Genomic DNA, 57,671 nt, shown 5'->3' on the forward strand with positions numbered 1-57,671 from the left:
GCCGCGGGGTCGGCGCACCCCCAAGACGGGCTGGACCACCTGGTTCTCGGGTGATCCGGCGGGCCGCCCGGACCCCGTCCGGGCGGCCCGCCCTGTTCCTCTCCCCTTCCCCCGTCTCCCAGGAGTGCCCGTGCCCATGTCCATGCCCTGGCCCGCGCGCTGTGCTCTGGCCGCCGGGGTCGGCCTGGTGGTCGGAGGCTTCGTCTACGGCACCATGGAGGTCGTCTCCGCGCTGCCGTCCTCCGGGCCCGTCGCGCCCTCGGACTCCGCGGACCCCGGTGCCGGCGAGCCGACGGAATCCGAACGGCGCACTGTGTCGCTGCTGCCCGGACCCGCTGAGGAGGCGGAGACGCCGGAGGAGGCTGAGGCCGTGGGAGGCTCCGGCGGCTCGGCCGCAGCGGTCGACCCGGGCACGGAGGGGACCGCCGGCGGGACTTCGGGCGGGACCGCTCCCGGGAGCGGTGCGGACCCGCGCGGGAAGATCCTGGAGGAGCTCCTGAACAGCCCACAGCCGCGCCCGCCGATGGAGCCCCTGGTGGACCAGGAGGACATCGACGCCGAACGCGAGTCCGTGGAGGCGGAGGTCGAACCGGAAACGGTCGGATCCCCTCCGTAGGATGTCCCGGAGCGCCCTGGCGGTCACTGCGGCGACTGACGGTCCACGCTTCCCGGCTCGTCCGCGAGGGGCGGGCGGGAGCTTCCGGAAAGTGCCTGGCAGGGCACCGGTTATGTCCGGTGTGAGGAATTCGTATCTCGAATGCTGGGACAATTGGCCGTTGAGCACCGGAAACTCCGACACCGTGTGGCACACTGACTTCATGCCGTCTCAGGTTCTCATTATCGTGAGGCGCGCTGGCTGACCATCGGACCTCGCCAGCGCGCTGACCTCTCGTGTCCACGAGGGGTCTTTTTTGTTGGCGGGATCCGGTCGGCCACACCACAGCATCCACCTTCGGGAGTTCCGCCCATGAGGGACGACAGTTTCCACGTCTTCGACACCACGCTGCGCGACGGGGCCCAGCGCGAGGGGATCAACCTGCGGGTCTCCGACAAGCTGGCCATCGCGACGCTGCTGGACGAGTTCGGGGTGGCGTTCATCGAGGGAGGGTGGCCGGGGTCGAACCCCAAGGACACCGAGTTCTTCCAGCGCGCTTCACGAGAGCTGACGCTGGAACACGCGCGACTCACCGCGTTCGGCGCGACCCGCCGTGCCGGTGTGAGGGCCGCCGACGACCCACAGGTGGCCGCCCTGCGCGACAGCGGCGCATCGGTCGTCACTCTTGTCGCCAAGAGTGACGACCGGCACGTCGAGCGCGCACTGCGCACGACCCTCGACGAGAACCTCGCCATGATCGCCGACACGGTGTCCCACCTGTGCGAACACGGCCAGCGCGTGTTCGTGGACTGCGAGCACTTCTTCGACGGATACCACCACAACCCCGACCACGCGCTCGACGTGGTCCGCGCCGCCGCCGGGGCCGGGGCCGACGTCGTCGTCCTGTGCGACACCAACGGCGGCATGCTCCCCACCGACATCACACGCGTCGTCACCGAGGTCCGCGAGGCCACCGGCGCGCGCCTGGGCATCCACGCCCAGGACGACACCGGCTGCGCCGTCGCCAACACCCTCGCCGCCGTCGACGCGGGCGCCACCCACGTGCAGTGCACCGCCAACGGGTACGGCGAGCGGGTGGGCAACGCCAACCTGTTCTCCGTGGTCGGCGCGCTCACCCTCAAGCGCGGCCAGGAGGTCCTGCCCGAGGGCTGCCTGGCCGAGATGACCCGTGTGGCCACCGCCATCGCCGAGATCGTCAACCTCGCCCCCGACACCCACCAGCCCTACGTGGGGGTGTCGGCCTTCGCCCACAAGGCCGGGCTGCACGCCTCGGCCATCAAGGTCGACCCCGACCTGTACCAGCACACCGACCCCGGGCTGGTCGGCAACACCATGCGCATGCTCGTCTCGGACATGGCCGGCCGCGCCTCCATCGAGCTCAAGGCCCAGGAGCTGGGCCTGGACCTGTCCGGCGACCGGGCCCTGTCGGGCCGGGTCGTGGAGCGGGTCAAGGGCCTGGAACTGTCCGGCTACAGCTTCGAGGCCGCCGACGCCTCGCTGGAGCTGCTGCTGCGCGAGGAGCTGGGGCAGCCGGTCCGCTACTTCGACACCGAGTCCTGGCGGGTCATCACCGAACGCCGTCCCCGGAGCGGCGCCAGTCCCCTGTCCAGCGACTACGAGAGCGTCACCGAGGCCACCATCAAACTGCGGGTCAAGGGCGAGCGCGTGATCGCCACCGCGGAGGGCAACGGCCCGGTGAACGCGCTGGACCGGGCACTGCGCAACTCCATGGAGGGGGTCTACACCGCGCTGGCCGGGTTGGAGCTGACGGACTACAAGGTCCGCATCCTGGAGGGCACCTCCGGTACCAACGCGATCACCCGCATCCTCATCACCTTCGGCGACGGGACGGGGGAGTGGACCACGGTCGGTGTGGGCCCCAACGTCATCGACGCGTCGTGGGTCGCGCTCGAACAGGCCGTCACCTACGGGCTGCTCCGGCAGGGCTATCCGCAGAGCTGAGGGCCGGGCGGGCCCCCGCCGCGGGGCCCGCGCAGGCTCCGCGGCGGGCGGGGCCACTCGTTCCCGGGCCGCTACCCGAGGTGGCGACACCCACCCTCGTGCGGCGAGGAGGCCGCGAGCGCCGGGGCCGGCCCCGGCGGGATCCCGGTTCCCGGGGGCGTCAGTCCTCGGAATCGTTCTCCGGGTTGACCCAGCCGTTGCGCTCACAGCCCTGCAGGTCCAGGGTCTGCTGCTGCATCACCGGGGCCAGTTCGCCCTCCCCGGGGCAGTTCACGTGGCCGCGGCCCAGGGTGTGGCCCACCTCGTGGTTGATCAGGTAGATCCGGTAGGTCCTCAGGTCCTCCTCGAAGTGGGGGACGCCCGCCACCCAGCGGTTCTGGTTGATGATGGCCCGGTTGCCGTTGGCGCAGGACACGTATCCGTTGGTGTTCAGCGGGGCGCACATCCGGTCCACGGTGTCGGGGGCGGCCAGGAGCACGCGGATGTCGGCGTCCTCGTCGTCCACCCGCTGCATGGAGCGCTCGGCGTCGTCGCGCCAGCTGCGCGGGTCGCCCAGGACCTTCTCCACGGAGGCCACGAAGTCCTCGGCCTCGCCGGGCAGACCGTCCTCGACCTCCACGGCGAAGGTCGTCAGCGGTCCCTCGCCCATGACCTCGCTCTCACCCTCCATGACGCTGAGATCGCCGTCGGCGCTGTCGACCTCCTCCTCCACCGAGCGGAGCAGGACCGGGGGCTCGGCCTCCTCCTCGGAGTCCTCCTCCGGGGCGGGGGAGGCGGTGCTCTCCGCCGACTGTTGCGTGCGCCGGTCGTCGGAGCTGTCGGGAACGCCGTCTCCGACGGGAGCGGAGGCCGAGGTCTCGGCGGGGTCGTCGGGACCGGCCGGAGGCTCGGGCACGCTGACCATGAGCACGGCGGAGGCCCCGGAGACCAGGCACAGTCCCAGCGCCAGTCCCATCGGGTACCGGCGGTGTCGACGGTGCCGGGCACGGGGCCGGCCCGTGGGCGGAGTGGACGTGGGCACGAGGATCAACCCCTCAGCAGCGGATGACGGACCCAGCATGCCAGAGTCCGTCCCAAGGAAAGACCAAGGCAGTGTCCAGGAAAGCCAGGTGTGGCAGGGCTTTCGCCGCCTTGTGCCACATCAGGGTATTCAAGAGTGCCCGCGTGCTCATGGGATGTTTCTCGCGTGTCCCGAGCCGCCCTCGTCGGGTCTCCACGCGCCCCGTCCGGCACCGTTGGCACCCGCCGCGCCGATACCCTTCAACCGCAAGCGAGACAACAGGGCTGCTGGGAGGCATCAGGTGCGCATCGCACGGTTCGCGGCCGGTGACGAGGTCGGGTTCGGCCTGGTTCAGACCGATTCGGACAGCGGGGAGGAGTTCGTCGCGCGGCTGAGCGGACACCCCCTCCTCGGCGACATCAAGCCGACCGGCGAGCGGGCGAAGCTCTCCGACATCCGCCTGCTGTCGCCGGTACTGCCCACCAAGGTGGTCTGTGTCGGCAAGAACTACGCCGACCACGTCGCGGAGATGAGGGACATCACGGGGGAGTCCACCGACGAGCCCGTGGTCTTCCTCAAGCCCTCCACCGCCGTGACCGGACCCCACGACCCGATCTTCCACCCCGAGATCTCCGAGCGGGTCGACTACGAGGGCGAACTCGCCATCGTCATCGCCCGGCCCTGCCGGGAGGTGCCGCGTGATCGGGTCAAGGACGTCATCCTCGGCTACACCGTGGCCAACGACGTCACCGCCCGCGACCTGCAGAAGAAGGACAAGCAGTGGACACGGGCCAAGGGCTTCGACTCCTTCTGTCCCATCGGTCCCTGGATCACCACGGGTATGAGTATCGAGGAGGCACAGGACCTGGCCATCACCACCACCGTGGACGGCCAGATCCGGCAGGAAGGACGAACGTCACAGTTCATCCATGACATCCCGGACATCATCGCCCACGTCTCCTCCTTCATGACGCTGCTTCCGGGCGACATGGTCCTCACCGGCACGCCCGCCGGCGTGGGGCCGGTCGAGGTCGGACAGGAGGTCTCGGTGACGGTGGAGCGGTTGGGCACCATCAGCAACAGGGTGGTCGCCCGGGACTGAACCCGGATCCGGGCGCGGTGGAGGACCGCGCCCGGACGACCGCGGGACCGCCGGTGCCCGGCGCCGCCGGTCCCGCGAGAGAGCGGAAGAGAGCGGAAGGAAGTACGTGACCATCCCCCGACGACGCCGCACCGGCTTCCTCGCGTTCACCGGTGCGCTCGTCCTCGTGCTCGTGGCCGCGGGATCCGTCTACTGGACGGCCGTGCGCGCTGACGGCGGCCCCGAAACGGAAGCGGAGGCACCCGTGAGCGAACCGCGCCGCGTCATGTTGGCGGGCGACTCGATGACCCAGGGCGCCAACGGTGACCGGACCTGGCGCTACCACCTGTGGACCCACCTCTTCCCGCGGGTGGAGGGGCTGGACTTCGTCGGCCCCTACACCGATCCCGCCACGCGGAACATGATCCTCCCGGTGCCCACCACCGGGGACGAGGAGGTGCCGAGCCCCTCCCGGGACCCCGCCGAGGACTACCGGGAGGACGGCGCGGCCGGCCCGTCGGCCGGAGGGCCGGTGCCGACGGGGGAGCCGGAGGACGTCGTCTGGCCCGGCGCGGGCGGTGACCCGGACACCGCCGAGTACCGCGACCCCGACTTCGACCAGCAGCACAACGCCCTGTGGGGGCGCACCCTGCGCGACGCCGCCGCCTCCATCCAGGAGGAGGTCCGTGTCCACGAGCCCGACGTGCTGTGCGCCATGCTCGGTGTGAACGACCTGCTGTGGCCGGTCAGCATGGACGAGATGGAGTACCGCCTGCGCGGCTACGTGGAGTCGGCCCGCAAGGGCGACCCGAACCTGCGCGTGGTGCTGGCCGAGGCCCTGCCCATCGCCCTCGCCGACTCCGACGAGGGCTTCGGCCTGCGTCTGTACGCCTACAACATGCTGGTCCGCGAGGTCGCCGCCGACATGTCCACGGAGGAGTCGCCGGTGACCAGCCTGGACATCGCGGGCAAGGAGGGCTGGGACGTGTCCGGCGACACCTACGACGGCACCCACCCCAACGCGGGAGGAGAGGTCAAGATCGCCGCCGCGTTCGCCGACGCCCTGGCCGACGCGTACGGGTTCGGTGAGGCCTATCCCCGGCCCCTGCCCCTGCCCTCGGCTCCGGCGGGGGCCACCGAGGGGTGAGCGGGACGGGGACGGGCGGGGAGCAGCGGATTCCCACGGGTCCCCGCGCACCGCGGATACCCTGGGGCGCGTGACTGAGACTTCGATTCGTACCCGCTTCGCCCCGTCCCCCACGGGCATGTTCCACGTCGGCGGCGCACGTTCCGCCCTCTTCAACTGGGCGCTGGCACAGCAGCGGCCCGAGGGCCGCATGGTGCTGCGCGTCGAGGACACCGACGCCGCCCGCAACCGCCCCGAGTGGACCGAGGGCATCGTCCGCGCGCTGGCCTGGCTCGGCATCGGCGAGGACGACCCGCACTTCGAGGGGCCCTACTTCCAGTCGGACTACGCCGACAAGCACCGAGAGACCGCGCAGAAGCTGTACAAGAACGGCCGCGCCTACTACTGCGACTGCACCCGCGAGCAGGTGCAGGAGCGGCGCGACAACCCCAACCTGGGCTATGACGGGTTCTGCCGCGACCGCAACCTGGCGCCCGGCCCGGGCCGGGCGCTGCGCTTCCGCGTGCCCGACGGCGGCCCCACGGTCGTGGACGACCGGATCCGCGGCCAGGTGGAGTTCGACCACTCCTCCATCGAGGACTTCGTGATCGCCCGCGCCGACGGTTCGCCGCTGTTCGTCCTGGCCAACGTCGTCGACGACGTCGAGATGCGCATCACCCACGTCGTCCGTGGCGAGGAGCACCTGTCCAACACCCCCAAGCAGCAGCTGCTGTGGGAGGCGCTGGGCCTGACCCCGCCGGTGTGGGCGCACCTTCCGGTCATCGTCAACGAGCAGCGCAAGAAGCTGTCCAAGCGCCGCGACAAGGTCGCCCTGGAGTCCTACCAGGAGGAGGGCTACCTGTCCGAGGCGATGGTCAACTACCTCATGCTGCTGGGTTGGGCACCGGGCGACGACCGCGAGATCATGCCCTGGTCGCAGATGCAGCCGCTCTTTCGCGTCGAGGACGTCAACAGCTCCAGCGCCTTCTTCGACGAGAAGAAGCTGCGTGCCTTCAACGGCGAGTACATCCGTGCGCTCACCGTCGAGGAGTTCGTCGAGCGCTGCCAGCCGTGGCTGACCGGCGACGCCGCCCCGTGGGACCCGGCCGACTACGACCCGGAGGTCTTCGCCGCCGTCGCCCCGCTCGCGCAGAGCCGCGTGGCGGTGCTCGGCGAGATCGTGCCGAACGTGGACTTCCTGTTCCTGAAGGAGCCCGTGGAGGACGAGAAGAGCTGGTCCAAGGCGATGAAGCCGGGCGTGGGCGGGGAGATGCTGCAGGCCGCCCTGGCCCGCTTCGCCGATCCCGAGCTGTCCTGGACCGCCGAGGCGCTCAAGGCCAGTACCGAGGAGGCCGGCGCGTCGCTGGGCCTGAAGCTGGGCAAGGCGCAGGCCCCCGTACGCGTCGCGGTCACCGGCCGCACCGTCGGTCTGCCGCTGTTCGAGTCGCTGGAGCTGCTCGGACGTGAGCGCGTCCAGGCGCGGCTGGCGGCGGCCCTGGAGAAGCTGGGCCCGGAGGAGGACACCGCCGGAGCCTGAGCCCGCAGGGGGTGGTCGGCACCACAGGCCGGCCACCCCGATTTCGGTTCGCGACCACTCGGAATCTCCGCTAGAGTTATCCACGTCGCCGAGGGGGACAGGGCAGCGAAGAGCTACCAGGTCCTCCCGAAGCATTGGGCTATGGTGTAATCGGCAGCACGACTGATTCTGGTTCAGTTAGTCTAGGTTCGAGTCCTGGTAGCCCAGCGCAGGTTCGCGGGAATCCGCGGACGGCACGGGCCGGAAGGCCCGAACATGCGCCCCCGTCGTCTAGTGGCCTAGGACGCCGCCCTCTCAAGGCGGTAACGGCGGTTCGAATCCGCTCGGGGGTACGTACAGGGAGAAGCTCCCACTCACGTGGGGGCTTTCTTTCTGGCCGGTGTGCGTCACCGGCGTCCGGTTCGAGCGGGTGTGTGACCGCGTTCCGCTCAGACCAGTCCGGCCCCCGTCGTCTAGTGGCCTAGGACGCCGCCCTCTCAAGGCGGTAACGGCGGTTCGAATCCGCTCGGGGGTACCAGTGGGGCTCCATCCTTCGGGATGGGGCCTTTTTGTGTTTCCCGCCTCCGGTCCTGCTCCTGGCGCCCGTGCCCCGAGTGTCCGGGCCGCCCGCATCCGGACGGCCCCTTGGTGGAGCGAGCGGCCTTCTGGAATGCTGATGAGGACGATGCCCCGGACTCCCGTCCCGTCAGAACGTCTGGAGAGTGGGTTCAGCTGTGCCGGACACCGGTTTTTGGCCCTGCGCCCGTCTCCTGTGGGGAGCGTGCGTGTGACGGGCAAGGAGGTCAGCCCCGCGGACCATCCCGACAAGGTGATCCGCAAGGTGCTCAAGGAACTGCGTCAGGCCGGGTGGAAGCTCCACAAGGAAGGGCACTGGGGGCGGTTGTACTGCGGCTGCGGGTGTCTGACCATCCCGGTCCCCGGGACTCCGAAGAGCGGGGAGCAGGCCGCACACCGTATCCGGTGGCAGGCGCGGTCCTGTCCGCTGCCCGAGGACGATCCGCGCCGGCGCCCGGGTGACGCGCGCCGGTAGGCGGAGCCCGGTCCGGCCGGACCGCGGTCTGGCGGGGCGCCCACAGCCCGGCTCGTCGGGACGCCCACGAAGGGTGGGGCCGAGCGCGTTGACGTATGTCAACACCGGATGCGATCCTGGGCGCACCCGGTTTGGGGACACTCATGTCCGGGGCCGCGCGGTCAGCGCGGCGGAAGGAGGGCGGTCTGTGACCGAGTACGAGTTCATCTTCGTCGTGGACGGGTTCAGCCTGGACGACCATGACGAGATCGAGACCCTCGGCGAGGAACTCGGCGCACTGGTCTCCTCTTTCCACGGGGTCCTGAGGATGTCCGTCTCCGGCGAGGGTGAGAACGCCGTGGCGGCCGCCCAGTCCGTGGTGAAGAGCGTCCACAGGATCGTCCCGGCGATGAGGTTCGTGCGGCTCCACCGGGATCTCGTCGGCGTCTCCGACATCGCCGAGCTGACCGGGCGCACCCGCCAGAACGTCGACCAGTGGGTCCGTGGGCAAAGGCATGACGGAGCCCCCTTCCCACGCCCCGAGGCGGTCGTGGGGCGCTCGCTGGTCTGGCTGTGGTCCGAGGTCGACGAGTGGCTGCGGGAGATCGGTCTCGACGACGGGCTGAACTGGCCCTCGCGGGACGAGATGACGGAGATCGACTGGAGCCTGAAGAACCTCAGGCCGGTGCGGCTGAACCTGGTGTTCGACCGGGTGAGGGAGGACGTGCGGCGCCTGGCCGGTCGGCTGGCCGAGCACGCGCGCACGAACCAGCGGTTCGTCCGTTACCTGGTGGGCAACCCGCAGGTGCGCGACGAGCGCGGAAACTACACGGTCCTCGTGTGCTCGCCGAGGAACGAGGCCGTCGACGTGTTCCGCCGGCTGGACTCCTTCCCGCATCCGGTGGTGCTCGCCACGGTGAACGGCAAGCGGATCCACGCCTTCGTCATGGAGAGCGGCGAGGACGCGGACGGGGAGACCACCGAGCTGGTGCCCGGGATGACCGTGCGCGACTGGCTGGGGATGATCGCCCTGTCGCCCGAGCGCGGGTTCACCATCGCGTCGGAGGGCGGGACGGCGAGGACGGTGACGATCGCGGCGAGGTCGCCGATGGACCTGGTCGGCGCCTGACCGGCCGGACACGCGCCCACGCTCCACGGGCGCGTGACCGAGGCCCGCCGGACGCCGCGCCGGTCCTCAGCGGGCGCCCTCGTAGGTGTGCAGGGACTCGCTGATCTTCTCCGCCGCCGACAGCACAGCCTGTGAGTGGATGCGCCCCGGGGAGCGGGTCAGCCGCTCGATCGGTCCGGACACCGACACGGCGGCGATCACGCGCCCGCCGGGGCCGGACACCGGCGCCGACACCGACGCCACGCCCTGCTCGCGCTCTGCCACGCTCTGGGCCCACCGCCGGCGGCGCACCTGGGCCAGGCTGGCCGCGGTGAAGCGGGCCCCCACGAGGGAGCGGCGGATCCGGTCGGAGTCCTCCCAGGCGAGCAGCACCTGGGCGGCCGAACCGGCGTTCATGGGCAGCTCGCTGCCGACCGGCACCGTGTCGCGCAGGCCGCTGCTGCGCTCGGACGCGGCCACGCACACCCTCAGGTCGCCCTGGCGGCGGTAGAGCTGGGCGCTCTCCCCGGTCAGGTCCCGCAGCTGCACCAGGACGGGGGAGGCCACGGCCAGCAGCCGGTCCTCGCCGGTGGCGATGGAGAGCTCGCCCAGACGCGGACCCAGGACGAAGCGGCCCTGGCTGTCGCGGGTGACCATGCGGTGCCGTTCGAGCGCCACGGCCAGGCGGTGGGCCGTCGGCCGGGCCAGACCGGTGATCTGTACCAACTGGGCCAGGGACGCCGGTCCCGACTCCAGGGCGTCGAGAACGGACATTGTCTTGTCCAGGACACCGACGCCGCTGGATGAGCTAGAGTTGTCCATGGCTTGATATTGCCGTCTCGAAATATGGAATGCAAGTCGAGCCGCAGTCCGCGCGGGGCACCACACGAGACGCGCCCGAGATGACACGAGAGAGGCGACCGCCCATGGCACGCACGATGGCCGAGAAGGTCTGGGAGGAGCACGTCGTCCGACGTGCCGACGGCGAGCCGGACCTGCTCTACATCGACCTTCACCTCGTCCACGAGGTGACCAGTCCCCAGGCCTTCGAGGGCCTGCGCCTGGCGGGCAGGTCCGTGCGCCGTCCGGACCTGACCATCGCCACCGAGGACCACAACGTCCCCACCCAGGACCTGCTCGCCCCCATCGCCGACCCCGTCTCCCGCAAACAGGTCGAGACGCTGCGCAAGAACTGCTCCGACTTCGGTGTGCGCCTGCACCCGATGGGCGACATCGACCAGGGCGTCGTACACGTGGTCGGCCCCCAGCTGGGCCTGACCCAGCCCGGTATGACCGTCGTCTGCGGTGACAGCCACACCAGCACCCACGGGGCGTTCGGCGCTCTGGCCTTCGGTATCGGCACCAGCCAGGTCGAGCACGTCCTGGCCACCCAGACCCTGACGATGGCCCCCTTCAAGACCATGTCCGTCACCGTCGACGGGACGCTCAAGCCGGGTGTCTCGGCCAAGGATGTCATCCTCGCGGTCATCGCCAAGATCGGCACCGGCGGCGGCCAGGGCTACGTCATCGAGTACCGGGGCGAGGCCATCGAGGCCCTGTCCATGGAAGCCCGCATGACGGTGTGCAACATGTCCATCGAGGCGGGCGCCCGGGCCGGCATGATCGCGCCGGACCAGACCACGTTCGACTACATCGAGGGCCGTCCCCACGCTCCCAAGGGCGCGGACTTCGACGCCGCCGTCGAGCACTGGAAGAGCCTGCGTACGGACGAGGACGCGGTCTTCGACGCCGAGGTCGTCCTGGACGCCGACGAGCTCAGCCCGTTCGTCACCTGGGGCACCAACCCCGGCCAGGGCGTGTCGCTGGACGGCTCCGTGCCCGACCCCGCCTCCTTCGAGGACCCCTCCGCCCGCGCCGCCGCCGAGAAGTCCCTGGCCTACATGGACCTCGAGGCCGGGACGCCGATGCGCGAGGTGAGGGTGGACACCGTCTTCCTCGGCTCGTGCACCAACGGCCGTATCGAGGACCTGCGGACCGCCGCCGAGATCATCCGAGGCCGCAGGGTCGCCGAGGGCGTGCGCATGCTCGTCGTCCCGGGCTCCATGCGGGTCAAGGAGCAGGCCAACGAGGAGGGCCTGGGCAAGGTCTTCGAGGAGGCCGGGGCCGAGTGGCGCGAGGCGGGCTGCTCGATGTGCCTGGGCATGAACCCCGACCAGCTCAAGCCCGGAGAGCGCAGCGCCTCCACCTCCAACCGCAACTTCGAGGGCCGCCAGGGCCGCGGCGGACGCACCCACCTGGTGTCGCCGCAGGTCGCCGCCGCCACCGCGGTGCGCGGCACGCTGTCCTCGCCCGCCGACCTGGTCGCCCAGTAGCGCGCACCCGTAAGGAGACTCCCATGGAGAAATTCGACGTCCACACCGGTCGGGCCGTGCCGCTGCGCGCCAGCAACGTCGACACCGACCAGATCATCCCGGCCGTCTACCTCAAGCGGGTCAGCCGGACCGGCTTCGAGGACGGGCTGTTCGCCGAGTGGCGCAAGTCCGACCCGGACTTCGTCCTCAACCGCCCCGAGTTCGAGGGTGCGTCCGTACTGGTGGCCGGACCGGACTTCGGTACGGGCTCCTCGCGCGAGCACGCCGTGTGGGCGCTGCAGGACCACGGCTTCAGGACCGTGCTGTCCTCGCGCTTCGCCGACATCTTCCGCGGCAACTCGCTCAAGGGCGGCCTGCTGACGGTCCTGCTGCCGCAGGAGGTCATCGACCGGCTGTGGGAGGCGGTGGAGGCCGACCCCGCGACCGAGATCACCGTGGACCTGGTCGAGCGCGAGGTGCGCTCCCCCGCGGCGAACGTGCGGGAGCCCTTCGAGTTGGACGACTACACCCGCTGGCGGCTGCTGGAGGGTCTGGACGACATCGCTCTGACCCTGCGCCACACGGACGACATCGGAGTCTTCGAGGAGACCCGCAAGTCCTGGCTGCCCGTGACCCTGTAGACACGGAAGGCGTGCGCGGATCGGGTTCCGGGCCGGGGATCCAGTCCTGTGTGACGCAGGACACCCCCGGCCCAGAAATATTTTACCTTCACTTGGAGTGAGCGCTCGCTTACGGGTCTTCTGTCCTTAAGCTCGGCGTGTCCAACGCCCGGAATCCGGTTATACGTAGGCATTTGAGGTTCACAGAAGGGGTCAAAAGGGACTGGAGTGGAAGGTGCCACCGGTCCGGACCAGAGCTCCTCCGTGACTGCTCCGCAGGTGGGGACAGCCTCCGACACGCCTTGTCCGCAGGCGTTTGTATTTGTGTAAGGACCTCTGTTTCCCCTAATTTCGTGCGAGCAAGGGGGAACCGGAGGAACCTTATGAACAAGCGTGACCTGATCGACGCGATCTCCGATCGTCTCGGAGACAAGAAGACCGCGACCGAAGCGGTCAACGCTGTGCTCGAAACCATCCAGACCACCGTGGCGTCGGGTGACAAGGTCGCCATCACGGGCTTTGGAGTATTCGAGAAGTCCGAGCGTGCGGCTCGTACCGCCCGCAACCCCGCCACCGGCGCCACCATCAACGTCCCCGCGAGCTTCGTACCGAAGTTCCGCGCTGGCGCTGACTTCAAGGCCCTGGTCAACGGCGACAAGAAGTAGCCCGCCACCGCACAGCGACGGGTCGAGTCCGCCCGGGTCCCTCAGGGGCCCGGGCGGAACTTTTTTCGGACGCGGCGGCGCCCAAGGCCGCCGGAAGCGCCCTCAGGCGCCTGGAGCGCACCCGCGGCCCCCGCGCCCGCCGCCCGGTGGGGGAGGGGCGCCCCCGGGCCGGGAGAGCGCGATGTCGCGCCGTGCAGGGCGAAGCATCCGGGGGCGCGGCCCCGGAGACGGCCCCGGACGGGGCTCAGGGCGTGTTCTGCGGGCACAGGCCCCCGCCCACCAGCTCCCACAGCGCCAGCGTCCTCGGCCCCACACCCAGCGCCACCGCGGCGCGCAGGTCCTCGGGGGTGTCCACGTCGCGCCGTACCGAGGCCACGTCCGGGACCACCAGCTCCCGGGTGCCCCCGGACAGGTGACGGGCGCGCGAGGCCCCCTCGAAGGCCGGGGCGAGCGGGTGTCCGGGCGTCGCGGCGAGCAGCGTCGTGCCCACCCCGGGCGTGTCCGGCAGGAAGGACCTCCCGTGTCCGGAGGCCGCGGCCAGGACCCGCTCCAGCTCCTCCGGGCGCAGCGCGGGCAGGTCCGCGGACAGGGCGCACACCCCCGACCCGGGCAGGCGCCGACGTGCGACCGCCGCTCCGTGCGCCAGCGCGGGGTTCAGCCCGGTGCCGGGCTCGCCGCCGACCACCGCCGCGCCCAGATCGGCGAGTGCGGCGCCCGCACGCGGGTCGTCGGTCACCGCGAACACCGCCGAGACCCCGGAGCAGCGCAGCGCGGCGGCGACCGTGTCACAGGCGATCGCCAGCGCCAGGTCCTCGCGGCGGCGCCCCACGGCCGGGGCCAGCCGCGACTTGGCGCGGTCGAGGTGCTTGACTGGGACGATCAGGGACCAGCGCGCCCCGAGGCGCGGCGCACCGCCCCGTTCTCCGAAGCCGGTCACGGTTCCCCCGGGACATCGATACGGGCATGACAGTGACGAGGGTAGGCGGTCGGGGTCCGCGCGGTGCGGGCGCTCCGGGGCGTGCCGGGATCCCGTCCCACCAGGCGGCGCGAACGCAGCCCGAACAACGCACAGCAGGGCATACACCTGCGGACGCGTCCTAGACTGAACCGGTTGTGCTGCGAGGCCCGAACGGGCCCGGAGTGATGGAGTGAGGAGTCCCGTGGCCAAGCAACGAGAATCGCGGTGGGTGAAGGCGGTCGTCTCCCGGGTCGTCCGGTTCGTTCTGTGGTTCGTCACCAAGCCGGACTGGAAGGGCACCGAACACGTCCCGGACCGGGGCGGGGTGATCATCGCCGCCAACCACCTGTCGCTGGTGGACCCGCTGACGGTGGCCCACTTCCTCTACATCGGCGCCCGGCGCTGGCCGACCTTCACGATGAAGGACGCGATCATGCGCATCCCCGTGGTGAGCGCGGTGGCCCGGAGCACCGGCCAGATTCCCGTCAAGCGCAACAGCACCGACGCGGTCAAGGCGCTCCACGAGGCCGAGCTGGCGCTCACCCGCGACGAGGCGTCGGTGATCTTCTACCCCGAGGGCACCTGTACCCGGGACCCGAACCTGTGGCCGATGACCGCCAAGACCGGTGTGGCGCGGCTGGCGCTCACCGCGGGCGTGCCGGTCGTGCCGGTGGCGCACTGGGGCGACCAGAACATCCTGCCCTACGGCTCCAAGAGGCCCCGCCTGTTCCCCCGCAAGCGCCTGGAGTTCAGGGCCGGTCCGCCGGTGGACCTGTCCCGGTTCCGGGACCAGCCGCTGACCGGGTCGGTCCTCAAGGAGGCCACCGAGGTGATCATGGCCGACATCACGGCCCTGCAGGCGCAGATCCGCGGCGAGGAGCCGCCCGCGGTCCCCTACGACCTGAAGAGGGCGCGCGCCGAGGCCGCCGAGGCCAGGCGAGCGGAGCACCAGGCCGGTGGGGCCGCCGACGGCGCGGCACCGGCCGACAGCACAGCGGCACCGGCCGACGGCCGGTCCGGACCGGCCGGCGAGAACGGAAAGAACAGCGCGGGGGCATGACGGAGCGGATGGATACCGACAACGTGAGGATCGCCGTTCTCGGCGCGGGCTCCTGGGGCACCGTGTTCGCGAACATCGTCGCGGACGCGGCCGACCTGGCCCGGCGGAGGAACCCGGACGGTCCCACCGCCGAGGTGGTCCTGTGGGGACGGCGGTCCTCGGTCGTCGACGCGGTGAACGAGACCTCTGAGAACCCGGACTACTTCCCCGGAGTCGGGCTGAACCCCCGGCTGCGCGCCACCACCGACGCAGCCAAGGCACTGGAACGGGCCCACGTGGTGGTGCTGGCGGTGCCGTCACAGACCCTGCGGGCCAACCTCATGGACTGGCGCCCCCACCTACGCGAGGACGCGGTGGTCGTCAGCCTGATGAAGGGCGTGGAACTGGGTACCAGCATGCGGGTCAGCCAGGTCATCGCGGAGGTCCTGGAGTACCCGAAGGAGCGCATCGCGGTCGTCTCGGGCCCCAACCTGGCCCGGGAGATCGCCGAGCGCCAGCCCGCCACCGCCGTGGTCGCCTGCCCGCACGAGGAGACGGCCGTGCGGCTCCAGGGCTTCTTCAAGGCCCCCTACTTCCGCCCCTACACCAGCACCGACCTGGTGGGGGTGGAGATCGGCGGCGCGATGAAGAACGTGATCGGGCTGGCGGTGGGCGTGGCCGAGGGCATGGGCTTCGGGGACAACACCAAGGCCTCCCTGATCACCCGCGGCCTGGCCGAGACCACACGCCTGGCGGTGGCCCTGGGCGCCGACGAGCACACCCTGTCCGGGCTGGCCGGGATGGGTGACCTCGTGGCGACATGTTCCTCGCCGCTGTCGCGGAACCGGACCTTCGGTGAGAAACTGGGCGCGGGCAAGACCCTCGAACAGGTCATCGCGGAGACCAGCCAGACGGCCGAGGGGGTCAAGTCCTCCGAGTCCGTCCTGGAACTCGGATGGGCCCACGGGGTCGACCTGCCGATCACCGAGGCCGTCGTCAAGATGATGCACCACGACCTGAGCCCGGCCGAGGCGCTCGCGGCCTTCATGGCGCGCACCGCCAAGCCCGAGCGCTACGGCGTCTGAGAGCGAGCACGATGTCACACACACCAGGGAACAGCGCCGGAGCCGGGAACGAGTACACCCGAGCGGTCTCCCTCCCGCAGGCCCCGGTTCCCGCCGAGCGCCCGATGCGCATGCCCGTCCACCGGACGACCACCTACGCGTTCGACACCTCCCAGGAGTACGCGGACGTGCTCGCCGGCACGCGGCAGGGATACTCCTACGCCCGCATCGACAACCCCACCGTGGACGCGTTCGCCGACGCGGTCGCGGCCCTGGAGGGCGCGGGGCTGCCGGAACCGGTGCGCGGACAGTCCTTCGCCTCGGGCATGGGAGCGCTCAGCACGGTGTTCATGGCGCTGACGGAGGCGGGCGCGCACGTGGTGGCGTCGCAGTCCATCTACGGGAACACCCACTCGCTGCTGGACGGACTGCTGCGCCGGTTCGGCGTGCGCACCGACTTCGTGGACATCACCGACCTGGACGCGGTGCGCGCCGCCGTGGGGCCCGACACACGGATGGTGTTCACCGAGACGCTGTCCAACCCCGCCATGACCGTCTCCGACCTGCCCGGCCTGGCCCGGATAGCCCGCGACGCCGGTGCCGCGCTGGTCGTGGACTCCACGTTCGCCTCCCCGGCCGTGTGCCGCCCGCTGGAGCACGGGGCCGACGTGGTCGTGCACTCGGCCACCAAGTACATCGGCGGCCACAGCGACACCACCGGCGGCGTGGCCGTGGCCCCGCCGTCCCTGATCGAGCGCATCCGCTCGGCGCGCGTGGACCTGGGCCCCTGCCTGGCTCCCGACGAGGCCTACCTGCTGCACCGGGGTCTGGAGACCCTGCCGCTGCGGGTGCAGCGCCAGTGCGAGAGCGCCGCGGTCTTCGCCGCCGCGCTGGAGGGCCACCCCCTGGTGGAACGGGTCGACCACCCCTCCCTGGAATCGCACCCCCAGGCGGTGCTGGCGGACAAGCTCTTCGACCAGGGCCGGTACGGCGCGGTCGTGACGGTGCACCCGCGCGGCGGTAAGGAGGCCGGGATGGCCTTCGCCGACCGTCTGCGGGTGGCGACCATCGCCGCCTCGCTGGGCGGCACGCACACGCTGGCGGGGCACGTCGCCTCCACCTCCCACCGCAACATGAGCGCGGACGAACTGGCGGCCGCGGGCATCTCACCGGGCGCGGTGCGGTTCTCCATCGGGTTGGAGGACCCCCGTGACCTCGTCGAGGACGCCCTGGCGGCCCTCGGCGGAGCACGGTGACACGCGACGGTTCCTCCCGTTCCGGTTCCATTCACAGGCGAGATAGGGTCAGGCAGCATGTCGTCCGAGCAGCGCAAGATTCGGGTCGCCGTCGTCTTCGGCGGACGTAGTTCCGAACACGAGATCTCCTGCGTCACCGCGGGCAGCGTGCTGTCCGTCATCGACCACGACCGCTACGAGGTCGTGCCGGTCGGTATCACGCGCACGGGCAACTGGGTACTGACCCCGGGCGACCCGGAGCTCCTGCGCATCGACGCGGGGACCAAGGCGCTGCCGTCCGTGCCCGAGGACGGCGCCGACCTGGCCCTGCCCTTCGACGCGGCGGGCCAGCTGATGGTGGTCGACCCGGCCAGGGGCCCCGAGCGGCTGGCCGGCGTGGACGTCGTGCTGCCCCTGCTGCACGGGCCGTTCGGCGAGGACGGCACCATCCAGGGCCTGTTCGAGATGATGGGCGTGCGCTACGCGGGCGCCGGCGTCTTCTCCAGCTCCGCCGCCATGGACAAGGTCTTCATGAAGGCCATGCTGCGCGGCAACGGCATCCCCACCAGCGACTTCGTGCCGATCTCGGACCGCCAGTGGCGCAACGAGCGCAAGCGCGTGCTGGACGACGTGGCCGCCCTGGGCGCCACCGTGTTCGTCAAGCCCGCCCGCGCGGGCAGCAGCGTGGGCATCAGCAGGGTCGGCGACTCCTCCGACGCCGACGCGGTGGTCGCCGCCGTGGAGGCCGCCCGCGAGCACGACCCCAAGGTGCTGGTGGAGGCGCAGGTCGTGGGCCGCGAGATCGAGTGCGGCGTTCTGGAGTCCGAGGACGGCGGGACGCCCGACGTGTCCTTCCCGGCCGAGGTGCACGTGGCCGACGGCTTCGACTTCTACGACTTCGAGGCCAAGTACCTGTCCACGAGCAGCCTGACCATCCCCGCCCGGATCCCGGAGGAGGCCACGGCGCGGCTGCGCGCGATGGCCGCCGACGTGTTCGAGGCGATGGGCTGCGAGGGCCTGGCCCGCGTGGACTTCTTCTACACCGAGAGCGGCGAGATCCTCGTCAACGAGCTGAACACCATGCCCGGGTTCACCCCGGCCTCGGCCTTCCCGCAGATGTGGGGCGCCACCGGTGTGGACTACGCGACGCTCGTGGAGCGGATGATCTCCTCCGCGCTGCGCCGTTCCCCCGGCCTGCGCTAGGCGTGTTCTCTTTGGGCCTCCGCTTCGCTTTGGCCCGTGTTCGGGCGTCCGGAGAACGGGAACCTTCGGCGCCTACGGTGAGACGGCTCGTTCCTCGCAGTCTCACCTCCGACGCCTCCAGAACCCCGTGGACGCCCGAACCAACCGCCTGGGGCTGGGACCCAGCGTAGGAACAGGCCCGATGGCGGGCGGCCGCCCGCCATCCGTGTTCTCGTGAAGGCCTGTGGGGAGCGGCCCGGGCACGACCTCGGGGCCCGGGCCACCGGGCACGCGCCGGCTCCGGGGGTCAGGCTCGGGGACCGCCCGGGCCGCCCGGGACCGGTCCGCCGGAGGCGTTCGGACCGGGTACGGCGCCTCCGCGACCCGGCTGGTGCGGGGTCGCGGGGACCAGGTCGCGGGTGAGGAACACCGCGCCCGCGACGGCGGCGGGGAACACCAGGACCGCGAGGAACGGGATCGCCAGCAGGAAGTACGTCGGCACCGCGAAGCCCAGTACCCGCATCCGCCGCGTTCCCATGTGCCGGCGCCGCTCGCGGATGGTCAGCAGCCTCCGGCGGTCGAACGCGCTCGTCAGCAGCTCGATCGCCAGCAGCCACCCGCCCAGCAGGGCGGCCAGCACCGGACCGACCACCTGGCCCGCCAGCGGGACGAAGCCGATCGCGAACACGGCCACCGTCACGAGCAGGGACATCGCCACGATCACCAGCGACTGGCGGATCGACCGCCACACCGACGCCATCAGCGACTCGTCCAGCTCGCCGGGATCGTCGCCCAGCTCCTTCTCCACCAGTTCGGTGACCTTGTCGTAGACCGGTCCGCCCAGGGTCAGCGTGACCGTCGTGAACGCCACCACCATCAGCAGGAACGACCCGGCCAGGACCGCCACGGACAGGGCGCCGCGCACCAGTCCCCGCCACACGGGGTCCCAGCCGTCGGCGAAGGGGGTCGCCCAGCCGACGATGTCGGTCAGGTTCACCACCAGGAGCACGAACAGCGCCAGGAACAGCAGCGACGTGATCAGCGCGGGCAGGGCGGCGAGCATGAACAGGCGTGGCCTGCGCAGCAGCAGGGTGAAACCGCGCAGGAGGGTACCGACACCACCGAAGAACTCACGAACATGATTGGCCACGGGGGAACACTAGGGCAACCAGGGCCCGGTGTCAGATCCGGGTGCGGGGCCCGTCCCCCCGCCGTGCCCGGCCGTCCGGCGGGGCGGGGGTCAGCCCGCGGCCACGTCGCGGTACCACCCCTCCTGGCGGGACAGCTCCTCGTGTGTTCCCCGCTGCAGCACCCGTCCGTCGCGCACCACGTAGATCCGGTCCACCCGGTCCAGGCCCGTCAGGTCGTGCGTGACCAACAGGGTGGAGAACCCCTCGACGGCGGCCAGCAGGTCCTCCACCACCGCGTCGCGCGTGTCCGGATCCAGGTGGGCGGTCGGCTCGTCCAGCACCAGCACCCGGGGCGCCGCCAGCACGGCCCGGGCCAGCGCCAACCGCTGCACCATCCCACCGCTCAGTCCCAGACCGTGCGTGCCCACCTGCGTGTCCAGCCCTCGGGGCATCGCCGCCACCTCGTCGGCCAGCCGCGCGCGCCGCAGCGCCTCCCACAGCTCCCCGTCATCCGCTCCGGGCCGGGCCAGCCGCAGGTTCTCCCGCAGCGTCGACGCGAACACGTGCGGATCCTGCGGCACCCCAGACACCAGCCCGCGCACCTCGTCCGCCGGGTACGCGGTGACGTCCTCCCCGCCGATCTCCACGAGTCCCCCGTCCGGGTCGCGAAAGCGCAGCAGCACCGACGCCAGCGTGCTCTTGCCGGCACCGCTCGGCCCGATCACCGCCACCGTCCAACCGGCGGGGACCTCCAGGTCCACCCCGTCCAGGGCCCACGGCTCCTCGGGCCCGTACCGCACCCGCAGGTCCCGTATCCGGACCGTCGCGTCGCCCCTGGTGTCCAGGCCCGTGCGGGTGGGCGGTGCGGTTCCGGCCGGGGTGTCCAGAACCCCGAACAGCCGGGCCCCGCCGGCCCGGATCGCCCCCATCCTGGCCGCCACGGCGGGCAGCGGCGCCACGATCTCGAACGCCGCCAGCGTCGTCAGCACCATCACCGCCAGGGACACCGCGTCCAGCGCGCCGCCCTCCACCGCGGCCACGCCCAGGAAGAGGGCGCCCCACACGGTCAGCCCGGTGATCAGCGCGCTCGCACCGGCGCCCAGCCCCAGCAGCGCCGAGTCCCCGCGCGCCAGGCGGGTCAGTTCGGCGTCGGCCGCGTTCACCCGCTCCACCTGACGCTCCATGGCGCCGTAGGCGACCAGGTCCGGTGCCCCGTGCAACGTGTCCACCAGCGCCGTCGACAGTTCCCCGCGCGCTCCGGCCTGACGCCTGCCCGGTCCCCTGCCCAGCGCGGCGGCGGCCAGCGGCACCGCGAACCCGGCCAGCAGCAGGCCCGCCGCCAGCAGGATTCCGCCCGGCGCGTGGAGAACGGTCAGGAACAGGACCGTGGCACCGCCCGTCACCACCGAGACCAGCGGCGGCGTCAGCCCGCGCACCAGAAGGTCGAGGGTGGCCTCAGTGTCGTTGACCAGCCGGGACACCAGGTCGCCGGACCGGAAGCGGCCGAACGGCTCGGTCGCGGCGAGCCGCTCGTAGACCCGTACCCGCACCTCGGCGAGCGTGCGGAACGCGGCGTCGTGGGTGACCAGCCGTTCCAGGTAGCGGGCGACCCCCCGGCCCACCCCCAGCGCGCGGGTGGCGACCACGGCCACGCCGAGCGCGGTGATCGGCGGGTGGTCGGCGGCGATGGCCAGCATCCACGCGGCCAGGCCCAGCAGGGCGATCCCCGCGCCGGTCGCGGCGGCGCCCAGCAGCACGCCCAGCGCGAACCGGCTTCCGCGCGGCCGGGCCAGGGCGATCATCCGCAGCAGCGGGTCGCGGCGGCGCTCTCGCCCGGGTACCGGGAGCGGTTCGGCGGGGACGGTGGTGTCGGCGCTCATCGTGACACGCTCCCTTCCTGGGTGGGCAGCGGCAGCGACGCGGTGCGCAGGGTGTCGCCGAAGGCCTCGCGTGCCCAGCCGCTGTCATGGGCGACGATGACGGCGGTCCGGCCCTCCAGGAGCCGGGTGACGGCCGTGCGTACCGCTGCCGCGTTCTCCGGGTCCAGGTGGGCGGTGGGCTCGTCCAGCAGCACCAGCGGTGCGTCCCGGCACATCGCCCGTGCCAGGGCGATCCGCTGCCGCTGTCCGGCCGACAGCCGCGCGCCGCGCTCGCCGAGCCGGGTGTGGTAACCGTCCGGGAGCGCGGAGACGAAAGCGTCGGCCTCGGCCAGCCGCGCCGCCTCGCGTACCCGGTCCATGGAGGCCTCCGGCGCGCCCAGCCGGATGTTGTCGGCCACGGACACGTCGAACAGGTAGGGGTGCTGGGGCACCCAGGCGGTGCCCAGCCGCCAGTCGTCGGCCGGGACAGCGTCCAGCGGTTCCCACCGCCCGCCGGGCGCGCGCACGCTGATCCGGCCCCGTGTGGGTTCGGTCAGCCGCAGCAGCAGCGACAGCAGGGTGGTCTTGCCCGCGCCGCTGGGGCCGGTGAGCAGCAGGTGTTCCCCGGCCCCCACCTCCAGGTCCAGTCCGGAGAGCGCGGGTACGTCCCGGCCCGGGTGGAGCAGCTCCACGCCCTCGAAGCGGATGTCGCCGGCGGCGGCGGGCGCCGGCCGACCGGTGGCCGGGGGAGGGGCCGGAACCCCGCCGGTCCCCTCCCCGGGCACTCCGCCGGCCGCGTCGCGTCCGCGGTCCAGTTCGGCGAAGACCTGCTCGGCCGCGGCCACGCCCTCCACGCTCGCGTGGAACCGGGCGCCCACCTCGCGCAGCGGCAGGTACGCCTCCGGCGCCAGGATGAGCACCAGCAGCGCCGTCTGGTAGTCCATGTGGCCGCCCAGCAGGCGCAGCCCCACCTCGACCGCGACCAGCGCCACGGCCAGGGTGGACAGCAGCTCCAGGGCGAACGCCGACAGGAACGCGATCCGCAGCGTCCCCATCGTCGCCCGACGGTGCTCCTCGCCCACCCCGCGGAGGATGGACGCCTGTGCCTTGGCCCGGCGGAACACGGCCAGGGTCGGCAGTCCCTCCACCACGTCGAGGAAGTGTCCGCCCAGACGGCTCAGCATCCGCCACTGCCGCTCGGTGCGCTGCTGCGTGTGCACCCCGATCAGCGCCATGAAGACCGGGATCAGCGGCAGCGTCACCAGGACGACGGCCCCCGAGATCCAGTCCGCCCAGAACACCACGACCAGGACGGCGAGCGGCACGATCGCGGCCAGGACCAGCTGGGGCAGGTAGCGGGCGAAGTAGTCGTCGAGCGCGTCCAGGCCTCGGGTGGCCAGGGTGACCAGCTCGCCCGCCCTGGGCGGTCCCTGGTCCGTGTCGGAGCCGGGCTGGGCCGTCCACACCCTGCCCGACCCGGTCACGTGTGCCACCAGGCGGCGGCGCAGCTGCGACTTGGTGCGCGCCGCGCTGTGCAGCGCGGAGGTCTCGGCGAGGTAGGACAGCAGGGCCCGGAGCACGGCGATGGCCGCGACCGAGCCGACCACCCAGCCCAGGGTGTCCAGCCCCTCGCCCCGCCAGGCACCGCTGATGGCGCGGGCGAGCAGCCAGGCCTGGGCCAGGATCAGGCCGGTGATGAGTACTCCGCTGGCCACGGAGACGGCCAGGTGCGTCCGGACCGCGCCGGCGGTGCGCACCAGGCGCGGGTCAAGGGGCTTCATGCGCGCGGGACCTCATGGCATCGTCTCGATCGTCTCGGCCGGGTGTGCGGGTGCCCGGTGCGGTTGTGGGGCCTCGTGGCGGCACGGTGCGGGTCCGGGGGCCGGGGCGGGCGATGGCCCCGGTGTCCACCCGGACCCGCGTACCGGCCGGACGCCCCGTGCCCGTGCCACCGTGCTCCGCGGGGTACAGGGAGAAGGCGTTCCGGGAGCACCGCCGTCCTTGGGCGTGTCGCCCTCAGGCGGCGGGCTCGGGCTTTCCGCCCACGTCCTGGACCCGGGTTACGGTCGCCCCGGTGACGGTCTCCCCGGTCACCCTGCGGCGGAACACCCAGTAGCTCCACCCCTGGTAGAGCAGTACGAGCGGCAGGAACACCACCGCGACCCACGACATGACGGTGAGCGTGTACTCGGCGGAGGAGGCGTTGGACACGGTCAGGCTGAACGCCGGGTCGGTGGCGGAGGGCAGCACGTTCGGGAACAGCGAGTCGAACAGGGCCGCGAACAGCGTCAGGACGGTCACCGCCGTGAAGGCGAACGACCATCCCTCGCGGTGCCGCCAGGCCGCCGCGACCCCGCCCGCCAATGCCGCGGCGGCGATCATGACGAGTGGCAGGGTGCGCGTCCCGCCACCGTGCGAGAACTGGGTCCACGCCAGGAAGAGCACGCCCGAGGGGACCGCGGCGTACGCGGCCCACAGGGCGGCCCGGCGCGCGCGTACCCGCACGGGTCCGTCGGTCTTGAGGGTCAGGAAGATCGCGCCGTGCAGGGTGAACAGCGACAGCGTCGTCAGGCCGCCGAGCAGCGCGTAGGGGTTGAGCAGGTCCGGCACGGAGGCGGTGACGATCTGGTCGGCGTCCATGGCCACCCCCCGGACGATGTTGGCGAACACCACGCCCCACAGGAAGGCGGGCAGGGCGCTGCCGAGGAGGATCGCCCGGTCCCACCAGGCGCGCCAGGGGGCGCTGTCGCGCTTGCCCCGGTACTCGAAGGCCACCCCGCGCAGGATGAGCGCGACGAGGATGAGGAACAGCGGGGCGTAGAACCCGCTGAGCAGGGAGGCGTACCAGGCCGGGAAGGCGGCGAACGTGGCGCCGACCGCGGTGATCAGCCACACCTCGTTGGCGTCCCAGATCGGGCCGATGGCGTTGAGGGCGACCCGGCGGTCGACGGAGTCACGCCTGCCCATGAACGGCATGAGCGTGCCCACCCCGAAGTCGAACCCCTCCAGGACGAAGTACCCGGTCCACAGGACCGAGATGGCGATGAACCAGATGACGGTCAGTTCCATGGTCCGTGGCTCCTAGTAGCTGAAGTGCGGGATCCGGGGCTCGTCCTCGTCGTTCTCCAGGTCGGGGACGAGGTGTGAGGGCCCGGCCTTGACGTACTTGAGCAGCAGTCCGACCTCGACGACGAAGAGCAGCCCGTACACGGCGGTGAACCCGGCCAGGGTCGTGGCGACGGCGCCCAGGCTGACGCCGGGGGAGACGCTGGCCGCGGTGAGCAGTTCGCCGTGCACGGTCCAGGGCTGGCGGCCCATCTCGGTGAGCACCCAGCCGAAGACGTTGGCGGCCAGGGCCGCGGGCAGGGCGAGCATCGCCGCGTAGTAGAACCACTTGCTGGTGGGCGTGCGCTCCCGGCCCCGGGTGAGGTGGAGGCCCAGCGCGGCGAACGCGACACCGAACATGCCGAGGCCCATCATCAGGCGGAAGGACCAGTACACGACGAACACGTTGGGGGTGTAGTTCCCGGGGCCGTAGTACTCCTCGTAGGCCTCCTGGAGGTTGTTCATCCCGTGCACCTCGCCGTCGAACTCGCCGGTGGCGAGGAAGCTGAGCACGTTGGGAATGGTGATGTCGATGGGGTTGTACCGCTCCTCGGTGTCGCCGACGGCCAGCGCGGAGAAGGCCGCGCCCTCCTCGGTCTCCCACAGGGCCTCGGCGGCGGCGAGCTTCATCGGTTCGTACTGGGCGGCGAGCTTGGCCTGGTGGTCGCCGGAGAAGACCACCAGCGCGCCGGCGACCAGGGTGAAGACCAGGCCGACCTTGAGAGCGCCGCGGAACAGGGCGAAGTCGCTCCTGGGCGGGACCACTCCGACGACGCCGGTGTCGTTGTGGTGGCTGTTGCGCCAGAGCTTGTAGGCGCTGACCGCCACCACGAACAGTCCGGCGGTGATGAAGGCGGCCGAGACGGTGTGCAGGTAGGTGGACCAGGCCTGGTCGTTGCCGAGCACGGCCCAGATGTCGGTGAGTTCGGCGCGGCCGGTCTCCTCGTTGACCGTGAAGCCGACGGGGTGCCGCATCCAGGCGTTGGCGGCGAGGATGAAGTACGCCGAGAGGTTGGTGCCGACGGCGACCAGCCAGATGCAGGCCAGGTGCGCGCCCCGGGGCAGCCGGTGCCATCCGAAGATCCACAGGCCGATGAAGGTGGACTCCAGGAAGAAGGCGAGCAGGGCCTCCATGGCCAGCGGTGCGCCGAACACGTCACCGACGAAGCGGGAGTACTCGCTCCAGTTCATGCCGAACTGGAACTCCTGCACGATGCCGGTGACCACGCCCATGGCGAAGTTGATCAGGAACAGCTTGCCGAAGAACTGGGTGGCCTGGAGGTACTCGTGCCTGCCGGTGCGGTACCAGAGGGTCTGGAGCACGGCCACGATGAACGACAGCCCGATGGTCAGGGGTACGAACAGGAAGTGGTAGATCGTGGTGACACCGAACTGCCACCGCGCGAGTTCAAGGGCTTCCATACCCGTCCTCTCAGGACCGACCGTCGGTAGTACTACAAACTGTAGTTCTACAGGACGTCGTAGTCCCGCCCGCCCCGGGGAAAAGAGGTGTTCCGTACGTCTCCCGAGGGGGAGGGGCCCGCCGGGTGCGTCGCGGCCAACGGAGGCAGAGGGCGTGGGAACCGCTTCCACCTGGGGCGGGGCCGTGGTGGGCCGGCGGGGAGAGGGGCGCCGGAAGCACATGTGTGTCTTCGGACACACACGTTCGCGCGCTCTCCGGCGCCGGGGCCGGCGGCCACGGGCTAGGGGCGTCCACCGCCGGGGCGGAGGCGTCCACGTACGGCGGCGGCACGCCCCTGGGGAGGGGCGCGCCGCCGTCAGCGCTGCTCGGTGTCCGAGGGAGCCGGCCCCGAGGGGACCGGATCAGTTCTCCGCGGCGTCCTCGCGCTTGTCGATCATGTCCTCCATCAGGTCGATCTCGGTCCGCTGGGCGTCGATCATCCCCTGCGCGAAGTCGACGACCAGGTCCTCCTCGCCCAGATCCACCTCGGCCCGGGCCATCTCGATGCCGCCCTCGTGGTGGGCGATCATCAGGTCCAGGAAGAGGACCTCGGCCTCCACACCCTCGGTTTCCTCCAGGGCCACCATCTCCTTGGAGGAGGCCAGGCCCGGCATGGCGTCGGGGACCTCCCCTCCTCCGCCGCCGTGGTCGTGGCCCTCCATCCAGGCCATCGGCGGCCGCGTGCCGCGCGAGTTCAGGTCCCAGGCCATCAGCCATCCCTGCATGATCCCGATCTGGGCCTGCTGGGTGCGGGCGATGTCGGTGGCCACCGTGTCCAGTTCCGGGTCATCGGTCTTGTCCATGATGATCATCGACATGTCCACGGCCTGGGCGTGGTGCGCGCTCATGTCGCGCAGGAACCCGGCGTCGGGACTGGTGTCCAGCGGGTGGGACGGGCGCCCCAGCAGGTAGCCCGCGCCCAGGGCCAGCACGACCAGGACCACGGCGATCCATGTCGGTACCGAGCGCCGGGACACCTTCGGTGACGCGTCCTCGTGTGCCGGCCCGTCATCCGCCCACGCGTGCCCGTCTCCGGCGTCCTCGACGTCGTCGACGGCTCCGGACGCGGGGCCGTTTCTGTGTTCCATGGGAACCATCCTGGTCGAATCGCGCAGCTGTGGTGCCAAAGTAGAGGATAGGTAAGTCCCTTTTGTCACCACCCACCCCAGGAGAGCCAGTGGCCAAGAAGAAGACGGCGGAGGAGCGTCGCCGCCGCGCAGCCGAGCTGAAAGCGCAGCGCCTCCGAGAAGAACGACGCCGCAAGGTTCTCACCATCGCCGGTGTGACGACCGCCGTGGTCCTGGTCGTGGGACTGCTCGCGTTCCTGATCTTCATGGAGTTCCGCAGTCGCACCATCTCGGGCGTGGAGGAGTTCGAGGTCGGCTCCTACGAGCACGTCGAGACGGGCCAGCGCGTGGACTACGAGCAGTCCCCGCCCGTGGGCGGCAACCACTGGAACGCCTGGCAGAACTGCGGGGTCTACCCCGAGCCGGTGGCCCCCGAGTTCGCGGTGCACTCCCTGGAGCACGGCGCGGTGTGGATCAACTACCAGCCTGATCTGCCCGAGGACCAGGTGGAGACGCTGAACGACATGTACAGCCCCGGTGGCTACCTGGTGATCAGCCCCTACGAGGGTGAGATGGACGCTCCGATCGTGGCCTCCAGCTGGGGCCGCCAGGTCTCCGCCGAGACGGCCGACGACGAGAACCTCCAGCGCTTCGTGCGCCTCTACGAGCGCGGTACCGACGTTCCCGAGCCGGGCGCCTCCTGCTCGGGGCAGAGGTCGGAGACCGCGGCCGAGGTCGACGCCATGATCAGCGGTGGCGGCGCGGAGGACACCGAGGGCATGGAGAACCCCGGGGACGCCGAGGCCGAGGCTTCCGGTGCTCCCTCCGAGCCGGCCGAGGACGAGCCGGCCGAGGAGGAGTAGCGGCGGGACCTCGCGTCCGTTCCGTGGCGCCCTGACCTCTCCGTGCCCTCGCGGCACGGGCGTGCGGGGCCGTCAGCACTCGCTGGCGGCCCCGCCTCCGTTGTCCCCGGGGCCCGAAGCGCCGGTCAGAGCCGCCCCTCGGGCAGCGGTGGCACGTGCTCGGTGACCAGTTCGCCGACCGTCGACAGCGCGGCGGCCGGGGCGCCGTGGGCGGAGGGAACCGTCAGTTCCACGTAGGCCTCGCGGCCGACCGCCGTGTACAGGGTGGGCGCGTCCTGCGGCTGCGGCAGCCACGTCACGCCGTTGACCTCCTCCACGTAGGAGTCCGGCGCCAGGGCCACGGGTCGGGGAACACCGCAGCGCAGTCCGATGGGCGGGTCGCCCCAGGCCGCCGTCAGGTCCGACTCGGGGCGCACCCGCGCCCGCTCGGCGTCCAGCAGGGTGTCGGGGAGGGCGGCGACGAGGTCCGCGCAGGTCTCGGCGGTCGCCGCGTCCGTCTCCGGTGGATCCATCCGCACGACCTGCGCTCCGCAGCCCGTCGCCACCAGGGCGACGGCCATGACGGCGCTGGCGTACGCGCATCGCCTCGGCACGGGGACCTCGCTTCGGACGACGCGATGGAACGCGTCAGATGTTGACTATGGGACAGGTGAGGGTCCGGGCGATGCCGTCCAACCGCTGGATCCGGGCCACCACGAGGGCGCCCAGGGAGTCGACGTCCTCGGCACCGGCCTGGACGATGACATCGTAGGGCCCGGTCACGTCGTGGGCCTTCTCGACCCCCTCGATGCCCCGGATGCGTCCCGCCACCTCGGCGGCCTGTCCGACCTCGGTCTGGATCAGGATGTATGCCTGCACCATGAGTACTCCTTCGTGTGTGCCGGGCGTGGGAGTCGAGCGGTTCCCGGCCGAGCCGACGGTGCGGCCGATGACGAACGGATGACGAACGTGGGTCCAGGCCACCGCGTCGGAGCGTCACCGTACCCTGATCCCTGTGCGTAACACCATTGGGGGTCTTGGGGAGTTCGCTCTGATCACGCGTGTGACGAGGCAGTTCCCCATGACGGACGACGTAATCCTCGGACCGGGGGACGACGCGGCGGTCGTCGCCGCGCCCGACGGCCGGACGGTGGCGACCACCGACCTGCTGGTCGAGGGGCGCCACTTCCGGCGCGAGTGGTCCACCGCCGGTGACGTGGGGCACCGCGCCGTCGCGCAGAACTTCGCCGACGTCGCCGCCATGGGTGCCCGACCCACCGCCCTGCTCATCGGCTTCGCCGCGCCCGCCGACCTCCCGGTGTCCTGGGCGGAGGAGTTCACCGCCGGGGTCCGCGACGAGTGCGCGGTCTCGGGAGGCACCGTCGTGGGCGGGGACATGGTGGGCTCGGACACCCTCACCATCGCCGTCACCGCGCTCGGTGACCTCCAGGGACGCGCGCCCGTGCGCCGCGACGGTGCCCGGCCCGGCGACGTGGTCGCCTACACCGGTCACCTGGGGCTGTCCGCCGCGGGGCTCGCCCTGCTGGAGAAGGGGATCGACGGTCCCGCCGAGTGCCTGTCCGAGCACCGCAGGCCCAGTCCGCCCTACGCGCGGGGCGCCGAGGCGGCCCTGCTCGGAGCGACCGCCATGCTCGACGTCAGCGACGGGCTCGCCCAGGACCTCGGCCACGTGTGCCGGGCCAGCGGGGTGCGCGTCGACCTGGAGGCGGAGGCGCTGCGGCCCGAGCCCTCCCTGCTGGAGGCGGTCCGCGTCCTGGGCGCCGGGCCCGGGCGGGCGGAACGGGTGGCGCGGGACCTGATGGTCGCCGGAGGGGAGGACCACGCGCTCGCCGCCGTCTTCCCGCCGGACACCGTGCTGCCCGACCATTGGCACCGTGTGGGAAGGGTGGCCGAGGCAGCGCACGAAACCGCCGGGAAAAGCAGCGATCCGGTCATGGTCGACGGACATCCGCCCCACAGCACTGGCTGGGATCATTTCCGTCGGAAATGAGCCTGTTGGGATTTGTCCTGTTTAGCTCTCACGCTAGGCTTTGCGAATGTGGCCCGCGCCGTTTTCGGACAGGGTGCCCGGATCGTGGAGCACAGCGATCCCCGTGGAACACCCCGCGACCGGCCGGGAAGGACGGGGCGGGCGCACGCGGCGGAGGGCGACGCGGAGGGAGGCGGCCGGAGCCAAGAGCCCTCGGTGGAGGGCGACGGGAACGTCGAGGGGCGGGTTATGGGGCGGCAGGGCTGGCGGAGCGGTCCCCGCCGGGGTGCGCACCGCAGCGAGCCGAGGGACGCGGGCACGCTGAGGCGTCTCGGCGGCCTCATCGAGAGCACGGTTCCCAAACGCGTCGAACCGCCGAGGCTGCTCAACGTGCTCGTCGTCTCCGGTGTCATCCTCGGCCTGCTCCTGTTCGGCTACAGCACCACCCAGATCTACCTGCAGTTCGGCAGCACCCCGGGCGCGACCGAGGTCCCCGGGACCCAGAACGGCTCCCAGCCCACGCACGAGGCCTCCTCGGGGGTGGGTGCGGAGGACGGCTCGGCCTCCGACGGCAACGGGGCGCGGGGTCCACAGACGCAGGCGGGTTCGGAGCCCACCACGGTCGTCTACCGGATCACGGAGTACACGTCGGCCGGGTTCAGCGGCCACGTCACCGTCACCAACACCTCCCGGACCAGCCTGGACACCTGGGAGTTGGCCCTGGCCTTCGACTCCGCCGAGGTCACGTCGGTCAACGGCGCCGACTGGGAGGAGATCGAGGACGGCATCCTGGCCCGCCAGCCCGGAGGGCAGGACGGTCTGGAGCCCGGTGCCTCGATCGCTCTCACCTTCGAGGCCGTGGGCGTACCGCAGAACCCGATCCGCTGCTCCCTGAACGGGCACGTCTGCCAGCTCTGAACCCCGGCCCGTGTCCGGGCGCGGGACCCGCCCCCCGGCGATACGCGGGGCCCTCCGCCACCGCCGTACCGGGCACGTCGAAGGCCCCCGACCACGACGGTCGGGGGCCTTCGACGGATCCAGAAGGGGTGGGAACCCTAGCGGGCCACCTTGCCAGCCTTGATGCACGAGGTGCAGGCGTTCACGCGCTTGGGCGTGCCGCCCACACGGGTGCGAACGGTCTGGATGTTGGGGTTCCAGCGGCGGCGGGTGCGACGGTGCGAGTGGGAAACACTGTTACCGAACCCTGGTCCCTTGCCGCAGACGTCGCAGACGGAAGCCACGGTAACTCCATTCAAGCGCTCGGGATCGCGCACGTCGCCGCACGCGAAGGTTCATCCGACCGGGAGAGGTCGGGCGGACTGGTTGACGTAGAAGCCAACCGTGGAAGAGTACACGAAGGAAACGGTCGGACGCGGAAAAGCCCTGTGCCGCCGACCGGTGTCCGTACGCGCAACGGTGGTACCGCGTGGCCGATGACGGCCTCGGCAACCCACCGGAGCATCGAACCCGCCACGCAGGCATGGCGGGAACGCGATGAACTCCGATGAGTATACCCCGGTTGGGAGCGGTCGGGAGCCCGCGGGCACCGGGCGGCCCACGTCCGCCGGGACGCGGTCCCCGCGATCGCCCGCGGTCCCCGGGCCGACGCCGGCGATCTCCGCAGGGACGGCCCAAGGCGACCCCGGCCGCGGAGCGCGCGAGCGTCGCACCGGAGGACTACCGTTGCGGTGACCGGCCATCCGAGACGGGGAAGCACACGTGAGCACCTGGGACGAACCGCTGAGCAAGGGACCGCTCAGGGGCAAGACGGCGAAGGCTCTCGCCGAGAAGCTCGACCTGCACACCCTGGGCGACCTGCTGCGCTACTACCCGCGCCGGTACGACCGGCGCGGAGACCTGACCGACCTCGCCGAACTGCGCGAGGGCGAGGAGGTCACCGTGCAGGCCCGCGTCCTGGACGCCAAACGGCGTACCGTGCCCGCCCGCCAGGGCCGCCGCCGCATGGACATGATGGAGGCCACCGTCACCGACGGCACCGGCCGCCTGCACCTGACGTTTTTCAACCGGGGCTCCTACCACCAGAACGCGCTCGTCGCGGGGCGGCTGGCCATGTTCTCCGGCCGGGTCTCCACCTTCAAGGGCCGCCGCCAGCTCGACCACCCCCAGTACGAGCTCCTCGACGAGGACGGCCACGAGGGCGAGCGGGCCCGGGCCTACGCCGAGGAGCTCATCCCGGTCTACCCCGCGGTCAAGGGCATGGACTCCACGACCATCACCCGTGTCATCGACGTCGTCCTGGCCGACGTCGACAGCCTGTCCGACCCGCTGCCGCCGGAGCTGCGCGAGCGCCGCGGACTCCTCGGTGTCGCCGACGCCCTGCGCGCGATCCACCGCCCCACCGGGTGGGCCGACGTCGGCGCCGCCCGGCGCCGCCTGAAATGGGACGAGGCGTTCGTCCTGCAACTCGCGCTCGCACGTCGGCGCCACCACGCCGAGGAGCTGCCCGCCAAGCCCCGCCCCGGTACGGTCGGCGGCATCCTCGACGCCTTCGACGCCCAGCTGCCGTTCACCCTCACCGAGGGCCAGCGAGACGTGGGCGGGAACCTCGCCGGTCGGCTCGACGCCGCGCACCCCATGCACTGCCTGCTCCAGGGCGACGTGGGCGCGGGCAAGACCCTGGTGGCGCTGCGCGCGATGCTCCGGGTCGTGGACTCGGGCGGCCAGGCCGTCATGCTCGCCCCCACCGAGGTCCTCGCCCAGCAGCACCACCGGTCCATCAGCGCCATGCTCGGGGCGCTCGGCCGCGCCGGGCAGATCGACGGGGCCGAGAACGCCACCCGGGTGGCCCTGCTCACCGGCTCCATGAACACCGCCGCACGCCGGGAGGCCCTGCTGGACGCGGCGTCCGGCTCGGCGGGAATCGTCGTGGGCACCCACGCCCTGCTCCAGGAGCACGTGGCCTTCGCCGACCTGGGCCTGGTGGTGGTCGACGAGCAGCACCGCTTCGGTGTGGAGCAGCGCGACGCCCTGCGGGAGAAGGCCGTGGACGGGCGCCCGCACGTGCTGGTGATGACCGCCACCCCGATCCCGCGCACCGTCGCGATGACCGTCTACGGCGACCTCGACGTGGTCGCCCTCACCCAGCTGCCCACCGGCCGCGCCCCGGTGTCCACGCACGTGGTGCCCGCGAAGGAGAAGCCGCACTTCCTGGCGCGGGCCTGGGAACGCATCCGGGAGGAGGCGGCCAACGGGCACCAGGCGTTCGTGGTCTGCCCGCGGATCGGCGACGACGGCAAGGGGGAGGCGGAGGAGGAGGCCGACGGCCGCCCGGAGGAGGACGCCCCGGGCGCCAGGCCGCCGCTGGCCGTGCTGGACGTGGCCGCGAGGCTGGGGGAGGGGCCGCTCTCCGGCCAGCGGGTGGAGGTCCTGCACGGCCGGATGGCCCCCGACGACAAGGACGCGGTGATGCGGCGGTTCGCGGCGGGGGAGACCGACGCGGTCGTCTCCACCACCGTCATCGAGGTGGGTGTGGACGTGCCCAACGCCACAGTGATGGTCATCATGGACGCGGACCGCTTCGGCGTCTCGCAGCTGCACCAGCTGCGCGGCCGGGTCGGCCGAGGCCGGCTGCCCGGGCTGTGCCTGTTGGTCACCGACGCGGAGGAGGGCTCGCCGGCCCGGGAACGGCTGGCCGCCGTGGCCGCGACCACCGACGGGTTCGAGCTCTCCCGGGTGGACCTGGAGATGCGCAGGGAGGGCGACGTGCTGGGCGACTCGCAGTCGGGCGCCCGGTCCAGCCTGAGGATGCTCACGCTGCTCAAGGACGAGGAGCTCATCGGGCAGGCGCGCGAGGAGGCCGCGAAGTACGTGGCCGGGGACCCCGGGCTGACGGGGTACCCGCCGCTCGCCGAGGCGCTGGAGACGCTCCTGCCCGAGGCGCGCGCGGAGTACCTGGACAAGGCCTGAACGGCCGGGCCGCTTCCTTGGTTACCTTGGGGGCATGACCCGCATCATCGCCGGAACGGCCGGCGGACGACGCATCTCCGTCCCCCAGGGCCGTACCACCCGTCCCACCAGCGACCGCGCACGCGAGGCCCTGTTCTCCTCGGTCCAGTCCGACCTCGGCGCCCTCGACGGCCTGCGGGTGATGGACCTGTACGCGGGCTCGGGGGCGATCGGCCTGGAGGCCCTGTCCCGGGGCGCCGCGCACGCGCTGCTGGTGGAGGCGGACCGCAGGGCGGCCCAGGTGGCCAGGGGCAACATCGAGGCGCTCGGGCTTCCCGGCGCCCGGTTGGCGGCCGACCGGGTGGAGCGGCTGTTGGGCCGGGGCAACGACGGTGAGCCCTACGACCTCGTGGTCGCCGACCCGCCCTACGCCGTCACCGACGCCGAGGTCACCCGCGTGCTGGCCGACCTGGTCGGCCACGGCTGGCTGGCCGAGGACGCCGTGGTCGTCGTCGAACGCTCCAAGCGCGGGGCCGAACCCGTCTGGCCCGAGGGGCTGAGGCGCGTCCGCAGCCGGGGGTACGGAGAGGCGGTTCTCTGGTACTCCCGCCCGTCGCCCGCCACCACCCTCAAGTCAGCTTCTCGGCCGTGAACGACCGAGCGTGCAGTTGGACCACCCCGCTGGGTGCGAGGGAGCCCACCGCGTCTGACCCGACAACCTAGGGGTGGTCGGGTGGGACGTGTGACCGCCGCCCCGCATCCCACACAACAGCGCCCCGTGAGGCGATATCGCGGGAAGCATTCCGGTCCGCGTGTGCAACGACACCGCAGCCCCGGCACACGAAAATGGCCTGATCGACTCGGTTCCTCTTGTCCACGTGATCGCACTCCGCGCACATCTGCGAGGTGTACGCCGGATCCGCGAACACCACCGGCACACCCGAACGGCGAGCCTTGTAGGTGATGAAGGCTCCCAGTTGGTGGAAGGACCAGGAGTGCAGCGTGACCCGTTGGGGCTTGCGGAGCCGTACCCTCCGCCGGATGCCCGTGAGGTCTTCCAGGGCGATCCCGTGCGAGGTGCGTTCAGCCTCGGCCACGATGCGTTTGGAGATTCGGTGGTTGGTGTCCCGGGTGTGCCGTGCCTCACGGCGGCGGCGTCTCCTGAGCAGCCGTTTGGCGGACCGGGTGCCCTTGGCCCGCAACTTCTGGCGCAGCCTCAGTTGTCGGCGGCGGTACCGGTTGATCCTGCGCCCCGCCAGGACCTGCCCGTCGCTGGTGGTGGCGATCTTCGACACGCCCACCGTCGTGTACCCGGCCAGTGACAGAACGCAGCCAAAGCAATCTAGTGTGGCCTCCGTCACCAGCGGGTCGGTGTGGTCCGCACGGCGATTCCTCCCGGGGCTGAAGCCCCGAGGTTCCTCGCCAAAACAAAGCTGACGCCTGCGGCGCGGTGCTGCCTGTGCCCGCTCGTCACCGGCGTGGGCGAATGTGGCCGCTAAGCGGGTGTTGCCCGAATCGCCACGCGGGTGAACCCCTACGATCGCGATACCCGAACGTAGTTCTGTGAGAGGGGCGATCACCGTGCGCCGAGTCGTCTGCCCGGGTTCCTTCGACCCGGTGACCCACGGCCATATCGACATCATCGGCCGGGCGGCCAAGCAGTACGACGAGGTCGTCGTCGCCGTGCTCAACAACGTCAACAAACGCGGCCTGTTCACCGTCCCCGAGAAGCTCGACATGCTCCGGGAGGGCACCGCCGATCTCGGCAACGTGCGGGTCAGCGAGTTCGACGGACTCCTCGTCGACTTCTGCCGGGAGAACGGCATCGAGACCATCGTCCGCAGCCTGCGCTCGGTCAGCGACTTCGACTACGAGCTCCAGATCGCCCAGATGAACTACCAGCTCTCCGGCGTGGAGACCGTGTTCATGACGGCGAATCCGCAGTACTCGTTCCTGTCCTCCAGCCTGGTCCGCGAGATCGCACAGCACCGCGGGGACGTCTCCAGCCTGGTCACCCCCTACGTCGAGCAGCGCCTGCGGGAGAAGTACGCGAAGCGGGCCTCCGAGGGGCGCTAGGGGCGTCTTCGAGGACCCCGCCCAGCGCTGATTTGGGTGGCCGGGGACATGGTAGGTAGAATCATTGTTTGACCATGGGTGTCGCCGGTGCTCGGTGCGCGCCCGTGTCGGTCCCACGCGACACCTCTCGCGCACTCGACACTCCGAATTCCTCGTGAAAGTTCGATAACCCTGTCTCGCCTAGATCCTCGTAACCCGTTCGTGGTCGACACCCGCCAGCTGGGCCGCCAGCCGGGGTCGATGCGCACCGTCAACCGCATCGTGACCGTCCCCGAGGCGTTCTCGTCGGCGATGGCGGCCGTGCCCGAGGGCAGTGAGATAGAACTGGACCTGCGCCTGGAAGCGGTGATGGAGGGCGTCCTCGTCACCGGTACCGTCCGCGGCCAGCTCACCGCCGAGTGCTCGCGCTGCCTGGACCCGATCTCGGACGGCATCGAGGCCGAGTTCCAGGAGCTGTACCGGTATTCCGCGGACGAGGACGCGGTATCCGGGAAGGGTGAGGACGAGGACGACGAGGATGAGGACTACTATCTAGAGGGCGAACTGCTCGACCTCGAACCCGTGGTCCGAGACGCCGTCGTGCTCGCGCTCCCACTCACACCGTTGTGCGGACCGGACTGCCCCGGCCTGTGCTCCGAGTGCGGCGCCAAGCTCGCCGAGGCCGGTCCCGACCACGGCCACGGCGACGACGTCGATCCGCGCTGGGAGGCACTCCGCGAGATCGCGGAGGATCCCGGCGAACGATGAGCTCGTGAACCGATCACGGACGGCCGCCCCCGGGCACCTCCGTCGACCGGAGCACGCCCTCCCCGCCACAGCGCGCGGGGTGACCAGATAAGCGACCTCCCGCGACCGCGGGGGTGACCCAGGAGGATTGAAGTGGCCGTCCCGAAGCGGAAGATGTCGCGGAGCAACACCCGGACCCGCCGTTCCCAGTGGAAGGCGTCGCGCCCGGTGCTGGTCAACTGCCCGCGCTGCCGCGACCCGAAGCAGCCCCACATCGCGTGCCCGACCTGCGGCACCTACAACAACCGCCAGGTCACCAACCCGGCCTAGCGGATGCCCGGCCTCGGGGCCCGGCACCCGATTCCCGATCCGCCTCGGGGCGGACCCGTCCGACGGGTCCGCCCCGAAGTGCTGTCAGGGCGTGGGGTGGTCCCCGAGCACCGCCGTGTAAGGATTTGTAGAGTTACCTGAGGAACGACGCACCACACACGACGGGCACAGGTACACCCAGCAGCACCAGACAGCGCACCGCGCAGTGATCCGGGCTCCCCGGGTTCCCGAGTTCGTGGTGGTTGCCGGGGGAGCGGAGCCTCCCGCGACGATCACCTCGTTTTCGAGCACTCCGGCCGGGCCGCGGATCCCTCCGACCGCCGCGCCGTACCCCGGCGCGCACGAACAGGGAAGTGAACCAGTGGCCAGCCAACTCTCCGCCTCCGAGGCCAAGTCCTTCCACCGGGCCATCGGAGTCGAGGTCGACCCGAAGATCCTGCTTCGGGCCCTGACCCACCGCTCCTACGCCTACGAGAAGGGCGGTCTGCCCACCAACGAGCGCCTGGAGTTCCTCGGCGACTCCGTGCTCGGCCTGGTGGTCACCGACACCCTCTTCCGCAAGCACCCCGACCTGCCCGAGGGCCAACTCGCCAAGCTGCGCGCCGCCGTGGTCAACATGCGCGCCCTCGCCGACGTCGCCCGTGGCCTGGGCATCGGTGCCTACATCCGGCTCGGCCGCGGTGAGGAGGGCACCGGGGGCCGCGACAAGTCCTCGATCCTCGCCGACACCCTGGAGGCGGTCATCGGCGCCGTCTACCTGGACCGCGGCCTGGACGTGGCCTCGGAGTTCGTGCACCGGCTCTTCGACCCGCTCATCGCCACCGCCTCCGGGCTGGGCGCCGGGCTGGACTGGAAGACCTCCCTGCAGGAGCTGACGGCGGCCGAGATGCTCGGCGTCCCGGAGTACCACGTGGACGAGAGCGGCCCCGACCACCAGAAGACCTTCCGCGCCACGGTCCACGTCGCGGGCGAGAGCTACGGCCTGGGCGAGGGGCGCAGCAAGAAGGAGGCCGAGCAGCAGGCCGCCGAGTCGGCGTGGAAGGCCATCAAGGCACGTTCCGAGGCCACCGCCAAGGTCGCCGAGGAGATGACCGGGATCGCCGACTCCGCCGGGGACGGGGTCTCCGGCGACGGACGGGGGTGAGGGGACGTGCCCGAGCTTCCCGAGGTGGAGGTCGTCCGACGCGGCCTGACCGAGCACGCCCTGGGCCGCACCGTCGGCGCGGTCGAGGTCCTGCACCCCCGGTCGGTGCGACGGCACGTGCCCGGCGCCGCGGACTTCGCCGCCCGCCTGTCGGGCCGCGTGCCCACGGCCGCGCACCGGCGCGGCAAGTATCTGTGGCTGCTCCTGGACAGCGGCGAGATGCTTCTCACCCACCTGGGCATGAGCGGCCAGATGCTGGTCCAGCCCACGGGCAGACCCGACGAGAAGCATCTGCGGGTGCGCCTTCCGCTGTCGGACGGCACCGAACTGCGCTTCGTCGACCAGCGCACCTTCGGCCACCTGATGGTGGACGTGCCCGGTGCGCGCGAGGACGTGCCCTCGGCGGTGGACCACATCGCCCTGGACCCGCTGGATCCCGAATTCGTCCCCGAGGCGTTCGTGCGGGCGCTGCGGACCAGGCGGACCGAGGTCAAGCGGGCGCTGCTGGACCAGTCCCTGGTCAGCGGCGTCGGCAACATCTACGCCGACGAGGCGCTGTGGCGTTCACGGCTGCACTGGGCGCGTTCCACGCACGACCTGTCCGACGCGCAGGCCACGGAGCTGCTGGGACACGTGCGTGAGGTGATGACCGAGGCCCTGGACGTGGGCGGCACGACCTTCGACGGCCTGTACGTCAACGTCAACGGCGAGAGCGGCTACTTCGAGCGGGGGCTCAACGCCTACGGCCGCCGTGACCGCCCGTGCGGCCGGTGCGGCGTGCTGATCGTCCGCGAGGCGTTCATGAACCGCTCCTCCTACAGCTGCCCGGGCTGCCAGAAGCCGTCCGGAGTCCGCGGTTGAGGCAGCGTCGGCGTGTCGGTGAGCAAAGTATGTCTTTCAGGTAAGTAAGGAGTCGGGCCGTGGGGGACGACGTCGAGGCCGTCCGGCTGACCGCGTGGGTGCGCGGGCGCGTACAGGGCGTGGGTTTTCGCTGGTGGGCACGGTCCAAGGCGCTGGAACTGGGCCTGAGCGGGGCGGCCACGAACCTCGACGACGGCCGGGTCGAGGTGGTCGCCGAGGGGCCGAGGAGCGACTGTGAGCGGCTTCTTGGCCATCTCAGGGGCGGCGCGACACCCGGCCGTGTGGACTCCGTGGCCGAACGTTGGTCCTCTTCCAGGGGGACCTTCACCGGATTCGTCGAACGGTGAGTATGCTTGTGGGGTAACGCGATTCGAGCACACCGTGCGACCGCGGCGGCCCGGAAGGGCTCGCGACGGGGATCACGCGGAGTGTGAGGCGACCACTGTGCGGCGTCCGCGTCGTCCGCACACTTCGGCGCAGACCGGGGTGACCGTGTTCGGATCGTGCGCTGCCACCTGCCCAGGTGTAGCACTCTGGGTTGTGGCCGTTACGGACCGTTGTAATTCAATCTTGACCAGCGGCGCGCACAGTGAGACTCTGGAAGGCACATCGCGCGACCTTTCGGCCCGTGTGGGACGACGTCAGTCGGCGTTGCCACGGGATATCGCACGCGCGGATCACCACTGGTCACTCAGCGTGGAGGACCCATATCATGGCGAAGGCTCTGTTTGGCCACGTCGGCGGCTCCGACCCTCGGATGGTCTCGGAGATGCGGCGGCTTCAGAAGCGGGTACGCGACCTTGAGGACGAGATCAGCCGTCTCCAGGCACGGAACGACCAGCTCAGCATGGCCGTGACCGAGGCCACTCCCGGCGCGACCGAGCGCGAGCCCGCGCTCGCCTGACCTGAACACCGTCGACGTTTCGGCTCCAGCCAGGCTGGACCTTCGTGGTCGACCCACCGACGGGGACGCCGAGAGCACGAACCAGGCGTCCCTGGCCGGAATCGTCGACGGAGCGGGTCTGACCCCCGTTCACCGAGCCGTGGTTTTTCCTTTCCCTTTGCGGCCTTTTTATCGTTGTACCCGGCGGACCCTGCTGCAACCCTTCGTGTCCGCCGGACATCCCCCTCCCCCCACCCGGTCACGGGAGCGCCTGCTCAGTGGCCTGTTCCATCCGGGGACACCGAGCCGAACCCCACCCGTAGGTCACCGCTTCGTGGCACCCTTGGGTGATCGCGGTCCGTGTCGAAGGTGACCGTCGTGGGAGGTGTGGGTGTACCTGAAGAACCTGACGTTGCGCGGCTTCAAGTCGTTCGCGTCGGCCACCACCCTGCGCTTCGAGCCCGGGATCACCTGTGTGGTCGGTCCCAACGGCTCGGGCAAGTCCAACGTCGTCGACGCGCTGTCCTGGGTGATGGGGGAGCAGGGGGCCAAGTCCCTGCGCGGCGGCAAGATGGAGGACGTCATCTTCGCGGGCACCTCCACCCGCCAGGCGCTGGGCCGTGCCGAGGTCAGCCTCACCATCGACAACACCGACGGCGCCCTGCCCATCGACTACACCGAGGTCACCATCAGGCGGACCATGTTCCGCAACGGCGGCTCGGAGTACGCCATCAACGGCGACACCTGTCGCCTCCTCGACATCCAGGACCTGCTCAGCGACTCCGGTATCGGCCGTGAGATGCACGTCATCGTCGGCCAGGGGCAGCTGGACACCGTTCTGCACGCCGGCCCCGAGGAGCGCCGTGCCCTCATCGAGGAGGCGGCGGGCATCCTCAAGCACCGCAAGCGCAAAGAGAAGGCGATCCGCAAGCTCAACGCGATGCAGGGCAACCTGGACCGGGTCACCGACCTCACCGCGGAGCTGCGCCGCCAGCTCAAACCCCTGGGCAGGCAGGCCGAGCTCGCGCGCCGGGCCGCCGTCATCCAGGCCGACCTGCGCGACGCCCGCCTGCGCCTGCTCGCCGACGACATCACCACCCTCACCGAGCAGCTGGCCAAGGAGGAGGCGGACGAGAAGGAGGTCCTCGCCCGCCGCGCGTCCGCCGAGACCGCCCTCACCCAGGCCCAGGAGCGCGAGACCGAGCTGGACGCGCAGTCGGCCGCCGCGGCCCCCGCCCTCGCCCGGGCGCTGGAGACCTACCACGCACTGTCCCGCCTCACCGAGCGCCTGGACGCCGTGCGCGGCCTCGCGAACGAGCGCCACCGCAACCTGGCCTCCGTCGACGAGGAGCCCGTGCACCGCCGCGACCCCGAGGAACTGGAGATGGAGGCCGAGGAGGCCGCGGCCCAGGAGGAGGAGCTCCTCACCCGGCTGGAGGAGGCCCGGGAGGTCCTGGAGGCCGCCGTCACCGAGCGCGCCGCCGCCGAGGACGCCCTGCACCGCGAGGAGAAGCGGCTGGAGGCCGCCGCCCGCGCCTCCGCGGAGCGCCGCGAGGGCATCGTGCGGCTGTCCGCGCGGGTGGAGAGCCTGCGCGGCCGCCTGGCCTCCAGCGAGGCCGAGATCACCCGCCTGGAGGAGTCGGCCCGGCAGGCCGCCGAACGCGCCGAACAGGCCCAGGCCGAGTACGAGATGGCCGCCGAGGAGTCCGCCGGACTCGACGAGGGCGACGCCGAGCTCGACTCCGCCCAGGAGCGCGCGGCCCTCCGGCTCTCCGAGGCCGACGCCGAGCTCAACCGACTGCGCGACGCCGAGCGCACCGCCGAGGGCGAGCGCGCCGCGCTCGCCGCCCGCAAGGAGGCCCTGGAGATGGGCCTGGCGCACAAGGACGGCGCCGACACCCTGCTGGGCGCCGACCTGCCCGGGATGCTCGGCAGCCTCGCCTCGCTCGTGCAGGTCGAGTCGGGACAGGAGACCGCCGTGGCCTCCGCCTTCGGCGCCGCCGCGGGCGCGGTCGCCGTCGGCGACATCGACACCGCCGTGGCCGCCCTCGACCTGCTCAGGTCCGAGGACGCGGGCCGGGCCGGGATCGTCATCGCCCAGGCCGTTCCCACCGTGCCCCGCCAGGAATGGCCCGAGCTGCCCGCCGGCGCCCGCTACGCCGTCGACGCCGTCGTCGCACCCGAACACCTGCGCGGCGCGGTCACCGCCCTGCTGGACCGCACCGCCCTGGCAGCCGGCACGGCCGCCGCCCGCGACCTCGTCGGCAAGGTCCCCGGCGTGCGCGCCGTCACCCCCGAGGGCGACGTGTTCGCCGCGGAACTGGTCCACGGCGGTTCGGCCGCGGCTCCCAGCCTGCTGGAGGTGCAGGCGGCCGTGGACGAGGCGGGCGAGAGGCTGGAGGTGGCCGCCGAGGCCGCCGGCCGGATCGCCGCCGACCTGGAGGAGCGCAAGCGCGAGCGCGCCGCTCTGGCCGCCGAGGTGGAGGAGCTCGTCGCGCGCCGCCGCCAGGGCGACCGCAAGCGCAACGAGTCCGCGCAGCGGCTCGGCAAGCTCGGCGGCCAGGCCCGCTCCGCCGAGGCCGAGTCCGAGCGGTACGCGGCGGCCGCCGCCAGGGCCGCGGACGCGCGGGGGGAGGAGGCCGACAGGCTGGCCCGTCTGGAGGAGGAGCTGGCCGAGGCCGAGGAGATGACCGCCTCCATCGAGGAGGAGGCACCCGACGCCGACACCCGCGACGAGCTGGCCGCCCAGGCCTCGCGCACCCGGGCCGTCGAGATGGAGCGCCGCCTGGCGGTGCGCACCGCGGAGGAGCGCGCCCGCTCGACCGCCGGTCGCGCCGAGCAGTTGCGCGTCCAGGCCTTCGAGGAGCGGCGTGCCGTGGAGCGCGCGGCCGAGCGCCGCCGCACCCGTGCCGCGCAGGCCGTCGTCGCCGGGGCCGTCGCCGAGGGCGCCCGGCTGGCCCTGGAGCGGATCACGGTGTCCCAGGCCGCCGCCGAGTCCGAGCGGGTCGCCGCCGAGGCGGAGAAGGAGGCGCGCGACGCCGAGCTCAGGGCCGTGCGAGCCCGGGTGCGCGAGCTGTCCGTGGAGCTGGAGAAGCTGACCAGTTCGGCGCACAGCGGCGAGGTGGCCCGTGCCGAGCGGCGCATGCGCCTGGAGCAGCTGGAGACCAGGGCGATGGAGGAGATGGGCGTGGACGTGCCCACCCTCGTCGCCGAGTACGGGCCCCGGGTGCCGGTGCCTCCGCCCGCCGACGCGGGGGAGGACGCGGTCCCGCTGCCGTACGTGCGCGAGGTGCAGGTCAAGCGGGCCCGGTCCGCCGAGCGCCAGCTCAACCAGCTGGGCAGGATCAACCCGCTCGCGCTGGAGGAGTTCGCGGCCCTGGAGGAGCGGCACGCGTTCCTCAACGCCCAGTTGGAGGACCTGAAGAAGACCCGCCGGGACCTGATGGACATCGTCCAGGAGGTCGACGCCCGCGTGCAGGAGGTCTTCTCCGCCGCCTACCTGGACGTGGAGCGCGAGTTCGCGGCGATCTTCGGGCGGCTGTTCCCCGGCGGAGAGGGGCGGCTGCTGCTCACCTCGCCCGAGGACATGCTGACCACCGGCATCGAGGTGGAGGCGCGTCCGCCCGGCAAGAAGGTCAAGCGGTTGTCGCTGCTCTCCGGAGGTGAGCGGTCCCTGACCGCGGTGGCCTTCCTCGCGGCGATCTTCAAGGCCCGCCCGTCCCCGTTCTACGTGATGGACGAGGTCGAGGCGGCCCTGGACGACACCAACCTGCAGCGGCTGCTGGTGATCTTCGAGGAGCTGCGCGCCTCCTCGCAGCTGATCGTGATCACCCACCAGAAGCGCACGATGGAGGCGGCCGACGCGCTGTACGGCGTGACCATGCAGGGCGACGGCATCTCCCAGGTGATCAGCCAGAAGCTCGAACGCCCCGCCTGACGGCCGGATCCGGACACGCGCCCCCGACACGGGGCCGGGGCCGCCCCTCCCCTCGGGAAGAGCGGCCCCGGTGCTGTGCCCCTTTGGGCCTCCGCTTCGCCGCGGCCCGTGTTCGGGCGTCCGAAGCACGGGAACCTTCGGATCCTCCGGTGTGACGGCTCGTGCCCACGCCGTCGTCCGCCACCGCCCTCAACGGACGGCCTGCGGCCGCAGTACCTGCCGTCCCACCTACGCATCCTCCAGAACCCCGTGGACGCCCGAACCGGCCCCCTTGGAGCGGAGCCCGAGAGGCAGGGCTCAGCCGCGCGCGATGGTGATCACCGGGGAGGTCCAAGTCTCCCAGTGCTCGGGGTCGTCCGGGTCGCCGAGCGCCTTGAGCGCACGGACCTCCAGACGGTAGTCGCCGTCCTTGACGGGCTTGATCTTGTCGTGCCTGTCCACGACCGTGCCGTCCCACGGGTAGCTGAAGAACGACGTCCCGGTCGCGCTGCGGTTCACGTGGTCGACCGACACGGCGACGTTGCGGTGCGGGTGCACCGGGCGCCCGGTGCGCTCGTCGATGACGACCATCTCCAGCTTGGTGACGTGGTGGTCGAAGTGCGCGATGACGTACGGGACGTCCGGCAGGCCGTCGACCCACTCCATCGTGTAGGCGGCGCCGTCGGGCTGCTCCTCGAACGTGCCGCCGTCCTCGCTCGCGCACTCCAGGCCGGAGAAGGCGCCGCAGTCGGTGATCCTGGTCAGCCAGGGCAGGTCGATGGTCTCGCCCGTGCCGTCGGTGATCGGGGTCATCGCCTCGATCTCCTGGTAGTCGCCGTTGTATGCGGCGTAGGGGACGCGGTAGGTCTCGCCGTCCGCCTCGGCCACGGTGACGTACCCGCCGTAGATCATCTGGGAGAAGTCCCGGGCGGGCGGGGTGACGGTCACCTGGACCTCGGCCGACCCGCCGGGGGCCACGGTCACCTCGCCGGTGTCGAAGGCCACCTCGGCGAAGCCGTCGTTGTACTCGGGCGTGAAGGTGCTGCCGTGGGTGCCCAGGGCGGCCTCGTGGCCCAGTTCGTACGTGGCCTCCGCGTCACCGTCGTTGGTGATGGTGATCGTCTTGGTCACGGCGCCCTCGGTGGCGCCCAGTGACAGCTTGCCGGGGGCCACGGCCGTGGTGGCCAGCACCGAGCCGGGCACGTCCAGCATGCCCGCGCCCTGGCGGTGCGCGTTGTCCAGGAAGCCCAGGTCGGGGTTGCCCCACCAGGCCCTGGGGTCGGCGCTGTTCTGCAGGACGTCGCGCACCTCGCGCGCGCCCAGGTCGGGGCGGGCCTGCAGCAGCAGCGCGACGCCGCCCGCCACGTGCGGGGAGGACATCGAGGTGCCGCTGATGGTGGCGTAGCTGCCCTTGGCCACGGGGTAGGTGGAGTTGATCAGGCCGCCCGGGGCGCCGATGTCGGGCTTCAGGTCCAGGTCGGGGGACAGGCCGAAGGAGCTGAAGGAGCTGATCAGGCCGCCGGTCGGGTTGGGGACGGTGGTGCTCTCGCCGGTCCAGGACAGCGTGACGGCCTCCCCGTCCTCCATGAGTTCGCGGAGGTGGGTTCCGGAGCCGTTGGAGATCCCGATGGCGAACGCGCCCTGGTCGACGATGCCGCCGCCCGCGAACATGCCGGCGACGTTGTTGTACATGACCACGCCGGTGGCGCCCGCGGCCAGGGCCGTGTCGTACTTCTCGGCGAAGGTGCACTCGCCGCGCACCATCAGCGCGGTCCTGCCCTCGGGGTCCGCCTCCAGTTCGTCGCCCAGGGACGTGCAGCCCCGTCCGATCCAGGCGAGCTCGTCGGTCTCGCCGGAGGTGGGCGGCGGTTCGGCCTCGCCCATCTCCATGTAGGCGAGGGTCTCGCCGCTGGGGTTGGCGGTCGCGGACGCGGCCTGGATGTGGGTGTTGTCGAAGGAGGCGACGCCGATGACGTCCTTGCCCAGGCCGGGGGCGCCCGCGGAGTACAGGCCGGTGTCGCCCGAGTTGCCGATGGAGGCGACCACGACCATGCCCTCGTCGACCAGGTTGTCCGAGGCGACCGCGGTGGGGTACTGCGGCCAGGAGTGCGCGGAGCCGATGCTCATGTTGAGCACGTCCATGCCGTCGGCCAGGGACTGCTCCATGGCGGCGATCATGATGTCGGAGGTGGTGGATCCGCTGCAGCCGAACACCTTGTAGGCGCCGAACTCCACGTCGGGGGCCACACCGGTGACCTCGCCCTCGGCGCCCACGATCCCGGCCACGTGCGTGCCGTGGCCGTTGCAGTCCTGCGGGTCGCCGTCGGGCACGGGCACGGACTCCGGGTCGCCCGCGTTGAAGTCGTCACCGACGAAGTCGTGGCCGGTGACCACGCGGTCGTTGGGGAAGCCGCCGCCGCCCAGGTCGGGGTGGGTGTAGTCGATACCGGTGTCCATGACGGCCACGCGCAGGCCCTCACCGGTCAGGCCCAGTTCGTTCTGCGCGGTGTCGGCCCCGGTCATGGGCAGCGCGGTGTCCAGGTCGGGGGCGCTGTCGTCGATCTCGGGGATCTGGTAGTTGACGACGGGATAGAGGGCGTTGACGCCGGGGATCTCCCGGGCCGTGCCCACCTGTGCGTCGTCCATCTCGACGGAGAAGCCGTTCCAGAGGTCGCTGAACGAGTGCCGTTCGTCGTACTCCAGGCCGTACTCCTCGGCCTCGGTCCGGAACTCCTTCTGCTCGTCCTCGACCTTGGCCGTGGAGGAGCCCTTGGTGGTGGGCGGGCTTTCGAGTTCGATGAACCACAGGCCGCTGGCCTGGTGGGTCAGTTCGCCGTTCTCGGCGGTGGGGGCGGGGTGCAGGGGGGCGAGCTCTGAGATCTCGTCGGCGCTTGCCGGTGTGGCCGCGACCAGACCCGCGACGAGTGTCAACCCGGCGAGCGGTGCCAGGCGCGTTCGGTGGGGTACCACCTTGTCAACACATCCCTTCTTGGTGCGCGCCGGAGGACACCGGGGGCGCGGGAGTACCCCGCCGTGTACGACTGTGGCATGCGGGGGGATACGCCGCTTAATGTCCGTACTCGGTTAATCGGCGCGCATAGCAACGAGATCATTGCCGTGTGCCATGAAGGTGTCAATGTTCACCAAGACTCAATCTGGCCACATAGAGGGACGGGGAGTGCACTGTTTGTTATTTCTACACAAAAATGGACAATATTCCTTTTTGCCCCTAAAGGTATGAAAGGGAATCCTGGTGGAGCGCGCCGATCCTCCTGCGGATCTGCCCGCGGAACACGGCCGTCCCGGAGAAGGCGCAGGCCAGAGTAGCCCCCGGGGTGTCCGCCGGGGCGTACGGCGGGCCGAGTAGGCTGGAGGATCTGGGCCGTCCTCGGGCGGCCCGACCGGTGTCGAGGGAGCGAAGTCCGGTACCGCGGCCGCAAGCGGTCGCCAACCCGGCGCTGTCCCGCAACTGTGAGGCCCCGCCCGGCGGGGACGAGCCAGGTCGCCTTCCCGACACCGACGTCCCCGTCCTCGTGGGAAGGACAGGCCGTCCCCAGCGGACCGTGCTCCTTCCCCTGCCCGCAAAGGAGCACCGTGCGGACCGCACGCCGTCTTCCCCTCGCCCTCCTCGGAACCGCACTCCTCCTGACCGCCTGCGGCGCGCCGGAGGGCGGCTCCTCCGAGGCCGACGCCGACCCGGGCGCGGGTGCGGGCGCCTTCCCCGTCACCGTCACCGACGCCACCGGCGAGGTCACCCTCGAGGAGGCGCCCGAGCGGATCGTCTCCCTGTCCGCCAGCCACACCGAGATGCTCTTCGCCATCGGCGCGGACGAGCAGGTCGAGGCCGTCGACGAGTACTCCACCTACCCGGAGGAGGCCCCCGTCACCTCGCTGAGCGGCTTCGAGCCCAACGTGGAGGCCATCGTCGAGTACGACCCCGACCTGGTCGTGCTCGCACGCAGCGCCGAGGAGACCGCCTCCCAGCTGGAGACCGTGGGCGTCCCGACGCTGGTCCTCGACGCCGCCGTGGACCTGGAGGACACCTACGACCAGATCCGGCTGCTCGGTGACGCCACCGGCAACGCCGAGGAGGCCGGCGCCGAGGCCGAGCGGATCGAGGGCGAGTTCGACGCGATCGTCGAGAACGTGCGCGAGCGCGTCGGCGACACCGAGCTGAGCTTCTACCAGGAGTTGGACGAGACCTCCTACGCCGCCACCTCCGACACCTTCGTCGGTGACGTCTACGCATCCTTCGGACTGGTCAACATCGCCGACGCCGCCGACGCGGACGGTGCCGCGGCCGGCTACCCGCAGCTGTCACAGGAGTACGTCGTCGAGGAGGACCCCGACCTGGTCTTCCTGTCCTACGGCGACGAGTCGACGGTCACCGACGTCGCCGAGCGCCCCGCCTTCGACACCGTCACCGCGGTGAGGAACGACGCCGTCTACCTGCTCGACGCCGACATCGCCTCCCGATGGGGACCGCGCGTGGTCGAGTTCGCCGACCTGATCGGCCAGGCCGTCATCGAGAACGCGGACCGGTAGCGTGCGGGGCGGTGCCGGCCTCCCGGTCGCGTGGTTCGCGGGGGGACTGGCCGTGCTCGTCGCGGCCGTCCTCCTCGGAGTCTGCGCGGGCGCGGCCTCCCTCTCCACGGCCGACATCGTCCGGCACCTGCTCAGCCTCCTGCCGTTCGACACGCGGTCGCCGCTGTCCGAGCGGCAGGCGGCCCTGCTCATGGAGCTGCGCCTGCCCCGCGTGGTGATGGGCGCGGTCGTGGGAGCCCTCCTGGCCACGGCGGGCGGCGCCTACCAGGGCGTGTTCCGCAACCCGCTGGCCGACCCCTACCTCCTGGGCGCCGCCTCCGGGGCCGGGCTCGGCGCGACCATGGTCATCGTCTTCGGCCAGCAGTTCAGCGACTCCCCGCGCGCCCTGGTACCCGTCGCGGCGTTCCTGGGCGCCCTGCTCGGAGTGGCGGCCGCCTACCTGCTCGGCTCCACCGCGGGCGGGGGCGGCACCGCCTCGCTCGTCCTGGCGGGCGTGGCCGTCTCCTCCTTCCTGTCCGCCGCGCAGACCCTCGTCCAGCAGATGGGGGTGGACCAGCTCCAGCGCATCTTCGCCTGGCTCCTCGGAGGGCTCGGCCGCGGCGGCTGGGACGACGTGCGCCTGATCGCCCCCTACGCGGTGGTCGGCCTCGTCGTGCTGCTGGCCTGCGGCTACCTGCTGGACATGCTCTCCCTGGGCGACGACAAGGCGGTCAGCCTGGGTCTGAACCCGGCCGTCGTGCGCGTCGTGGTGATCAGCGCCGCGTCCCTGGCCACCGCCGCCGCGGTGTCGGTGAGCGGACTGATCGGCTTCGTGGGGATCATCGTCCCGCACATCGTGCGCCGCCTGGTGGGCTCCAGCTACCGGGCGATCCTGCCGGTCACCGTGCTCTTCGGCGGCGCTTTCATGGTCGTGGTGGACATCGTCGCCCGAACCCTCATCGCCCCCGCCGAACTGCCCATCGGCGTGGTCACCGCCTTCCTCGGCGCGCCCTTCTTCGTGCTCATTCTGCGCACCACGCGCCACCGCAGTATCTAGACCCGCGTGCCGAAAGCCTTGCTCGGCGCCTGGAGTGTGGTTCGGGCGCCGGCGGGCTTCTGGAGCCGCCGAAGGTTCTCGTTCATAGGGCGCCCGAACACGGGGTGAAGCGGAGCGGAGCCCCAAAGCAAGCGGGGTCCTTCGTTCCCGGCACGCCATCCCACCGTGACACGAACGCGTCGGACACTCTGGGAGACTGGCGGTGCTATGGACATCACCTTGCTCGCTGCCATCGTCATCGCCGTCGTACTGTTGACCGTCGGCGGATTCTTCCTGGTCAGGACCCAGCGCCCGGTCAAACCGGGCAAGGAGGAGACCAAGCCCGAGGTCACCGGGGAGGCGTCGGGGGCGACCGCCGTGGAGGACCGGGAACGGGACACGGGGACCGTGCGCACGCCTCCCGCCCAGGCGCCGCCGCCCGCGGAGGAGGCCGCCAGGCCCGCCGAGCCGGAGCTGGAGGCCCCGCCCCCCTCCGCCGGACGCATGGTCCGCCTGCGCGCGCGACTGGCCCGCTCGCAGAGCTCCTTCGGCCAGGGGCTGCTCAACCTGCTCTCCTCCGACTCCCTGGACGAGGACGCCTGGGAGGAGATCGAGGACACCCTCATCACCGCTGACATCGGCGTGACCTCCGCCTCGCAGATCGTGGAGAACCTGCGCACCCGCGTCAAGGTGCTCGGCACCCGCGGTCCCGAGGAGGTCCGGACGCTGCTGCGCGAGGAACTCCTCGCCCAGATCACCACCAGTGCCGGCCGCACCGTGCGCACGGAGCCGCACGGAGACCGGCCGGCCGTGATCCTGGTCGTGGGGGTCAACGGCACCGGCAAGACCACCACCACCGGCAAGCTGGCCCGCGCCCTGGTCGGCGACGGCCGCAGCGTGGTGCTCGGCGCCGCCGACACCTTCCGCGCCGCCGCCAGTGAGCAGCTCCAGACCTGGGGCGGCCGCGTGGGAGCCCCGGTCGTGACCAAGGAGGAGGGGGCCGACCCGGCCAGTGTGGCCTTCGACGCCGTGTCACGGGGCATCGAGGACGGGGCCGACACCGTCATCATCGACACCGCCGGGCGCCTGCACACCAAGACCGGCCTGATGGACGAGCTGGGCAAGGTCAAGCGGGTCGTGGAGAAGAAGACCCAGGTGGACGAGGTGCTGCTCGTCCTGGACGCCACCACCGGGCAGAACGGCCTGCGCCAGGCCCGGGTGTTCGGCGAGGTCGTGAACGTGACGGGCATCGCGCTGACCAAGCTGGACGGCACCGCCAAGGGCGGCATCATCGTCCAGGTCCAGCGGGAGCTGGGCGTGCCGGTCAAGCTCGTCGGGCTCGGCGAGGGCCCCGACGACCTGGCGCCCTTCGACCCCGAGGTCTTCGTGGACACGATCCTGTCCGGGGACTGAACGGCACGTACCGGCGGTGCGGCCGGACACCCGACCGGGTGTCCGGCCGCACCCGTGTGTACGCGGTGGTGCGACCTCGGCGTCCTCCCGGGGCGCAGATGGCGTGATGCGCGACACGGGAGGGAAACCCCCGTGCAACACGGGGGGTGACCGGCTGACCGCGCCGCCGCACCGGGCGTGAGATGTGTCGGGGAGTGACAGTTTCGTCGCCCCGTGTTGGTGTGACGGGGGTCGCTCTGGGGTGGTGCATGTGCGTTCGCACGCGCTGGGGCTTCGGTTCACGGCCCCTTAACACTTCTGTCTGTCCTTTTACCCGGACGCAACATGGCGGGTCCAGGGGAGAAACACCCCGCTCAGAGAGTTGCCCGTGTGGTGTTCTGCATCGGGCCCGATGATGCGCTCGCTGATCGCCGCCCTCACAGACAATCCCCCGTCCGTCCTACGGAGGCGACGTAATGATTGACACCGGCAACACGACGTGGCTGCTGATCAGCGCGGCCCTCGTGATGCTCATGACCCCGGGCCTGGCCTTCTTCTACGGAGGCATGTCACGGGCGAAGAGCGTCCTGAACATGATGCTGATGAGCTTCACGAGCATCGCGGTCGTGAGCGTGCTCTGGGTGGTCGTCGGCCACTCGCTCACCTACTCCGACGGCGGTCCGGTGGACGCCTTCATCGGCGGCCTCGACTACGTGGGCCTGTCCAGCCTCATCGGTGAGATCGAGCCCGCGGACGGTGAGGGCGGCGGAGGCTACCCGCTCCTCGTCGACGCCGGGTTCCAGATGATGTTCGCGGTCATCACCGTGGCCCTGATCAGCGGCGCCATCGCCGACCGCGCCAAGTTCGGCGCCTGGATCCTCTTCGCCCCGCTCTGGGCGCTTCTGGCCTACTTCCCCGTCGCCCACTGGGTCTGGGGCAGCGGCTGGATCGGCGGCCTGGAGATCGGTGGCTACGAGGTCATCGACTTCGCGGGCGGTACCGCGGTCCACATCAACGCCGGTGCCGCCGCGCTGGCCCTGACCTTCGTCCTCGGCCGCCGCAAGGGCTTCGGCTCGGAGTCGATGCGCCCCCACAACCTGCCGTTCGTCCTGCTGGGCGCCGCGCTCCTGTGGTTCGGCTGGTTCGGCTTCAACGCGGGCTCCGCCTACGCCGCCGACGGCACCGCCGCCCTGGCACTGGTCAACACCCAGGTGGCCACCGCCGCCGCCACCGGTGCCTGGATGCTCGTCGAGCGCTTCCGCTACGGCAAGGTCAGCGCCCTCGGTTTCGCCTCCGGCGCCATCGCGGGCCTGGTCGCGATCACCCCGGCCGCCGCCAACGTCACCCCGCTGGGCGCGATCGTCGTCGGTCTGCTGTCCGGTGCCGTCTGCGCCTACGCCATCAGCTGGAAGTTCAAGTTCAAGTACGACGACGCCCTCGACGTCGTGGGTATCCACATGGTCGGCGGCATCATCGGATCCCTGGTCCTGGGCTTCCTGGCCGCGGGTGTCACCGGCGGATCCGACGGCCTCCTCTACGGCGGCGGCTTCGGGCTCCTGGCCGTCCAGGCCATCGCGGTCGTCGGCGTCATGGTCTACTCCTTCGTCATCACCTGGATCATCGCCAAGGTCATCGACCTCATCATCGGGTTCCGCATCCCCGAGGACGTCGAGACCAACGGACTGGACCACGAGCTGCACGCCGAGTCCGCCTACGCCTTCGACGAGTTGGACGAGACGGAGACAGAAGCGGTCTCCTCGCCGACGCCTCCGGGTGGGGAGACGACCTCACCGCAGGTCAAGGCCTAGACCTCAGCGTCGAGGCCGAAGGCCTTCACCGTTGACGCGGTGAGGTGTTCCAGGGGCTGACCGGGAGTGATCCCTGTCAGCCCCGTTCGTGTGTTCGGATACTCTTCGTGGCATATGTGGGCATTCATGGCTTCGTATCGGCCATGATCTGCGCATCAGTTCGATACCCTTTCTGCGCGGTGTGGCGGTAGGACCCGGGCGCGGGGCGCCCGGTCGACGGCGAAGCCCCGTGACGGAACCGTCCCGGATCCCCGCGAAGAGCACGAGGCGAAACCGGGAGCCGCGCATCCGCGTCTCACGCCGAGAAACGGGTCAGGGCCGGTGTGTCTCCATCCCCCGCCCACCCGGAAACCATGCTGATTCGTACAGTGCCCCACATGTCGGGGTCAGGAGGCAAGATGGCGCCGGTTAGTCACACCAGGGGTCGCAGGGGCGGACGCGCCGTGCTCGCCGCCGCGGGCGCGGTCGTCGCGCTCGGATCGGCCGGATGCTCCATCGATCTCAGCCACCTGCGCCCAGGGGGCGGGGGAGAGGAGGAACCCAGCCCCGAAGCCGCGGAGCCGGTCGCCGCCGCCCCGCTCGTGGAGGAGGCCCTGACCAGCCTCGCCGCCTACCCGGCGCTCACCGCCACCGGACAGGTCGCCGAGAGCGTCGGTTCCGCCGACGTGCGGGACACCTCCCTGACCGTGGCCGACTCCGGCACGGCCAGCGGCACCGTCCGCGCCAACGGCATCGAGGCCGAGCTGATCAGCGCCGACAGCAAGCTCTTCATCCGGGCCGCGGAGGACTTCTGGCTCGACCAGGGGGTCTTCAGCCCCGACTTCGACGACTTCGACGGCAACTGGGTGCGCGCCTCCACGGCCCAGGCCGGGTTCGACCCGGGTACCACCCTGGCTCCGCCGGAGCTCTCCACCGCCCTGGGGGAGATCGGCCTGGACTCGGAGGAGGCCGTGGAGGAGAACCTGGACGGCACCCTCACCTACCGGATCGATCTGGCCGGCGAGCACAACCAGATGTGGATCAACGCCGAGACCAACCAGGTCCAGCGCATCGCCATCGAGGAACTCGTCCCCGAGGAGGCCGAGAGCGGCCCGCAGGTCCGCCTGGACCTCGCCGAGGCCGACACCGCCGCGGTCGAGGAGCTCTACGACGGCGTCATCGCCACCACGGAGGAGGAGCTGACCGGCTCTCGGGACGCCCGCATCGAGGTGGGTTGGGACGGCAGCCCCAGCATGGCGTGCGAGGAGGGCCCCGACTGCACCTGGTCCGGTACCGTGCGCGACGCGGGCGGGGACGGCAGCGGCACGGTCACCGTGCGCATGGACGTCACCTTCAGCAACGCCGACATCGGCGAGCAGACGTGCGACGACAGCGGCAGCCTGGAGGCGGGCAGCACCCTGGAGCTGTCGTGCGGCGCCAACTACAACATCGTCAGCGCCGAACAGCAGACCTACCCCATCGACGGGGAGGCGCAGCTCTCCACGTACGGGCTGACCAGTGGCCAGCAGGAGGAGACGCTGACCGAGCTCAACGAGCAGCGCGCGACCACCCTGTCGGGAGGCGGCTCTCCCTCCGAGGAGGCGGAAGAAGGGGAGGAGAGCGGCAACTGACCCTCCCACCGCCCGCGGTCCCTCCCACCCGTCCCCGTGTACCGACACCTCACCGTCCCGTGATACTCCCGGGCGACGCGGGACGGGTAGGCTGGGAAACCAATTCCGAGACGAAGGACTGGCCACACTCGTGTTCGAGACGCTTTCCGACCGGCTGACATCGGTCTTCTCCTCGCTGCGCGGCAAGGGGCGCCTGTCCGAGGAGGACATCAACGCGACCGCGCGGGAGATCCGTCTCGCGCTGCTGGAGGCGGACGTCGCGCTGCCGGTGGTCCGCGAGTTCATCTCGCGGATCAAGGAGCGCGCGCGGGGCGAGGAGGTGTCCAAGGCCCTCAACCCGGCACAACAGGTCATCAGGATCGTCAACGAGGAACTGGTCGAGATCCTCGGCGGCGAGACCCGGCAGGTTCGCTTCGCCAAGAACCCGCCGACCGTGATCATGCTCGCGGGCCTCCAGGGCGCCGGTAAGACCACCCTGGCGGGCAAGCTCGCCAAGTGGATGGCGGCCGACCGCAACACCCCGCTGCTGGTCGCCGCCGACCTGCAGCGCCCCAACGCCGTCACGCAGCTGCAGGTGGTCGGTGAGCGCGCCGGGGCCCCCGTGTTCGCGCCGGAGCCCGGCAACGGCGTCGGCGACCCGGTCCAGGTCGCCCGTGAGTCGGTCGAGCACGCTCGCCGCAACAACCACAACGTGGTGATCATCGACACCGCCGGCCGTCTCGGTGTGGACAGCGAGCTGATGCAGCAGGCCGCGGACATCCGTGACGCGGTCACTCCCGACGAGATCCTCTTCGTCGTCGACGCGATGATCGGTCAGGACGCGGTCAACACCGCGCAGGCCTTCCTCGACGGGGTCGGCTACGACGCGGTGGCGCTGACCAAGCTGGACGGTGACGCGCGCGGTGGCGCGGCCCTGTCCATCCGGCACATCACCGGCCGTCCCATCATGTTCGCGTCCACCGGCGAGAAGCTGGAGGACTTCGACCTCTTCCACCCGGACCGGATGGCTTCGCGCATCCTGGACATGGGTGACGTGCTCACGCTCATCGAGCAGGCGCAGCGCACGTTCGACGAGGCCGAGGTCGAGAAGATGGCCTCGACCATGGCCTCGGACGACGACTTCACACTGGACGACTTCCTTCAGCAGATGTCGATGGTCCGCAAGCTCGGCCCGATCGGCAACCTGCTCGGCATGATGCCCGGTATGGGGCAGATGCGCGATCAGATCGACAACATCGACGACAAGGACCTGGACCGCATCCAGGCGATCATCCAGTCGATGACCCCGGGCGAGCGTTCGAACCCGAAGTCGATCAACGGTTCGCGCCGTCTGCGTATCGCCAACGGTTCGGGTACGCAGGTCAGCGATGTCAACGGCCTGGTCACCCGCTTCTTCGAGGCGCAGAAGATGATGCGCAAGATGAAGAACGGCGGCATGCCTGGTATGCCCGGAATGCCGGGTGGTGGTGGCGGTGGCAACCGCAAGAAGGCCAAGGCCCAGGCCAAGAAGGTGAAGAAGGGCAAGCAGCGCAGCGGCAACCCGATGAAGGCCCGCCAGCAGGAGGCCGAGCGCGCCGCCGAGCGGCAGCGGCGCCAGGAGGAGGGCGGCCAGCAGGCGCCGCAGCTGCCTCCGGGCCTCGGCGGCGGCGACCAGCCCACGCTCCCGCCCGGCCTCGGTGGCCCCAACATGCCGGACCTGTCGAACTTCAAGTTCCCCAAGAAGTAGTACGGCCGGCGGTGCTTTCCACCGTCATACGGCGGTCGGAGCGCTACCATGCCTACGGCGGCCCGTCCACGTTCCGGGGGCGGGCCGCTCCCGGAACCGGGGACGGGGCCCGCTCTCGCCGGGGTGCCCTGCGGTGTCGTGTACAGGGAACCCGTTCGCGTCTGGCACAATGAGTAGTCGACTAACGGTGACGGGTCAGCCCTCTAACTAGCCCGCCACCCACGTCTGTCCCGCCGGATGCCACAACCCCACGTGGTTTCACCGACGGGCGCCTCACACCGTTAATCGGGAGAAGACCACTCCAGTGGCTGTCAAACTGAAGCTCAAGCGTATGGGCAAGATCCGTACGCCCCAGTACCGCATCATCGTCGCCGACGCCCGCAACAAGCGCGATGGCAGGGCGATCGAGGAGATCGGCAAGTACCACCCCAAGGAGCACCCGAGCCTCATCGAGGTCGACTCCGAGCGGGCCCAGTACTGGCTGTCCGTGGGCGCCCAGCCCTCCGACGCGGTCAAGGTCCTCCTTCGCAAGACCGGTGACTGGCAGAAGTTCAAGGGCCTGCCCGCCCCGGCTCCGCTCCAGGTCGCCGAGGCCAAGGACCCCGAGGCCAAGGAGGCCGCCTTCCAGGCCGCGCTGAAGGAGCTCGTGCTCCCCGGCGCCGAGGGCAAGGGCAAGGCCAGGAAGTCCGAGAAGAAGACGGACAAGGCTGACAAGGCTGACAAGGCGGACAAGCCTGAGAAGGCTGAGAAGGCGGAGAAGCCCGCCGAGACCGCCCCGGCCGAGAAGAAGTCCGAGGGCGAGGCCTGACGTGCTGGAAGAGGCGCTTGAGCACCTCGTGAAGGGGATCGTTGCGAACTCCGACGACGTCCAGGTGAGAGCCAAGAGGCTCCGCAAGGGCAAAGTCCTGGAGGTCCGGGTCCATCCCGACGACCTGGGCAAGGTGATCGGCCGCAACGGCCGCACCGCCAAGGCACTGAGGACCGTCATCGGCTCCCTGGCCGGGGGCCGCTACGTCCGCGTGGACCTGTTGGACCTGCACGAAGTGCGCTGACGCGCCTCCTGGGGCGCCGATCACGAACGGTCGGCGCCCCGCAGCCGTGCCCGGGGCCCCAAGCCCCGGGCACGGTTTTCTCTCCACGCCCCGGCGAGCACGGGACGGACGAAGGACGGGAGTTCCCATGCGACTCGTTGTCGGTCGGATCGGCCGCGCGCACGGCATCCGCGGTGACGTCGCCGTCGACGTGCGCACGGACGACCCGGAGGCGCGGTTCACCGACGGCGCCGTACTGGAGACCGACCCGGCCGGGGCCGGTCCGCTGACGGTCTCCTCCGTCCGCCGCCACAGCGGCCGCCTGCTGGTGCGCTTCAAGGGCGTGTCCGGCCGTGACGCCGCCGAGAAGCTGCGCGGCACCCTCCTGTTCGTGGACTCCGCCGACATCGCCCCCCTGGACGATCCGGACGAGTTCCACGACCACGAACTCATCGGCCTGACCGCGGTCACCACCGACGGCGATCCGGTCGGCACGGTGGAGGACGTCCTCCACCACGCGCAGGACGTCCTGGTCCTCACCACCCCCGAGGGCGGCGAGGTCCTCGTGCCCTTCGTGGCCGCCCTCGTCCCCGAGGTCGACGCGGCCGGGGGCCGGATCGTCCTGGACCCCCCGCCCGGCCTGCTCGACCTCGCCGACTGAAGGGGCGCGCCGTGCGTATCGACATCATCAGCATCTTCCCCGACTACTTCGGCCCCCTGGACCTGTCCCTGA

Annotated in this window: 50 protein-coding genes, 3 tRNA genes and 1 pseudogene (1 of these 54 cut by a window edge); 40 read left to right on the plus strand and 14 right to left on the minus strand. The window is 71.2% G+C overall.

Annotated elements, in window-relative coordinates:
- Positions 1-136: 136 nt before the first annotated feature.
- Both FYX01_RS03295 and cimA read left to right on the plus strand, forming a co-directional pair.
- On the plus strand, positions 137-616 hold the full coding sequence (locus FYX01_RS03295; protein WP_150237382.1) for a hypothetical protein: 480 nt from the start codon (positions 137-139) through the stop codon (positions 614-616).
- Between the two features lie 351 nt (positions 617-967).
- The gene (gene cimA, locus FYX01_RS03300; protein WP_150237384.1) at positions 968-2,578 is read left to right on the plus strand and encodes a citramalate synthase; all 1,611 of its coding nucleotides are present in this window, start codon (positions 968-970) and stop codon (positions 2,576-2,578) included.
- Positions 2,579-2,738: 160 nt separating this feature from the next.
- Here the strand turns inward: cimA and FYX01_RS03305 are convergent, their stop codons facing one another.
- On the minus strand, positions 2,739-3,533 hold the full coding sequence (locus tag FYX01_RS03305; protein ID WP_150237386.1) for a DUF3152 domain-containing protein: 795 nt from the start codon (positions 3,531-3,533) through the stop codon (positions 2,739-2,741).
- Between the two features lie 346 nt (positions 3,534-3,879).
- Between FYX01_RS03305 and FYX01_RS03310 the strand changes: the two genes are divergently transcribed.
- From FYX01_RS03310 to FYX01_RS03345, 8 genes are all read left to right on the plus strand, one after another.
- Positions 3,880-4,680: a fumarylacetoacetate hydrolase family protein gene (locus FYX01_RS03310; protein WP_150237388.1), complete on the plus strand. Its 801-nt coding sequence runs from the start codon at positions 3,880-3,882 to the stop codon at positions 4,678-4,680.
- 106 nt (positions 4,681-4,786) lie between these two features.
- A complete protein-coding gene (locus FYX01_RS03315; protein ID WP_150237390.1) occupies positions 4,787-5,806 on the plus strand; it encodes a GDSL-type esterase/lipase family protein in 1,020 nt (339 codons plus the stop codon).
- Between the two features lie 70 nt (positions 5,807-5,876).
- On the plus strand, positions 5,877-7,322 hold the full coding sequence (gltX, locus tag FYX01_RS03320; protein ID WP_150237393.1) for a glutamate--tRNA ligase: 1,446 nt from the start codon (positions 5,877-5,879) through the stop codon (positions 7,320-7,322).
- Positions 7,323-7,457: 135 nt separating this feature from the next.
- A tRNA-Gln gene (locus tag FYX01_RS03325) sits at positions 7,458-7,529 on the plus strand.
- Between the two features lie 52 nt (positions 7,530-7,581).
- Positions 7,582-7,654 (plus strand) — tRNA-Glu (locus FYX01_RS03330).
- 109 nt (positions 7,655-7,763) lie between these two features.
- A tRNA-Glu gene (locus FYX01_RS03335) sits at positions 7,764-7,839 on the plus strand.
- Between the two features lie 249 nt (positions 7,840-8,088).
- Positions 8,089-8,352: a hypothetical protein gene (locus FYX01_RS03340; RefSeq protein WP_150237395.1), complete on the plus strand. Its 264-nt coding sequence runs from the start codon at positions 8,089-8,091 to the stop codon at positions 8,350-8,352.
- A 187-nt stretch (positions 8,353-8,539) separates the two neighbouring features.
- Positions 8,540-9,460, plus strand: a complete 921-nt coding sequence (locus FYX01_RS03345) for a helix-turn-helix transcriptional regulator (protein WP_150237397.1) — start codon at positions 8,540-8,542, stop codon at positions 9,458-9,460.
- Between the two features lie 66 nt (positions 9,461-9,526).
- On the opposite strand, the gene FYX01_RS03350 is transcribed toward FYX01_RS03345, so the two are convergent.
- Complete coding sequence (locus tag FYX01_RS03350; protein WP_150237537.1) at positions 9,527-10,213, minus strand: IclR family transcriptional regulator; 687 nt, start codon at positions 10,211-10,213, stop codon at positions 9,527-9,529.
- A gap of 152 nt (positions 10,214-10,365) precedes the next feature.
- Between FYX01_RS03350 and leuC the strand changes: the two genes are divergently transcribed.
- The 3 genes from leuC to FYX01_RS03365 all read left to right on the plus strand — a co-directional run bounded on the left by leuC (position 10,366) and on the right by FYX01_RS03365 (position 13,036).
- Entirely contained in the window at positions 10,366-11,772 is a 1,407-nt protein-coding gene (leuC, locus tag FYX01_RS03355) for a 3-isopropylmalate dehydratase large subunit (RefSeq protein ID WP_150237399.1), read from the plus strand.
- A gap of 23 nt (positions 11,773-11,795) precedes the next feature.
- A complete protein-coding gene (leuD, locus tag FYX01_RS03360; RefSeq protein WP_150237401.1) occupies positions 11,796-12,392 on the plus strand; it encodes a 3-isopropylmalate dehydratase small subunit in 597 nt (198 codons plus the stop codon).
- Positions 12,393-12,754: 362 nt separating this feature from the next.
- Complete coding sequence (locus FYX01_RS03365; RefSeq protein WP_017576946.1) at positions 12,755-13,036, plus strand: HU family DNA-binding protein; 282 nt, start codon at positions 12,755-12,757, stop codon at positions 13,034-13,036.
- Positions 13,037-13,280: 244 nt separating this feature from the next.
- Here FYX01_RS03365 and cofC read toward each other — a convergent pair whose 3' ends face one another.
- Positions 13,281-13,973, minus strand: coding sequence for a 2-phospho-L-lactate guanylyltransferase (gene cofC / locus FYX01_RS03370; protein WP_150237403.1), 693 nt, complete (start codon positions 13,971-13,973; stop codon positions 13,281-13,283).
- Positions 13,974-14,196: 223 nt separating this feature from the next.
- Here cofC and FYX01_RS03375 point away from each other — a divergent pair, with 223 nt between their 5' ends.
- Genes FYX01_RS03375 through FYX01_RS03390 form a run of 4 tightly spaced genes read left to right on the plus strand, consistent with a single transcriptional unit; the run spans position 14,197 to position 18,535 of the window.
- Entirely contained in the window at positions 14,197-15,054 is an 858-nt protein-coding gene (locus FYX01_RS03375) for a lysophospholipid acyltransferase family protein (RefSeq protein ID WP_150237405.1), read from the plus strand.
- 8 nt (positions 15,055-15,062) lie between these two features.
- Positions 15,063-16,118, plus strand: a complete 1,056-nt coding sequence (locus FYX01_RS03380) for an NAD(P)H-dependent glycerol-3-phosphate dehydrogenase (protein ID WP_150237407.1) — start codon at positions 15,063-15,065, stop codon at positions 16,116-16,118.
- 11 nt (positions 16,119-16,129) lie between these two features.
- A complete protein-coding gene (locus tag FYX01_RS03385) occupies positions 16,130-17,353 on the plus strand; it encodes a trans-sulfuration enzyme family protein (RefSeq protein WP_150237409.1) in 1,224 nt (407 codons plus the stop codon).
- Between the two features lie 57 nt (positions 17,354-17,410).
- The gene (locus FYX01_RS03390) at positions 17,411-18,535 is read left to right on the plus strand and encodes a D-alanine--D-alanine ligase family protein (protein WP_150237410.1); all 1,125 of its coding nucleotides are present in this window, start codon (positions 17,411-17,413) and stop codon (positions 18,533-18,535) included.
- A 286-nt stretch (positions 18,536-18,821) separates the two neighbouring features.
- On the opposite strand, the gene FYX01_RS03395 is transcribed toward FYX01_RS03390, so the two are convergent.
- From FYX01_RS03395 to FYX01_RS03420, 6 genes are all read right to left on the minus strand, one after another.
- Complete coding sequence (locus FYX01_RS03395; protein ID WP_150237412.1) at positions 18,822-19,664, minus strand: EI24 domain-containing protein; 843 nt, start codon at positions 19,662-19,664, stop codon at positions 18,822-18,824.
- Between the two features lie 90 nt (positions 19,665-19,754).
- Entirely contained in the window at positions 19,755-21,524 is a 1,770-nt protein-coding gene (gene cydC, locus FYX01_RS03400; RefSeq protein ID WP_150237414.1) for a thiol reductant ABC exporter subunit CydC, read from the minus strand.
- Positions 21,521-23,284, minus strand: a complete 1,764-nt coding sequence (gene cydD, locus FYX01_RS03405; protein ID WP_150237415.1) for a thiol reductant ABC exporter subunit CydD — start codon at positions 23,282-23,284, stop codon at positions 21,521-21,523. Before cydD ends, cydC begins: the two co-directional genes overlap by 4 nt.
- A 235-nt stretch (positions 23,285-23,519) precedes the next feature.
- Complete coding sequence (gene cydB, locus FYX01_RS03410; protein WP_150237417.1) at positions 23,520-24,572, minus strand: cytochrome d ubiquinol oxidase subunit II; 1,053 nt, start codon at positions 24,570-24,572, stop codon at positions 23,520-23,522.
- 12 nt (positions 24,573-24,584) lie between these two features.
- On the minus strand, positions 24,585-26,030 hold the full coding sequence (locus tag FYX01_RS03415; protein ID WP_150237425.1) for a cytochrome ubiquinol oxidase subunit I: 1,446 nt from the start codon (positions 26,028-26,030) through the stop codon (positions 24,585-24,587).
- A gap of 402 nt (positions 26,031-26,432) precedes the next feature.
- Positions 26,433-27,158 carry a DUF305 domain-containing protein gene (locus tag FYX01_RS03420; protein ID WP_150237433.1) on the minus strand — a complete coding sequence of 242 codons (726 nt, stop codon included), beginning with the start codon at positions 27,156-27,158 and terminating at the stop codon, positions 26,433-26,435.
- Between the two features lie 89 nt (positions 27,159-27,247).
- On the opposite strand from FYX01_RS03420, the gene FYX01_RS03425 reads away from it, so the two are divergent.
- The gene (locus FYX01_RS03425; RefSeq protein WP_150237435.1) at positions 27,248-28,000 is read left to right on the plus strand and encodes a DUF3105 domain-containing protein; all 753 of its coding nucleotides are present in this window, start codon (positions 27,248-27,250) and stop codon (positions 27,998-28,000) included.
- Positions 28,001-28,125: 125 nt separating this feature from the next.
- Here the strand turns inward: FYX01_RS03425 and FYX01_RS03430 are convergent, their stop codons facing one another.
- On the minus strand, positions 28,126-28,560 hold the full coding sequence (locus FYX01_RS03430) for a DUF3515 domain-containing protein (RefSeq protein ID WP_150237539.1): 435 nt from the start codon (positions 28,558-28,560) through the stop codon (positions 28,126-28,128).
- Between the two features lie 67 nt (positions 28,561-28,627).
- On the minus strand, positions 28,628-28,861 hold the full coding sequence (locus FYX01_RS03435; protein ID WP_150237438.1) for an Lrp/AsnC family transcriptional regulator: 234 nt from the start codon (positions 28,859-28,861) through the stop codon (positions 28,628-28,630).
- A 133-nt stretch (positions 28,862-28,994) separates the two neighbouring features.
- On the opposite strand from FYX01_RS03435, the gene FYX01_RS03440 reads away from it, so the two are divergent.
- Both FYX01_RS03440 and FYX01_RS03445 read left to right on the plus strand, forming a co-directional pair.
- Positions 28,995-29,990: a thiamine-phosphate kinase gene (locus tag FYX01_RS03440; protein WP_150237440.1), complete on the plus strand. Its 996-nt coding sequence runs from the start codon at positions 28,995-28,997 to the stop codon at positions 29,988-29,990.
- A gap of 228 nt (positions 29,991-30,218) precedes the next feature.
- On the plus strand, positions 30,219-30,887 hold the full coding sequence (locus FYX01_RS03445) for a cellulose binding domain-containing protein (protein ID WP_150237541.1): 669 nt from the start codon (positions 30,219-30,221) through the stop codon (positions 30,885-30,887).
- 137 nt (positions 30,888-31,024) lie between these two features.
- Here the strand turns inward: FYX01_RS03445 and rpmB are convergent, their stop codons facing one another.
- Positions 31,025-31,210 carry a 50S ribosomal protein L28 gene (rpmB, locus tag FYX01_RS03450; protein ID WP_073704548.1) on the minus strand — a complete coding sequence of 62 codons (186 nt, stop codon included), beginning with the start codon at positions 31,208-31,210 and terminating at the stop codon, positions 31,025-31,027.
- 478 nt (positions 31,211-31,688) lie between these two features.
- Here rpmB and recG point away from each other — a divergent pair, with 478 nt between their 5' ends.
- Both recG and rsmD read left to right on the plus strand, forming a co-directional pair.
- The gene (gene recG, locus FYX01_RS03455; protein WP_150237441.1) at positions 31,689-33,896 is read left to right on the plus strand and encodes an ATP-dependent DNA helicase RecG; all 2,208 of its coding nucleotides are present in this window, start codon (positions 31,689-31,691) and stop codon (positions 33,894-33,896) included.
- A 34-nt stretch (positions 33,897-33,930) separates the two neighbouring features.
- Positions 33,931-34,527 carry a 16S rRNA (guanine(966)-N(2))-methyltransferase RsmD gene (gene rsmD, locus FYX01_RS03460; RefSeq protein WP_150237444.1) on the plus strand — a complete coding sequence of 199 codons (597 nt, stop codon included), beginning with the start codon at positions 33,931-33,933 and terminating at the stop codon, positions 34,525-34,527.
- A gap of 67 nt (positions 34,528-34,594) precedes the next feature.
- Here rsmD and FYX01_RS03470 read toward each other — a convergent pair.
- Positions 34,595-35,176 (minus strand): annotated as a pseudogene (locus FYX01_RS03470) (RNA-guided endonuclease InsQ/TnpB family protein); the annotation flags it as partial.
- 280 nt (positions 35,177-35,456) lie between these two features.
- Here FYX01_RS03470 and coaD point away from each other — a divergent pair.
- The 8 genes from coaD (at position 35,457) to smc (ending at position 43,832) form a co-directional block, all read left to right on the plus strand.
- Positions 35,457-35,951, plus strand: coding sequence for a pantetheine-phosphate adenylyltransferase (coaD, locus tag FYX01_RS03475; RefSeq protein ID WP_150237543.1), 495 nt, complete (start codon positions 35,457-35,459; stop codon positions 35,949-35,951).
- 201 nt (positions 35,952-36,152) lie between these two features.
- Positions 36,153-36,698, plus strand: a complete 546-nt coding sequence (locus FYX01_RS03480) for a YceD family protein (RefSeq protein WP_150237455.1) — start codon at positions 36,153-36,155, stop codon at positions 36,696-36,698.
- A 132-nt stretch (positions 36,699-36,830) separates the two neighbouring features.
- Entirely contained in the window at positions 36,831-37,007 is a 177-nt protein-coding gene (rpmF, locus tag FYX01_RS03485) for a 50S ribosomal protein L32 (protein ID WP_013151268.1), read from the plus strand.
- A gap of 361 nt (positions 37,008-37,368) precedes the next feature.
- Entirely contained in the window at positions 37,369-38,151 is a 783-nt protein-coding gene (gene rnc / locus FYX01_RS03490; RefSeq protein WP_150237457.1) for a ribonuclease III, read from the plus strand.
- Positions 38,152-38,157: 6 nt separating this feature from the next.
- Positions 38,158-39,012: a bifunctional DNA-formamidopyrimidine glycosylase/DNA-(apurinic or apyrimidinic site) lyase gene (gene mutM / locus FYX01_RS03495; RefSeq protein ID WP_150237459.1), complete on the plus strand. Its 855-nt coding sequence runs from the start codon at positions 38,158-38,160 to the stop codon at positions 39,010-39,012.
- Positions 39,013-39,071: 59 nt separating this feature from the next.
- Positions 39,072-39,359, plus strand: a complete 288-nt coding sequence (locus FYX01_RS03500; protein WP_150237460.1) for an acylphosphatase — start codon at positions 39,072-39,074, stop codon at positions 39,357-39,359.
- A gap of 365 nt (positions 39,360-39,724) precedes the next feature.
- Positions 39,725-39,916 (plus strand): hypothetical protein, encoded by a 192-nt coding sequence (locus FYX01_RS03505; protein ID WP_150237462.1) that lies wholly within the window; start codon positions 39,725-39,727, stop codon positions 39,914-39,916.
- 370 nt (positions 39,917-40,286) lie between these two features.
- Positions 40,287-43,832, plus strand: a complete 3,546-nt coding sequence (gene smc / locus FYX01_RS03510) for a chromosome segregation protein SMC (RefSeq protein ID WP_150237464.1) — start codon at positions 40,287-40,289, stop codon at positions 43,830-43,832.
- Between the two features lie 297 nt (positions 43,833-44,129).
- Here the strand turns inward: smc and FYX01_RS03515 are convergent, their stop codons facing one another.
- Positions 44,130-46,781, minus strand: a complete 2,652-nt coding sequence (locus FYX01_RS03515) for a S8 family serine peptidase (protein WP_150237466.1) — start codon at positions 46,779-46,781, stop codon at positions 44,130-44,132.
- 624 nt (positions 46,782-47,405) lie between these two features.
- Here FYX01_RS03515 and FYX01_RS03520 point away from each other — a divergent pair.
- From FYX01_RS03520 to trmD, 10 genes are all read left to right on the plus strand, one after another.
- Complete coding sequence (locus FYX01_RS03520) at positions 47,406-48,356, plus strand: helical backbone metal receptor (RefSeq protein ID WP_150237468.1); 951 nt, start codon at positions 47,406-47,408, stop codon at positions 48,354-48,356.
- Between the two features lies 1 nt (position 48,357).
- Entirely contained in the window at positions 48,358-49,392 is a 1,035-nt protein-coding gene (locus FYX01_RS03525) for a FecCD family ABC transporter permease (RefSeq protein ID WP_150237470.1), read from the plus strand.
- Between the two features lie 207 nt (positions 49,393-49,599).
- Entirely contained in the window at positions 49,600-50,784 is a 1,185-nt protein-coding gene (ftsY, locus tag FYX01_RS03530) for a signal recognition particle-docking protein FtsY (RefSeq protein ID WP_150237473.1), read from the plus strand.
- Between the two features lie 455 nt (positions 50,785-51,239).
- Positions 51,240-52,571 (plus strand): ammonium transporter, encoded by a 1,332-nt coding sequence (locus FYX01_RS03535; RefSeq protein ID WP_150237475.1) that lies wholly within the window; start codon positions 51,240-51,242, stop codon positions 52,569-52,571.
- Positions 52,572-52,969: 398 nt separating this feature from the next.
- Positions 52,970-54,181 (plus strand): LolA-like protein, encoded by a 1,212-nt coding sequence (locus FYX01_RS03540; RefSeq protein WP_150237545.1) that lies wholly within the window; start codon positions 52,970-52,972, stop codon positions 54,179-54,181.
- 130 nt (positions 54,182-54,311) lie between these two features.
- The gene (gene ffh, locus FYX01_RS03545) at positions 54,312-55,907 is read left to right on the plus strand and encodes a signal recognition particle protein (protein ID WP_150237477.1); all 1,596 of its coding nucleotides are present in this window, start codon (positions 54,312-54,314) and stop codon (positions 55,905-55,907) included.
- 304 nt (positions 55,908-56,211) lie between these two features.
- Positions 56,212-56,715, plus strand: coding sequence for a 30S ribosomal protein S16 (gene rpsP / locus FYX01_RS03550; protein WP_150237479.1), 504 nt, complete (start codon positions 56,212-56,214; stop codon positions 56,713-56,715).
- A 1-nt stretch (position 56,716) separates the two neighbouring features.
- Positions 56,717-56,959 carry an RNA-binding protein gene (locus FYX01_RS03555; protein ID WP_073704564.1) on the plus strand — a complete coding sequence of 81 codons (243 nt, stop codon included), beginning with the start codon at positions 56,717-56,719 and terminating at the stop codon, positions 56,957-56,959.
- 127 nt (positions 56,960-57,086) lie between these two features.
- A complete protein-coding gene (gene rimM / locus FYX01_RS03560) occupies positions 57,087-57,599 on the plus strand; it encodes a ribosome maturation factor RimM (protein ID WP_150237481.1) in 513 nt (170 codons plus the stop codon).
- An 11-nt stretch (positions 57,600-57,610) separates the two neighbouring features.
- Positions 57,611-57,671, plus strand: the beginning of a protein-coding gene (trmD, locus tag FYX01_RS03565; RefSeq protein ID WP_150237483.1) for a tRNA (guanosine(37)-N1)-methyltransferase TrmD. Its footprint extends 704 nt past the window's final position; the window shows 61 of its 765 coding nt (coding positions 1-61); its start codon is at positions 57,611-57,613; its stop codon lies off the right edge, out of view.

It is taken from the genome of Nocardiopsis quinghaiensis (assembly GCF_008638365.1).
GTDB classification, from domain to species: Bacteria; Actinomycetota; Actinomycetes; order Streptosporangiales; family Streptosporangiaceae; genus Nocardiopsis; species Nocardiopsis quinghaiensis.

Excerpts from the sequence above, each read along its gene's own strand:
- cydC (WP_150237414.1), bottom strand. The coding sequence starts at position 21,524 with ATGAGCGCCGACACCACCGTCCCCGCCGAACCGCTCCCGGTACCCGGG.
- cydB (WP_150237417.1), bottom strand. The coding sequence starts at position 24,572 with ATGGAACTGACCGTCATCTGGTTCATCGCCATCTCGGTCCTGTGGACC.
- cydD (WP_150237415.1), bottom strand. The coding sequence starts at position 23,284 with ATGAAGCCCCTTGACCCGCGCCTGGTGCGCACCGCCGGCGCGGTCCGG.
- leuD (WP_150237401.1), top strand. The coding sequence starts at position 11,796 with ATGGAGAAATTCGACGTCCACACCGGTCGGGCCGTGCCGCTGCGCGCC.
- FYX01_RS03365 (WP_017576946.1), top strand. The coding sequence starts at position 12,755 with ATGAACAAGCGTGACCTGATCGACGCGATCTCCGATCGTCTCGGAGAC.
- FYX01_RS03430 (WP_150237539.1), bottom strand. The coding sequence starts at position 28,560 with ATGGCCGTCGCCCTGGTGGCGACGGGCTGCGGAGCGCAGGTCGTGCGG.
- FYX01_RS03385 (WP_150237409.1), top strand. The coding sequence starts at position 16,130 with ATGTCACACACACCAGGGAACAGCGCCGGAGCCGGGAACGAGTACACC.
- FYX01_RS03445 (WP_150237541.1), top strand. The coding sequence starts at position 30,219 with ATGGGGCGGCAGGGCTGGCGGAGCGGTCCCCGCCGGGGTGCGCACCGC.
- FYX01_RS03295 (WP_150237382.1), top strand. The coding sequence starts at position 137 with ATGTCCATGCCCTGGCCCGCGCGCTGTGCTCTGGCCGCCGGGGTCGGC.
- FYX01_RS03380 (WP_150237407.1), top strand. The coding sequence starts at position 15,063 with ATGGATACCGACAACGTGAGGATCGCCGTTCTCGGCGCGGGCTCCTGG.
- rsmD (WP_150237444.1), top strand. The coding sequence starts at position 33,931 with ATGACCCGCATCATCGCCGGAACGGCCGGCGGACGACGCATCTCCGTC.
- FYX01_RS03535 (WP_150237475.1), top strand. The coding sequence starts at position 51,240 with ATGATTGACACCGGCAACACGACGTGGCTGCTGATCAGCGCGGCCCTC.
- FYX01_RS03505 (WP_150237462.1), top strand. The coding sequence starts at position 39,725 with ATGGCGAAGGCTCTGTTTGGCCACGTCGGCGGCTCCGACCCTCGGATG.
- leuC (WP_150237399.1), top strand. The coding sequence starts at position 10,366 with ATGGCACGCACGATGGCCGAGAAGGTCTGGGAGGAGCACGTCGTCCGA.
- cimA (WP_150237384.1), top strand. The coding sequence starts at position 968 with ATGAGGGACGACAGTTTCCACGTCTTCGACACCACGCTGCGCGACGGG.
- FYX01_RS03415 (WP_150237425.1), bottom strand. The coding sequence starts at position 26,030 with ATGGAAGCCCTTGAACTCGCGCGGTGGCAGTTCGGTGTCACCACGATC.
- FYX01_RS03390 (WP_150237410.1), top strand. The coding sequence starts at position 17,411 with ATGTCGTCCGAGCAGCGCAAGATTCGGGTCGCCGTCGTCTTCGGCGGA.
- FYX01_RS03435 (WP_150237438.1), bottom strand. The coding sequence starts at position 28,861 with ATGGTGCAGGCATACATCCTGATCCAGACCGAGGTCGGACAGGCCGCC.
- rimM (WP_150237481.1), top strand. The coding sequence starts at position 57,087 with ATGCGACTCGTTGTCGGTCGGATCGGCCGCGCGCACGGCATCCGCGGT.
- FYX01_RS03305 (WP_150237386.1), bottom strand. The coding sequence starts at position 3,533 with ATGGGACTGGCGCTGGGACTGTGCCTGGTCTCCGGGGCCTCCGCCGTG.
- FYX01_RS03420 (WP_150237433.1), bottom strand. The coding sequence starts at position 27,158 with ATGGAACACAGAAACGGCCCCGCGTCCGGAGCCGTCGACGACGTCGAG.
- ftsY (WP_150237473.1), top strand. The coding sequence starts at position 49,600 with ATGGACATCACCTTGCTCGCTGCCATCGTCATCGCCGTCGTACTGTTG.
- FYX01_RS03350 (WP_150237537.1), bottom strand. The coding sequence starts at position 10,213 with ATGTCCGTTCTCGACGCCCTGGAGTCGGGACCGGCGTCCCTGGCCCAG.
- FYX01_RS03540 (WP_150237545.1), top strand. The coding sequence starts at position 52,970 with ATGGCGCCGGTTAGTCACACCAGGGGTCGCAGGGGCGGACGCGCCGTG.